60 protein-coding genes and 1 pseudogene (2 of these 61 running past the window's edge) are annotated in these 55,271 nt (G+C 59.3%); 32 read left to right on the forward strand and 29 right to left on the reverse strand.

Annotation, left to right across the window (positions count from 1 at the left end; translation table 11 throughout):
- Nucleotides 1-1,182, reverse strand: partial view of a putative bifunctional diguanylate cyclase/phosphodiesterase gene (locus KB892_RS12255; protein ID WP_004199859.1) — the 5' portion only. Its footprint begins 474 nt before the window's first position; the window shows 1,182 of its 1,656 coding nt (coding positions 1-1,182); the start codon lies at nt 1,180-1,182; its stop codon lies beyond the left edge, outside the window.
- A gap of 296 nt (nt 1,183-1,478) precedes the next feature.
- Between KB892_RS12255 and KB892_RS12260 the strand changes: the two genes are divergently transcribed.
- From KB892_RS12260 to map, 3 genes are all read left to right on the forward strand, one after another.
- Nucleotides 1,479-1,727, forward strand: coding sequence for a hypothetical protein (locus tag KB892_RS12260; RefSeq protein ID WP_004199858.1), 249 nt, complete (start codon nt 1,479-1,481; stop codon nt 1,725-1,727).
- Nucleotides 1,728-2,016: 289 nt separating this feature from the next.
- A complete protein-coding gene (locus tag KB892_RS12265) occupies nt 2,017-2,235 on the forward strand; it encodes a ParD-like family protein (protein ID WP_002904808.1) in 219 nt (72 codons plus the stop codon).
- Nucleotides 2,216-2,998 (forward strand): type I methionyl aminopeptidase, encoded by a 783-nt coding sequence (gene map / locus KB892_RS12270; protein WP_002904806.1) that lies wholly within the window; start codon nt 2,216-2,218, stop codon nt 2,996-2,998. Before KB892_RS12265 ends, map begins: the two co-directional genes overlap by 20 nt.
- Before the next feature lie 227 nt (nt 2,999-3,225).
- On the opposite strand, the gene KB892_RS12275 is transcribed toward map, so the two are convergent.
- Nucleotides 3,226-3,513 (reverse strand): hypothetical protein, encoded by a 288-nt coding sequence (locus KB892_RS12275; RefSeq protein WP_002904804.1) that lies wholly within the window; start codon nt 3,511-3,513, stop codon nt 3,226-3,228.
- A 444-nt stretch (nt 3,514-3,957) separates the two neighbouring features.
- Here KB892_RS12275 and KB892_RS12280 point away from each other — a divergent pair, with 444 nt between their 5' ends.
- The 5 genes from KB892_RS12280 (at nt 3,958) to KB892_RS12300 (ending at nt 10,228) form a co-directional block, all read left to right on the forward strand.
- A complete protein-coding gene (locus KB892_RS12280) occupies nt 3,958-4,521 on the forward strand; it encodes a fimbrial protein (protein ID WP_004199855.1) in 564 nt (187 codons plus the stop codon).
- 77 nt (nt 4,522-4,598) lie between these two features.
- Nucleotides 4,599-5,294 (forward strand): fimbrial biogenesis chaperone, encoded by a 696-nt coding sequence (locus KB892_RS12285; protein WP_004199854.1) that lies wholly within the window; start codon nt 4,599-4,601, stop codon nt 5,292-5,294.
- 15 nt (nt 5,295-5,309) lie between these two features.
- Entirely contained in the window at nt 5,310-7,811 is a 2,502-nt protein-coding gene (locus KB892_RS12290; protein WP_004199853.1) for a fimbria/pilus outer membrane usher protein, read from the forward strand.
- Entirely contained in the window at nt 7,799-8,803 is a 1,005-nt protein-coding gene (locus tag KB892_RS12295; protein WP_004199852.1) for a fimbrial protein, read from the forward strand. Before KB892_RS12290 ends, KB892_RS12295 begins: the two co-directional genes overlap by 13 nt.
- Before the next feature lie 132 nt (nt 8,804-8,935).
- The gene (locus KB892_RS12300; RefSeq protein WP_002904794.1) at nt 8,936-10,228 is read left to right on the forward strand and encodes a glycoside hydrolase family 10-like protein; all 1,293 of its coding nucleotides are present in this window, start codon (nt 8,936-8,938) and stop codon (nt 10,226-10,228) included.
- Between the two features lie 16 nt (nt 10,229-10,244).
- On the opposite strand, the gene KB892_RS12305 is transcribed toward KB892_RS12300, so the two are convergent.
- The 5 genes from KB892_RS12305 to KB892_RS12325 all read right to left on the reverse strand — a co-directional run bounded on the left by KB892_RS12305 (nt 10,245) and on the right by KB892_RS12325 (nt 14,279).
- Complete coding sequence (locus tag KB892_RS12305) at nt 10,245-11,567, reverse strand: type II toxin-antitoxin system HipA family toxin (protein WP_004199851.1); 1,323 nt, start codon at nt 11,565-11,567, stop codon at nt 10,245-10,247.
- Nucleotides 11,567-11,833: a type II toxin-antitoxin system antitoxin HipB gene (gene hipB / locus KB892_RS12310; protein ID WP_002904790.1), complete on the reverse strand. Its 267-nt coding sequence runs from the start codon at nt 11,831-11,833 to the stop codon at nt 11,567-11,569. Before hipB ends, KB892_RS12305 begins: the two co-directional genes overlap by 1 nt.
- Nucleotides 11,834-12,098: 265 nt before the next feature.
- Nucleotides 12,099-12,425, reverse strand: a complete 327-nt coding sequence (gene uraH, locus KB892_RS12315; protein WP_002904788.1) for a hydroxyisourate hydrolase — start codon at nt 12,423-12,425, stop codon at nt 12,099-12,101.
- On the reverse strand, nt 12,422-12,922 hold the full coding sequence (gene uraD, locus KB892_RS12320) for a 2-oxo-4-hydroxy-4-carboxy-5-ureidoimidazoline decarboxylase (RefSeq protein ID WP_002904787.1): 501 nt from the start codon (nt 12,920-12,922) through the stop codon (nt 12,422-12,424). Before uraD ends, uraH begins: the two co-directional genes overlap by 4 nt.
- Nucleotides 12,900-14,279 carry a nucleobase:cation symporter-2 family protein gene (locus KB892_RS12325; RefSeq protein ID WP_004199850.1) on the reverse strand — a complete coding sequence of 460 codons (1,380 nt, stop codon included), beginning with the start codon at nt 14,277-14,279 and terminating at the stop codon, nt 12,900-12,902. Before KB892_RS12325 ends, uraD begins: the two co-directional genes overlap by 23 nt.
- Before the next feature lie 345 nt (nt 14,280-14,624).
- Here KB892_RS12325 and hpxO point away from each other — a divergent pair, with 345 nt between their 5' ends.
- A complete protein-coding gene (gene hpxO / locus KB892_RS12330) occupies nt 14,625-15,779 on the forward strand; it encodes an FAD-dependent urate hydroxylase HpxO (protein WP_002904783.1) in 1,155 nt (384 codons plus the stop codon).
- On the opposite strand, the gene hpxR is transcribed toward hpxO, so the two are convergent.
- Complete coding sequence (gene hpxR, locus KB892_RS12335) at nt 15,760-16,683, reverse strand: LysR family hpxDE operon transcriptional regulator HpxR (RefSeq protein WP_004199849.1); 924 nt, start codon at nt 16,681-16,683, stop codon at nt 15,760-15,762. The two genes, hpxO and hpxR, sit on opposite strands and share 20 nt — an antisense overlap.
- Before the next feature lie 125 nt (nt 16,684-16,808).
- Here hpxR and hpxD point away from each other — a divergent pair, with 125 nt between their 5' ends.
- Complete coding sequence (gene hpxD / locus KB892_RS12340; protein WP_004148366.1) at nt 16,809-17,846, forward strand: molybdenum cofactor-independent xanthine hydroxylase subunit HpxD; 1,038 nt, start codon at nt 16,809-16,811, stop codon at nt 17,844-17,846.
- Between the two features lie 11 nt (nt 17,847-17,857).
- Nucleotides 17,858-18,832, forward strand: coding sequence for a molybdenum cofactor-independent xanthine hydroxylase subunit HpxE (gene hpxE / locus KB892_RS12345; RefSeq protein ID WP_004199847.1), 975 nt, complete (start codon nt 17,858-17,860; stop codon nt 18,830-18,832).
- Here the strand turns inward: hpxE and KB892_RS12350 are convergent.
- Nucleotides 18,809-20,047, reverse strand: a complete 1,239-nt coding sequence (locus KB892_RS12350) for an MFS transporter (protein WP_002904776.1) — start codon at nt 20,045-20,047, stop codon at nt 18,809-18,811. The genes hpxE and KB892_RS12350 overlap by 24 nt on opposite strands.
- Before the next feature lie 105 nt (nt 20,048-20,152).
- Between KB892_RS12350 and KB892_RS12355 the strand changes: the two genes are divergently transcribed.
- Complete coding sequence (locus tag KB892_RS12355; RefSeq protein ID WP_004199846.1) at nt 20,153-21,097, forward strand: AraC family transcriptional regulator; 945 nt, start codon at nt 20,153-20,155, stop codon at nt 21,095-21,097.
- A 9-nt stretch (nt 21,098-21,106) separates the two neighbouring features.
- Here the strand turns inward: KB892_RS12355 and KB892_RS12360 are convergent, their stop codons facing one another.
- The 3 genes from KB892_RS12360 to KB892_RS12370 all read right to left on the reverse strand — a co-directional run bounded on the left by KB892_RS12360 (nt 21,107) and on the right by KB892_RS12370 (nt 22,635).
- On the reverse strand, nt 21,107-21,862 hold the full coding sequence (locus tag KB892_RS12360; protein WP_004199845.1) for a VOC family protein: 756 nt from the start codon (nt 21,860-21,862) through the stop codon (nt 21,107-21,109).
- Nucleotides 21,863-22,038: 176 nt separating this feature from the next.
- Nucleotides 22,039-22,350 carry a cupin domain-containing protein gene (locus KB892_RS12365; RefSeq protein WP_002904646.1) on the reverse strand — a complete coding sequence of 104 codons (312 nt, stop codon included), beginning with the start codon at nt 22,348-22,350 and terminating at the stop codon, nt 22,039-22,041.
- A gap of 21 nt (nt 22,351-22,371) precedes the next feature.
- Nucleotides 22,372-22,635, reverse strand: a complete 264-nt coding sequence (locus KB892_RS12370) for a VF530 family protein (protein WP_002904643.1) — start codon at nt 22,633-22,635, stop codon at nt 22,372-22,374.
- Between the two features lie 282 nt (nt 22,636-22,917).
- Between KB892_RS12370 and KB892_RS12375 the strand changes: the two genes are divergently transcribed.
- Genes KB892_RS12375 through KB892_RS12390 form a run of 4 tightly spaced genes read left to right on the forward strand, consistent with a single transcriptional unit; the run spans nt 22,918 to nt 26,220 of the window.
- Nucleotides 22,918-23,946, forward strand: coding sequence for an isopenicillin N synthase family dioxygenase (locus tag KB892_RS12375; RefSeq protein WP_004143503.1), 1,029 nt, complete (start codon nt 22,918-22,920; stop codon nt 23,944-23,946).
- Nucleotides 23,947-23,969: 23 nt separating this feature from the next.
- Entirely contained in the window at nt 23,970-24,776 is an 807-nt protein-coding gene (locus KB892_RS12380; RefSeq protein ID WP_004199843.1) for a MetQ/NlpA family ABC transporter substrate-binding protein, read from the forward strand.
- Nucleotides 24,773-25,564 (forward strand): methionine ABC transporter ATP-binding protein, encoded by a 792-nt coding sequence (locus tag KB892_RS12385; RefSeq protein WP_004176216.1) that lies wholly within the window; start codon nt 24,773-24,775, stop codon nt 25,562-25,564. Before KB892_RS12380 ends, KB892_RS12385 begins: the two co-directional genes overlap by 4 nt.
- The gene (locus KB892_RS12390) at nt 25,561-26,220 is read left to right on the forward strand and encodes a methionine ABC transporter permease (protein ID WP_004217626.1); all 660 of its coding nucleotides are present in this window, start codon (nt 25,561-25,563) and stop codon (nt 26,218-26,220) included. The genes KB892_RS12385 and KB892_RS12390 overlap by 4 nt, the downstream gene beginning before the upstream one ends.
- Nucleotides 26,221-26,230: 10 nt before the next feature.
- Here the strand turns inward: KB892_RS12390 and KB892_RS12395 are convergent, their stop codons facing one another.
- Nucleotides 26,231-27,289 carry an NAD(P)H-dependent flavin oxidoreductase gene (locus KB892_RS12395; RefSeq protein ID WP_004184011.1) on the reverse strand — a complete coding sequence of 353 codons (1,059 nt, stop codon included), beginning with the start codon at nt 27,287-27,289 and terminating at the stop codon, nt 26,231-26,233.
- 89 nt (nt 27,290-27,378) lie between these two features.
- On the opposite strand from KB892_RS12395, the gene KB892_RS12400 reads away from it, so the two are divergent.
- Complete coding sequence (locus KB892_RS12400) at nt 27,379-28,224, forward strand: LysR family transcriptional regulator (RefSeq protein ID WP_004143508.1); 846 nt, start codon at nt 27,379-27,381, stop codon at nt 28,222-28,224.
- Here the strand turns inward: KB892_RS12400 and KB892_RS12405 are convergent.
- Nucleotides 28,221-29,378 carry a YbfB/YjiJ family MFS transporter gene (locus KB892_RS12405; protein WP_004199842.1) on the reverse strand — a complete coding sequence of 386 codons (1,158 nt, stop codon included), beginning with the start codon at nt 29,376-29,378 and terminating at the stop codon, nt 28,221-28,223. The two genes, KB892_RS12400 and KB892_RS12405, sit on opposite strands and share 4 nt — an antisense overlap.
- Before the next feature lie 207 nt (nt 29,379-29,585).
- Here KB892_RS12405 and KB892_RS12410 point away from each other — a divergent pair, with 207 nt between their 5' ends.
- From KB892_RS12410 to KB892_RS12435, 6 genes are all read left to right on the forward strand, one after another.
- Entirely contained in the window at nt 29,586-30,008 is a 423-nt protein-coding gene (locus KB892_RS12410; RefSeq protein ID WP_004199841.1) for a VOC family protein, read from the forward strand.
- Between the two features lie 155 nt (nt 30,009-30,163).
- Entirely contained in the window at nt 30,164-31,351 is a 1,188-nt protein-coding gene (locus KB892_RS12415) for an MFS transporter (RefSeq protein ID WP_014343052.1), read from the forward strand.
- A gap of 228 nt (nt 31,352-31,579) precedes the next feature.
- Nucleotides 31,580-31,870, forward strand: a complete 291-nt coding sequence (locus KB892_RS12420; RefSeq protein ID WP_002904624.1) for a hypothetical protein — start codon at nt 31,580-31,582, stop codon at nt 31,868-31,870.
- A gap of 208 nt (nt 31,871-32,078) precedes the next feature.
- Complete coding sequence (gene tam / locus KB892_RS12425) at nt 32,079-32,840, forward strand: trans-aconitate 2-methyltransferase (protein ID WP_004151628.1); 762 nt, start codon at nt 32,079-32,081, stop codon at nt 32,838-32,840.
- Nucleotides 32,841-33,000: 160 nt separating this feature from the next.
- Nucleotides 33,001-33,321 carry a carboxymuconolactone decarboxylase family protein gene (locus tag KB892_RS12430; protein ID WP_002904619.1) on the forward strand — a complete coding sequence of 107 codons (321 nt, stop codon included), beginning with the start codon at nt 33,001-33,003 and terminating at the stop codon, nt 33,319-33,321.
- Nucleotides 33,312-33,692 (forward strand): tautomerase family protein, encoded by a 381-nt coding sequence (locus tag KB892_RS12435; RefSeq protein ID WP_002904617.1) that lies wholly within the window; start codon nt 33,312-33,314, stop codon nt 33,690-33,692. Before KB892_RS12430 ends, KB892_RS12435 begins: the two co-directional genes overlap by 10 nt.
- 48 nt (nt 33,693-33,740) lie before the next feature.
- Here KB892_RS12435 and KB892_RS12440 read toward each other — a convergent pair whose 3' ends face one another.
- From KB892_RS12440 to KB892_RS12450, 3 genes are read right to left on the reverse strand one after another with little or no spacing between them, the layout of a single operon-like run.
- Nucleotides 33,741-34,223, reverse strand: coding sequence for an Hcp family type VI secretion system effector (locus KB892_RS12440; RefSeq protein WP_002904614.1), 483 nt, complete (start codon nt 34,221-34,223; stop codon nt 33,741-33,743).
- Between the two features lie 18 nt (nt 34,224-34,241).
- On the reverse strand, nt 34,242-34,436 hold the full coding sequence (locus KB892_RS12445; protein WP_002904612.1) for a hypothetical protein: 195 nt from the start codon (nt 34,434-34,436) through the stop codon (nt 34,242-34,244).
- A 4-nt stretch (nt 34,437-34,440) separates the two neighbouring features.
- Nucleotides 34,441-35,157 carry a hypothetical protein gene (locus tag KB892_RS12450; protein WP_004151627.1) on the reverse strand — a complete coding sequence of 239 codons (717 nt, stop codon included), beginning with the start codon at nt 35,155-35,157 and terminating at the stop codon, nt 34,441-34,443.
- Between the two features lie 173 nt (nt 35,158-35,330).
- On the opposite strand from KB892_RS12450, the pseudogene KB892_RS12455 reads away from it, so the two are divergent.
- Nucleotides 35,331-35,515 (forward strand): annotated as a pseudogene (locus tag KB892_RS12455) (tautomerase family protein); the annotation flags it as partial.
- 210 nt (nt 35,516-35,725) lie between these two features.
- Here KB892_RS12455 and KB892_RS12460 read toward each other — a convergent pair.
- The 7 genes from KB892_RS12460 to sad all read right to left on the reverse strand — a co-directional run bounded on the left by KB892_RS12460 (nt 35,726) and on the right by sad (nt 42,901).
- Nucleotides 35,726-36,172: a GNAT family N-acetyltransferase gene (locus KB892_RS12460; protein WP_002904604.1), complete on the reverse strand. Its 447-nt coding sequence runs from the start codon at nt 36,170-36,172 to the stop codon at nt 35,726-35,728.
- A gap of 253 nt (nt 36,173-36,425) precedes the next feature.
- Nucleotides 36,426-37,877 (reverse strand): tagaturonate reductase, encoded by a 1,452-nt coding sequence (locus KB892_RS12465; protein ID WP_002904602.1) that lies wholly within the window; start codon nt 37,875-37,877, stop codon nt 36,426-36,428.
- Between the two features lie 113 nt (nt 37,878-37,990).
- Nucleotides 37,991-38,521 carry a GNAT family N-acetyltransferase gene (locus KB892_RS12470; RefSeq protein ID WP_002904601.1) on the reverse strand — a complete coding sequence of 177 codons (531 nt, stop codon included), beginning with the start codon at nt 38,519-38,521 and terminating at the stop codon, nt 37,991-37,993.
- A gap of 77 nt (nt 38,522-38,598) precedes the next feature.
- Nucleotides 38,599-40,023: a GGDEF domain-containing protein gene (locus KB892_RS12475; protein WP_002904600.1), complete on the reverse strand. Its 1,425-nt coding sequence runs from the start codon at nt 40,021-40,023 to the stop codon at nt 38,599-38,601.
- A gap of 114 nt (nt 40,024-40,137) precedes the next feature.
- On the reverse strand, nt 40,138-40,506 hold the full coding sequence (locus KB892_RS12480) for a DUF4186 domain-containing protein (RefSeq protein WP_002904598.1): 369 nt from the start codon (nt 40,504-40,506) through the stop codon (nt 40,138-40,140).
- Nucleotides 40,506-41,432: a glutaminase B gene (gene glsB / locus KB892_RS12485; RefSeq protein WP_002904596.1), complete on the reverse strand. Its 927-nt coding sequence runs from the start codon at nt 41,430-41,432 to the stop codon at nt 40,506-40,508. Before glsB ends, KB892_RS12480 begins: the two co-directional genes overlap by 1 nt.
- An 80-nt stretch (nt 41,433-41,512) precedes the next feature.
- Nucleotides 41,513-42,901 carry a succinate-semialdehyde dehydrogenase gene (sad, locus tag KB892_RS12490; protein WP_004199839.1) on the reverse strand — a complete coding sequence of 463 codons (1,389 nt, stop codon included), beginning with the start codon at nt 42,899-42,901 and terminating at the stop codon, nt 41,513-41,515.
- 101 nt (nt 42,902-43,002) lie between these two features.
- Between sad and ptrR the strand changes: the two genes are divergently transcribed.
- Entirely contained in the window at nt 43,003-43,881 is an 879-nt protein-coding gene (ptrR, locus tag KB892_RS12495) for a putrescine utilization regulator PtrR (protein ID WP_002904495.1), read from the forward strand.
- On the opposite strand, the gene KB892_RS12500 is transcribed toward ptrR, so the two are convergent.
- Nucleotides 43,835-44,317 carry a GNAT family N-acetyltransferase gene (locus KB892_RS12500; protein ID WP_002904493.1) on the reverse strand — a complete coding sequence of 161 codons (483 nt, stop codon included), beginning with the start codon at nt 44,315-44,317 and terminating at the stop codon, nt 43,835-43,837. The genes ptrR and KB892_RS12500 overlap by 47 nt on opposite strands.
- 143 nt (nt 44,318-44,460) lie before the next feature.
- On the opposite strand from KB892_RS12500, the gene KB892_RS12505 reads away from it, so the two are divergent.
- Complete coding sequence (locus KB892_RS12505; RefSeq protein WP_002904491.1) at nt 44,461-45,405, forward strand: L-lactate dehydrogenase; 945 nt, start codon at nt 44,461-44,463, stop codon at nt 45,403-45,405.
- 14 nt (nt 45,406-45,419) lie between these two features.
- Here KB892_RS12505 and KB892_RS12510 read toward each other — a convergent pair whose 3' ends face one another.
- From KB892_RS12510 to dtnK, 3 genes are read right to left on the reverse strand one after another with little or no spacing between them, the layout of a single operon-like run.
- A complete protein-coding gene (locus KB892_RS12510; protein WP_002904489.1) occupies nt 45,420-46,181 on the reverse strand; it encodes a DeoR/GlpR family DNA-binding transcription regulator in 762 nt (253 codons plus the stop codon).
- Nucleotide 46,182: 1 nt separating this feature from the next.
- Nucleotides 46,183-47,169, reverse strand: coding sequence for a D-threonate 4-phosphate dehydrogenase (locus tag KB892_RS12515; RefSeq protein WP_004151623.1), 987 nt, complete (start codon nt 47,167-47,169; stop codon nt 46,183-46,185).
- Nucleotides 47,162-48,397, reverse strand: coding sequence for a D-threonate kinase (dtnK, locus tag KB892_RS12520; RefSeq protein ID WP_004151622.1), 1,236 nt, complete (start codon nt 48,395-48,397; stop codon nt 47,162-47,164). Before dtnK ends, KB892_RS12515 begins: the two co-directional genes overlap by 8 nt.
- 174 nt (nt 48,398-48,571) lie before the next feature.
- Here dtnK and KB892_RS12525 point away from each other — a divergent pair, with 174 nt between their 5' ends.
- The 6 genes from KB892_RS12525 to KB892_RS12550 all read left to right on the forward strand — a co-directional run bounded on the left by KB892_RS12525 (nt 48,572) and on the right by KB892_RS12550 (nt 54,419).
- Nucleotides 48,572-49,720, forward strand: a complete 1,149-nt coding sequence (locus KB892_RS12525) for an iron-containing alcohol dehydrogenase (RefSeq protein ID WP_062954959.1) — start codon at nt 48,572-48,574, stop codon at nt 49,718-49,720.
- Nucleotides 49,721-49,734: 14 nt separating this feature from the next.
- Nucleotides 49,735-50,619, forward strand: a complete 885-nt coding sequence (locus KB892_RS12530) for a dihydrodipicolinate synthase family protein (RefSeq protein WP_002904419.1) — start codon at nt 49,735-49,737, stop codon at nt 50,617-50,619.
- Nucleotides 50,620-50,695: 76 nt separating this feature from the next.
- Nucleotides 50,696-52,105 carry a sodium:solute symporter family protein gene (locus tag KB892_RS12535; protein WP_004151621.1) on the forward strand — a complete coding sequence of 470 codons (1,410 nt, stop codon included), beginning with the start codon at nt 50,696-50,698 and terminating at the stop codon, nt 52,103-52,105.
- Between the two features lie 3 nt (nt 52,106-52,108).
- Complete coding sequence (locus KB892_RS12540) at nt 52,109-53,275, forward strand: sialidase family protein (RefSeq protein WP_002904416.1); 1,167 nt, start codon at nt 52,109-52,111, stop codon at nt 53,273-53,275.
- Nucleotides 53,272-53,745 carry a NanQ anomerase/TabA/YiaL family protein gene (locus tag KB892_RS12545; protein WP_002904414.1) on the forward strand — a complete coding sequence of 158 codons (474 nt, stop codon included), beginning with the start codon at nt 53,272-53,274 and terminating at the stop codon, nt 53,743-53,745. Before KB892_RS12540 ends, KB892_RS12545 begins: the two co-directional genes overlap by 4 nt.
- On the forward strand, nt 53,742-54,419 hold the full coding sequence (locus KB892_RS12550; protein WP_002904411.1) for an SDR family NAD(P)-dependent oxidoreductase: 678 nt from the start codon (nt 53,742-53,744) through the stop codon (nt 54,417-54,419). The genes KB892_RS12545 and KB892_RS12550 overlap by 4 nt, the downstream gene beginning before the upstream one ends.
- A 64-nt stretch (nt 54,420-54,483) precedes the next feature.
- Here KB892_RS12550 and KB892_RS12555 read toward each other — a convergent pair whose 3' ends face one another.
- Nucleotides 54,484-55,271: the 3' portion of a PhzF family phenazine biosynthesis protein gene (locus KB892_RS12555; RefSeq protein ID WP_002904409.1), read on the reverse strand. The gene runs 4 nt beyond the window's last position; only the last 788 of its 792 coding nucleotides appear in the window; its start codon lies off the right edge, out of view — the gene reads right to left on this strand; the stop codon is at nt 54,484-54,486.

The following is a 55,271-nucleotide window of genomic DNA, read 5'->3' on the forward strand; positions in this document are numbered from 1 at the left end:
GACCGAAACTTTTCTGTTCAAACCATTTTCCAGCGATTCGTTACACACCTGCTCGAGCACCCAGTAACCTAAGGGCACGATGGCGCCGCTCTCTTCGGCGATGGGAATAAACACGTCCGGCGGGATCGTCCCCAGCTGCGGATGCTGCCAGCGCAGCAGCGCCTCGTAACCGGTGATGCTACGATCTTTGATGTTGCGGATAGCCTGATAGTGGAGCGAAAACTCCCCGGCGTGAATACCGCGCCGGATATCGGCGGCCATCATATTGCGCTGCCGCGTCTTGTCATCCATTTCACGTTCATACCAGCAAATCTTATGGTCGAGGCTGCTTTTTGCCCGATACATAGCCAGATCGGAATTGCTCAGTATCGTATTAATATCCGTGCCGTCCTCCGGGTAGACTGAGATGCCAATGCTGGCGGAGAGAACCACTTCCGTCGCGGCAAACGTCTGCTTACCGCTGAAGCAGCGCCACAGGCGCGCAGCAAAGGCATCCACTTCACCCTCATCGGAAAAAGGTTTAACGGCCACAAACTCATCGCCGCCGAAGCGGGCGACCATCTCCTCCTTCTGCAGCGTTTTGAGCACGGCGCCCGCCACGCGCTGCAGCAGCTGGTCACCAATCAGATGGCCCTGCAGATCGTTAATCTCTTTAAATTTGTCTAAATCGATCGTGAAAATGGCAAAGCGGCGGGCATCATTTCCAGTGATCAGCTTCTCCACCCGTTCAAAAAACTCCACCCGATTGGGTAAACCGGTTAACGCATCGTAGCGCGCCATCCAGGCGATGCGGTCGTTAATCGCCTTCTGTTCACTAATGTCGCGGGTAATTTTGGCAAAACCCAGCAGGGTGTTCTGCTCATCGCGGATGGTATCGATCATGACATGCGCCCAGAATCGGGACCCGTCTTTGCGATACCGCCAGCCTTCCCCTTCAAACTGCCCGCTACGCAGGGCGATTTCCAGGTTTTTTGCGGGTACACCGGAGAGTTGCTCAGCTTCGCTATAGAAGAGACCGAAGTAGCGACCGATGATCTCGTCGCTCAGGTACCCTTTTGCCCGGCGGGCGCCCTCATTCCAGCTAATGACCGTGCCGTCGGCGCTCAGCATATAGATGGCATAATCTTTAACGCTTTCAATAAAGTGGCGATAGGCAATATCCGTCAGGTGATCGTTACTCATGGTACAGCGCTCTCTGTGGCTCGGTCGTGGCAAAACGCATTAGATATAGCAGAATTACGCCTATTAAGAATACAAGGATATGGCCTTTTGTTGGCCTCTTTCTGACCCGGACACCGCAGTAGTCGCGGCGGACGCTCTCATTAAGCGTAGTGGACCAGGCCGTCCGAAGGAGTGATATTCCCCGCGATTTTTGCACTTAGGTCGCCCACTAATAGTTACTTTTATTGATTAAAAAGTTTGATTGAAAGAATAAATAAAAGGAGTAATGTTAATAATACTTTCTATGGAGGTTAAATATGTTGCGTGATTATTTAAAAGTGGAAAAAGAAGACCAGCTTGTTGAACAACAGAGTCGGCATGACAATAGCCAGCATTATTCTTCGGTGACCGAATGGGTTATTTTAAGTAAAGATGGCCATCGCAAAGGCCGGGTATCCCTGTTTGACCGCTTCACCACCCGCCGCTCCTGGAGCGACAGTTTCCGCATTACGCAGTTCGATAATGCGGGTAAAGTGGTGGTGGATAAACTCACTGACGCGCTGTAAATCCTTCGGATTCCCGGCCTGACGGGAGAATATTAATACGCAAAATTAACACCTGCATAAAATATATTGATGCGTCGCCATCATGTTATTTTCTTTCTGCATACCGATAATCTAATGGGTAATTTTCGCCATGGTGCACAGCGCGAATTTTTAACCCGAAAAAATGCTGAATATAAGCCCGCTGGTCGGGCTTTTTTGCATGGTGCTAGCCATCCACGCCACAAAATGCCAAGGACATCCCGCGCTGGATTGTATACGATGTATATACGAATCATTACGGTATATATCTATGGGAATCGTCAAAATCTCCGATCTGCTGCACGATGATATTCGTGATGCCAGCAAAGCCATGTCCCGCTCCGTCAATGCCCAGGCGGAATACTGGATCCGTCTGGGCATGATGAGCGAACTCTACCCTGAGCTTAACCACCAGCAGATCAAACTGCTGATGCTGAAATCCGGCTCTGACCGTCTGCTGGAGGTGATCAATGCCATCAATAATCATTAAAACCGCCGACGAACTCGCCCGGCAGCGCCATGCCGGCCAGCTGCTGGCGTCAGTGTTTGATATGCTGGATACTTTTATCGTTCCCGGCGTAACGACGATGGCGATTAACGATCGAGTGGAAGATTTTATCGTCAACCAGCTGCACGCCCGCCCGGCCAGCAAGGGGCAATACGATTTTCCCTATGTGTTGAACACTTCCATTAACGATGTGGTGTGCCACGGGATCCCCAAAGCGACCGAACATCTGCGCTCCGGGATGATTGTTAACGTCGATATCACCCTCGAGAAAGCGGGCATGATTGCCGACTCCAGTAAGATGTACCTGATAGGCGATGTCTCCCCGCTGGCCCGCCGGCTGGTAAAGACTACCTATGAAGCGATGTGGAAAGGCATTGAGGTGGTGAAGCCTGGCGCGACGCTGGGCGATATTGGCCACGCTATTCAGCGCTGGGTGGAGGAACATGGCTATAGCGTGGTCAGAGAATATTGCGGTCACGGCATCGGTCAGGAAATGCATGAGGAACCGCAGGTGCTGCATTACGGCCGCCCCGGAGAAGGCGCCGTGCTGCAGGAAGGCATGGTGTTCACCATTGAGCCGATGGTCAACCAGGGCGACAGCCGTATCAAAACCAAAAAAGATGGCTGGACGGTGGTTACCCGCGATAAAAAACTCTCCGCGCAATGGGAGCACACCGTGGCCGTCACCGCCAACGGTTTTGAGGTGCTGACGTTACGCGACGATGAACAGTCGCGGATCCGCTGAGTTGCTTCCCTTTCTCTATGACGGTGGGCCGCTTTCCGATCCCGGAGCTCGCTTGGGCGCCAGACGACACCTGATTCTGCCGCCGGGCGGCGGCAATAATTGTTTTCATGAATGATTTTCTGCGCGCGCGTCTGCCCGCTGGTTATGGCTGATGCGCGCGTAAACCGCACAACGGTTTATCCTTTACCTCCTTGCATCAGCTTACTCTTCATTGCCTTTATCCCGCCTTAGCGATAGCGAATAATGACATCCGCTTCGCTATGCTGCGCATTTCGCCAGTGAATACTGACCTCACCACGATTGTCCAGCATGGCGTAGCGAGGACGGTTGTTTGTCAAGGCGACCTGTTCCGGTGAATGGTGCTGGCACGAGACATCGATACGATCGTGCCGGGGGGCGATAACACAGGCCGGATTGATGACCCGTCCTGAAAAATGAACCTGGCCGGAAAGCGCAGCAGACGACGCCAGCGGCGCCAGGCACAGACATAGCAGAGCGAGACGAAATGGAGACATAGCAATCTTCCTTGATAACGGGTGACACTGCGCGGCACAGCATCGTTTCTGTGCCCTACAACCTGCGGCTTCCTGCCGTCACTCCACGCTACTGCAAAATAGCGGCAGCGTAAATGATTATTCCGGGCCACCCGGTCAACTGCCGGGATTAACAGCAACTTTTTCGTAAAATTTGCTCAGAACAGTTATCTCCCGGAAATAATGCATTATACGCATGGGACTCTTTTTAATATTTAATGAGATTATACTTACACCAAAAAATAAATAATGTTACAGCTTAACACATCTTATCAATGGGCCTTTACGATGTTCTCCGTATAATCCCGCCCCCGACGGTAATATACATTAGCGATGCTTACCGTTTTTTGTGAACAGAAATAAAAAACATGCTTTAAAAATGTTAAATGCTTTTGTTAACTTGTGATTATTTAATAAGGTTTGAGTATGAAAGAAAAAGGCACCCTGCTGGTTGTTGGTTCACTGCTGGCCTTAAGTCTGGCTACTGTGACCACCGCCCGCGCGGCGGGTACACTGAATTTCACCGGTAAAATTATTAACGAGTCCTGCCAGATCGCCAATAACGGTGGCGATGTTAATGTCGATTTTGGCAACGTCGATATGTCGGCGCTGAAATCCCATGAAGCGAAAACCGCAGAAACGCCGTTCACCATCAACCTCACCGGCTGCCCACTGGCGCAGAACATCAGTATCAGCCTGGAAGGTACTCCGGATACCAACGCTAACGGCACCAGCGCCGCCGTGCTGGCGCTCTCCGACTCCGCGGATACCGCCAAAGGGGTGGGCATTGAAGTCTTCTCTTCCCCTGACGGCTCAACGGAAGGCACTCAGCTGACCTTTGACAAGCAGAGCAAAACGGCGGTTTCGCAAGCCGACGAAAACGGTGATATTGCATTTAACTTTATTGCCGATGTGAAGAGCGATTCCTCACAGGATGTCACCGCCGGCAATATTAATGCCACGGCCAATATTGATATTGTGTACGAATAGAATGTCCTGATTGCCACTTTTCCAAGGGCAGCGTCCCCCTGCCCTTATTCTCATTCCTCGTGACCGGATCCTCAATTATGCAGTGTTATAAAGCGGCTTTTATCCTGAGCCTTCTCTTTTGCCCGTTCCTGGCGTCTGCCGCCGGGGTTGCCATTGCCGGCACACGTGTCATTTATAATGAACAAAGCCATGAGGCAGACATCACGGTAAAAAACACCAATCCTCACGATCCGGTGCTTATTCAGAGCTGGGTAGACGATCTGGCTGATAATAATAAATCACCGTTTATCGTCACCCCGCCATTGTTCCGTCTGGATGCCGGAGACAGCAACGATCTGCGCGTGTTATTAACCTCGCCGCAACTGCCCTCTGACCGTGAGAGTTTATTCACCCTGAATATCAAAGTGATTCCCGCCAATACCGCGCCGGCTGGCGAGAACATTCTGCAATTTGCTATTAAGAATCAACTGAAGCTCATTTATCGCCCGGCAGGGCTCCCTGGCTCGGCGCTCGACGCGGCGCAGCACCTGCGCTGGCGGATCAGCGGCAACCACCTGCAGGCGGAGAATGCCTCCCCCTATTATGTGACTATCACCACGCTCACCTGCGCGGGCCAGAACCAGAAAACGCCGCTTGAGCGCAGCGTGATTGCTCCTCACAGCCGTGAAGAGTATGCCCTCCCCGGCGAGGCCTGCGCCCGCGAGGTGAGCTGGCGCATTCTGGATGACTTTGGCGCTGTGCAGACGTTTAGCGCCCCCGTTTCGGCGCACTAAGCGTCTGATGTCGCGATGCGCCACGGCCCGGCTCATACCGTTACCGTCGTCAGCCTCTCCATCCTGCTGGGCGGACAGAGCGCGCTCTTGCACGCCCAGGCGACCTTTAATATGGATCTGCTGGAGAAAAACGACCATTTGCCGGCAGTGGATCTGCAACGCTTCAATCAGCAGGCGGGCCAGCCGCCAGGCGCCTATCCGGTGAGCTGGCAGGTCAACGGCGTCACGCTGGACGCCCGTAAGACCGTCACGTTTCGCCAGAACGATCGCGGACAGCTCACGCCCTGCCTTAAGCCGGAAGATCTGCTGCAGGCCGGAGTTAACCCGGCCGTGCTGTCTCAGGCGCCCAGCGCAACGTCCCGCTCATGTCCCGAACTCAACGCGCTGCTGCCGGGCAGCACGGTCAATTTCGATTTTGCTCATCAGCGGCTGGTAATGACCATTCCTCAGGCGCTGATGACGCACCGGGCGAGGGATAATGTTCCCTCTGCGCTGTGGGACGAAGGTATTAGCGCCTTTCAGAGTAACTATCGTTATTCAGGCGCCAGCCAGCGTACCCGCGAGGGCAGCACCGAGCGCGATAACTATCTGATGTTGAAAAGCGGCGTGAACCTCGGCGCCTGGCGCCTGCGCGCCAGCAATAGCCTGACCGCCAACAGCGATGATAAGCCCCAGTGGACGACCAGCGGCGCCTGGCTTGAGCGCGACCTGACGCGCTGGCAGAGTGAACTGACCCTCGGGGATACCTTCACGTCGGGCGATGTGTTTGACGCGGTACAGTTTCAGGGAATATCCCTCGCCTCCAGCGATGCAATGCTCCCGGACTCGCAGAAAGGTTTTGCCCCGACCATCCGCGGGATTGCCAGAACCAACGCCCAGGTCACGGTTCGGCAAAATGGCTACGTGCTGTATCAAACCTACGTCACCCCCGGCGCGTTCGTGATTGACGATCTTTATCCCACCGCCAGCAGCGGCAATCTTGAGGTTGCCGTCAAAGAGTCGGATGGCGAAATCCGCCGCTTCACCCAGCCGTATGCTTCGGTGACCAGCATGCAGCGCGAAGGCAGCCTGAAATACAACCTGGTCGCCGGGCGCTACCATAGCGACGATGCCAGCCAGCGGCCGTTGATGATGCAGCTGTCGCTGATGCGCGGGTTCGCCCATAACCTGACGCTGTTTGGCGGACTGCAGAGCGCGGCGCAATACCATAACCTCTCGCTCGGCGCAGGACAGGGTTTGGGAGAAGCCGGGGCGCTCTCGCTGCAGCTGTTAAACGCCCGCGACCGGCACCAGCAGGATCCGATCGATGGCCGGGCCTGGCAGCTCCAGTACAGCAAAGGTTTTGATCGTCTCGGCACGCAGTTGACTTTCACCGGCTGGCGTTATTCGCATCAGCGCTATGCCACGCTGAGCGAGGCGTTTTCCAGCCCGGGTAGCGACGACGACCTGCAGGATAGCGACAACAAAAAAGCAACCCTGCAAATCACCGCCAGCCAGAGCCTGCCGTACGATATCACCCTCTATCTGAGTCTCGACCAGGACAGCTACTGGTCAGGGGGCGCCACACAGCGTACCGCCAATATGGGGATCAGCAGCCGGGTTCACGGTATCGCGTGGTCGCTCAGCTACAGCGACTCCCGCAGCAGCCACGGTGACGAGGAGGATGACGAGCCGCATTCCGACAAAGTGGTGACGTTGTCACTTTCCGTGCCGTTGAGCCACCTGCTGCCGGGGAGCTATGCCGGCTATACCCTGACCTCCTCCCGCCACAGCGTTGGTAGTCAGATGGTCAGCCTCAACGGCACATTGCTGGACAATCACGCGCTTAGCTACGCCGTCAGCCAAACCCGCGATCGGCAAAACGGGTCCAGCGGCAGCCTGACGGCCGGGTACAGCAGTGGAAGGGGCGATCTGAATCTCGGCTACAGCCACGATTCGCAGGCCGCTCGTCTGAACTACGGCGCCAGCGGGGGCATTCTGATTCACCGCCACGGGGTAGTCTTTACGCCGGAAATGAATGGCGCTGTCGTCCTGATTGACGCCGGTGGCGCAGGGGGTGTGACCCTCGCCAACCAGAAAACCATCGCCACCAATGGTGACGGGTACGCCGTGCTGCCCTTCGCCACCGCCTATCACCGCAACGACGTCTCTCTCGACAGCCATTCGCTGCCGGAGAATGTGGATCTGGCCAACAGCACCGTGACGCTGGTCCCTACCAAAGACGCGGTGGTTCTGGCGCGCTTTCACACCCACGTTGGCTATAAGGCGCTGTTTACGCTGCAGTCGCGGGGACAACCGCTGCCCTTTGGCAGCGAAGTACGCGCTAAGGACACCAACAGCATCGTTGCCAGCGAGGGTCAGGTGTACCTGGCCGGCCTGGCGCCAAAAGGCACCCTTTATGCGCAATGGGGGCCGGGCCCTCAGCAGCGCTGTAGCGCCCGCTACGATCTCACCCCGACGCTGGCGCAGACCCCCCATCCACTCATTTTACAGCAGACGTTATCATGTCCTTTTTAACTCTCCTGCGTCGGGTCGCCCTGACGCTGTTATTTATTCTGTTACCGGCCGCCAGCGGATGGGCCTGTACGCCAGTGTTTGTCCGCGGCCAGGCCTCCACCCTTCGGCTGAACGTGGGGCAGCTCACGGTTCCGGCTGACGCCAGACCCGGCACCCCGCTGTATCATAAAAGTTTCGCCTGGAACCGCCTTAGCGACGGCGGCGAACAGTGGATCCGCTGCGCGGACGATCCGCACGGGCTGTCACCGCTGCTGCTGGACAGTCTGCTGTCCGGGGGAGTGACGCGACCGACGGTTTATCAAACTAACCTCGCCGGCATTGGCGTTCGCGTATCGCTGCGCGCTATCGGCGGCTATGGCGGCTTTCCTGACCGGCCGACGCCCTCGCCGTTTAGCCAACGGGTGGACAATCCCGCCGCCTTGCCCGATGCGGTGTGGAAACTGGGCTATTTCCGCCTGACGATTGAGCTCATTAAAACCGGTCCCGCGGCGACGCCGGGCGAGCTTGAGTATCACAGCGAGCGCTTTTTAATGGCGGAGCATACCCCGCTGGCCGCGTTAGACTTAACCGGCAGGATCAGCACCGCGGGATGTTCAGTGAATGACGCCACGCCAGCCCTGATCAAGCTCCCTGCGGCGATGCTTGACCACTTCGGCGGCGTCGGCAAAACCACCGGCGACACCCCTTTCGCGCTGCAGCTGGATTGCAACAGCGCGGTCACGATTTCCCTGCGAGTTGACGGCGCGGAGCCCCTCTCCGCCCGGGGGCATGGCGTTCTGCGCAATGACGCCACCGACGATCGGGCGCAGGGTATCGGCGTGCAACTGCTTTACCATCGCCAGCCGGTCGCCCTGAATCATGAGATGACGCTGGGCAGCGCGAGTGCGGGCCGGTTTATCCTGCAGCTCACTGCCCGCTACTACCAGACCCGTCCCCGGATCACCGCCGGTCAGGTGTCGGCCGTCGCGACCTATACCTTACATTATGACTAGGTGATGGCGATCCGACGGATGAAGGAATTGCTCTGACCCACGAATCGTAAGAGAATAGCGCCTACACGCGACGATCTGAGTACACGGGAGTTCATCATCAGCCATTCTCGTCGATTCCCCTTAGCCAGCAAAGTGGCGCTGGCAGGCGCGGCGCTCATCGCCGCTGGCATGCTGTTCAGCTGCACCAGTAAAGCCCCTAAATCCCTTGTCACGCCGCCGAACGCTGCCGCCGTCAAAGCTGGGCAGGCGCACCGGGAGCCGGTGCGCGGCGTGTGGCTCACCACCGTTTCGCGCCTTGACTGGCCGCCGGTCGGGTCGATTATCGCCAGCACGCCGGAGAGTCGCATCACGCAGCAGAAGCTGGCGCTGATCGCTAAACTCGATAACCTGCAGCGCCTGGGGATCAACACCGTCTTTTTCCAGGTGAAACCGGACGGTACGGCGCTCTGGCGGTCGGATATTCTGCCGTGGTCCGATATGCTGACCGGCAAAATCGGCGAATACCCTGGCTACGATCCGCTGCAGTTTATGCTGGATGAAGCGCACAAGCGCGGCATGAAGGTTCACGCGTGGTTTAATCCCTACCGCGTCTCGGTCAACACCAAACCGTCGACGATTGCCGAGCTGAACAACACCCTTACTCAGGTACCGGCCAGCGTGTTCGTCCTGCACCGTAACTGGATCCGCACCGCCAGCGATCGCTTTGTTCTCGACCCGGGCATTCCCGAAGCACGGGACTGGATCACCAGCATCGTCGCTGAAGTGGTGCAGAACTACCCGATTGACGGCGTGCAGTTCGACGACTATTTCTATACCGAAACCGCCTCTTCCCCGCTTAACGACAACGAGACTTTCCGCCGTTACGGGCAGGGCTATGCCTCGAAGGGCGACTGGCGGCGGCATAACACCCAGCAGCTCATAGCCCAGGTTTCCACTACTATCAAAAAGCTCAATCCGAACGTCGAGTTTGGCGTGAGCCCGGCGGGGGTGTGGCGCAACCGCTCCCACGATCCGGCGGGGTCGGATACCCGTGGCGCGGCCGCCTATGATGAGTCCTATGCCGATACCCGCAGCTGGGTGCAGCAGGGACTGCTCGACTACATCGCGCCGCAGATCTACTGGCCGTTTGCCCGCGATGCCGCGCGCTATGATGTGCTGGCCAACTGGTGGGCCGAGGTGGTTAAACCGACGCATACCCGGCTGTATATCGGCGTGGCGCTGTACAAGGTGGGTGAACCGTCCAAAAATGAGCCTGACTGGACGGTGGACGGCGGCGTGCCGGAGCTGAAAAAGCAGCTCGATCTCAATGAGACTCTGCCGCAGATCCAGGGCACCATCCTGTTCCGCGAAAACAACCTCAATCAGCCGCAAACCCGGCAGGCGGTTAACTATTTGCGCAGCCGCTGGGGGCAGCCGCAGAGCTAGCCGCCAGCCGGCTCTGCTATAGCGCCTGCAGCCCTTGCTGCAGGCGGGCGTGCAGCTTCAGCATGTTCTCTGTAATGGCCTGCCAGACGTGGCTGGAAAAGTCCGCCGGCAGCGTCCGGCGAGCGCTTTCGATTGCCTGCGGCACATGCCCGGCAAACTCCTGGAGGATCGCCAGCATCTGCTCCAGGGGAAAGTTCACCGCTTTGGCCGTCGCCAGAAAATGACGCGGATAGATGGCGTTAATCTCTGTTTTACGCCCTTTTGTGGCATTGAGCCCCATCGACAGCTTCAGATCGCGCAGATGCAGTCCCGTGCCGCCCAGCACCGGAAACGCCGAAATAATGTCGTAGAACGGTGTTAAGCGGTAGCTGCCGCCGGGCAACAGGTAAATTGAGAAGTTTTTTGCGTGACCGTCCGTCGCCCCCGTCAGCCACTGGAAGACCATGAACTTCATAAAGTCATAGCGATCTTTCAGCGCTTCACTCGAGCCCAGCAGAAAGGTCATGATCGCGGCGATACCCGGCCCGCCGTCAGACTCATATTTCATCGCTGAAGGAAGACCAAAAGCCTGACACAGATCCTCCTGCGGCAGACGCAGCAGCACCCGTCCCTCCTGCGCCCAGCGCCGGTCGAAGCGGGTTACCGCCAGGGCGCGGATCCGCGGGGTGGTGATGATCTCCGCTTCCGGCACCGCCAGGCCCAGTTCTCTGGCCAGCGCCAGGCACAGATACTCATTATCCACGCTTTCACGCAGATCCAGCGTCGCATTGGGCTGCTTGATCTCGCCGATGGGCAGCTTAATGATATGCGTGGTCGGCGTGGCGCCCTGCGGAATACACCACTGCTCGCCCATCCGCAGCAGCGCCGTTTTCTCCTGGGCGCCGGCCACCGAGATACGGAAATCGTCCTGGCTGGTAATCATCCCGAGGGGGATATCCGACTGGTAAGCGGTCAGCAAAGCGGTGAGCTGCGCCTCGTCCAGCGTCTGCCAGCGTAATCCTTCCAGGTGCGCCTCTTCCCCCGGCGGCAGGAGGGTCACCGCCCCTACGCTATCCCGCCCGACTTCGGCCAGCAGATCGAACGGCTGCTTCGAGCGCGCCTGATAGCGCCTGACGATCCGGTCGCGGACCTGCGGGCTGTCGGGCAGCAGGTTATCAAAATAGTGATACACCGCGTCGGCAGTGATATTGCCATACTGCAGCGGCAGTGAGAGGGAGAGCGGTCTGGCGCGCGGGCTGCGCAGCCACTCTTCGTCATAGCGAAAACTGTGCGCCCCGTTAGCCTGGCGGGTTAAGGTTCCCACGCGCACATTGTTCATCCAGGTGGTAAGCGTCGCCATTACCAGTCAAGGTCCGTGTTGTTATCGGGAGCCGGCGCCGTCTCAGCAGCTTTGGCGTTCAGCGTCATCACCACCCCCAGCGACTGGAGGATCTTAAACAGCGTGGTTAAGGTGGTTTTGTCGGGGTGATTTTCAAAATTGGACAGCGTGGCCTGCTTAATGCCGATCCGCCTGGCCAGCGCATCCTGGGTCCAGTGGTTCTGCTGGCGCAGCAGCTTCAGGTAATTGGCCAGCTGCACGGGACTGTATATCTGCGGGGAATTCATCGCCTTGTTCCTCACCATCATTTATCCCCCTGTCGGGATAAACTTGGTTTTATACCCTGTAGGGGATAATGTCAAGGTTATCCCCTGGTGGGGATAGGAGAATAATTATCCTTGTGTGGGGATAAAACAGGAAGGATGATCGCCGGAGCCATCTGTACATGCCCGGTGGCGGCTGCGCCTTACCGGGCCTACGGGGCTGTCTATGCCCGCTCCGTAACGCTCCAGACCGGGCAAGCGCAGCGCCGCCCGGCAGCGGGCAGCCGGCTTAGCTGCCGCGGTAGGTCGACCACCCGCCCGGGGCGATGAGAAACGGCAGATGGAAATGGTCCTCTGCCGCCTCGCCGATAACAAAATCAATCTGCGCCCGGGTAAAGACGCTCTCGCGCCCGGCGCGGGCAAACCACGCCCCGGTTTCCGCTGTTAAGCAATAGCGCCCCGCCGGCAGCGGCGCGGCGCTAAAGGTGGCGATACGCCCCTGGGCGTTGGTCACCAGATTCGCCAGCGTCTCGCCCTCCCGGCTCAGGCTGACCGTTACGCCTTCTGCCGGCGTACCGGTGGAAATATCCAGAATATGGGTGCTCAGGGTGCTCATTCGCCAATCACTCCTTCCAGTCTTAACATCGTAATCTCTCGCAGCTGGGCAAGCGCCTCGGCCACTTCTTCGTCGGCGGTATGCTGCAGCCGGCGCGTCAGCGCCTGCAACATCTCATCGCCGCTGCGCCCTTTGGCGCGGATTAAAAACACCCGGCCAAAGCGGGCTTCGTAGCGGGCATTGCCCTCCCGCAGGGCCTGCGCGAGCCGCTCATTCTCGCTGTCCACCGCCGACTGTTCCTGGCGCGACAGCGCCGCGTGCGCCTGGCCGCCGGTCGGCTTCTCACCGATCCGCGGATGGGCGCTGAGCGCCGCGTTCAGCTCGTCCTCTCCCCAGTTAGCCATCGCCTTACGGGCGGCCTGCAGCAGCGCATGGCGGCTGGCGAAAGGTCGTAAGCTCACCAGCATCTCGCCCCAGGCCGGGATCGCCACGCAAGGGGCCAGCAGCCCCGCCGCCTCATCTTTGCTCAGGCTGTTAAACTGACTCAGCGCGATCATCCTGACTCCTTAACGATTTCGTCGCCGCCTGCTCCTGCGGCAGAATAAGGTTCAGCGCTATCGCTACCAGCCCACCGCTGGTGGCCGCCGAACCGAACAGATCGCCGACCATCGGCGGAAAATGGCTGAGAAACGCCGGCACCGACTCCACGCCAAGACCCGCGCCAAACGCCAGCCCCACGATCAGCACATCGCGACGGCTCAGCGGGGTCTGGGTAATAATCCGGATCCCGGCCGCCACCACGCAGCCAAACATCACCATCGTGGCGCCCCCCAGCACCGGCGCCGGGATCTGCCGCAGCAGTTCGCCCACCGGGGGAAACAGCCCGAGCAGGATCAGAATCACGCCAATGTAGCGTCCGACATAGCGGCTGGCCACCCCGGTCATCTGGATCACGCCGTTGTTCTGCGCGAAGGTGGTGTTCGGAAAAGCACAGAGCATGGCCGCCACCATACAGCTGACGCCATCCGCCAGGATACCGCCCTTCAGCCGGTTACGGAAAGCGCGATCGTCAACAGACTGTTGCGAAATCAGCGAGTTGGCCGTCAGATCGCCCACCGCCTCCAGAATACAGACCAGCGACACCAGGGCGACCGGCAGAAATATCGCGCTGTTAAACTGAAAGCCGAACGGAAACAGCGTCGGCAGGCGAAACAGAGTGTCGCCCAGGCTGTGAAGATGGAACTGACCGCTCAGCCCCGCTGCGATGCAGCCCACGGCAATGCCCACCACCACCGAGGAGAGCCGCAGCCAGCGGTTTTTGGCGCAGCTCAGCAGGACGATAACCCCGAGGGTGCCCGCCCCGAGCGCGATATTGCTCATGCTGGCGAAATCCTCGGCCTTTTCCCCACCGCACCAGTTGATGACGCTGACCTTGATCAGGCTGATGCCGATCAGCGCAATCACGCTGCCGGTAATGATGGGAGTAAAGATTTTCTTCAGCGGTTCGATAAAGCGGCTGACAATCACCGGCACCAGAGCGGCGACAAAGTTAACGCCAAACAGCATCGCCATCATATCCTGCGGCCCGCCGCCCTGGGCTTTTACCCACATCCCTCCGGCCACCGTCACGCCGAGGAAGGCAAAACTGGTGCCCTGCATGCAGATCATCCCGGCGCCGATGCCCCATACCCGATTGGACTGCAGAAAAGTGCCAATGCCCGAGGCCATCAGCGACATACTGATGAGATACGGCAGCCAGTCGCCAAGCCCGAGGGTAGCGCCGATGATCAGCGGCGGCGTGATGATCCCCACCAGGCCCGCCAGCACATGCTGGAGAGCGCTGAAAAAGGCCGGAAGCGGTGGGATCCGCTGTTCAAGGCCGTAAAGCAGGCCACTGTGATGTTCGTCAGACATAGTGATATCCCGTAGCAAAGAGAAGTGCATGGGCTAGTGCACAAAGCAGGCCAGAGACGACAAAAGGGCACCAATAAATTTATTATCACTCCAAAATCATCAACTTAGATTACGCTCGTGATGCATCACCCCTCTCCGCTGCTGAACCAGGCGTCTGAAACGATAGATTCTTAATGCAACATACAGAAACTTTTGATTCATAAAAAGGCAACCAATACCTCACATTGCACCGATGCGGTGCGTCATGAGCCATCGCTGTGCCTCAGGCAGGCGGTTTTCCTCCCTCCAGCGAACTGGTACGCAAATTGCTGTAGTCAGTCACAACATCGGGAGAAGGAGAAAAAAATGAAAGCAATCGTGATTGGCGCCGGCATCGGCGGTTTAAGCGCGGCAGTGGCGCTCAAACAGTCGGGGATCGACTGCGACGTCTATGAAGCGGTGAAAGAGATCAAACCGGTCGGCGCAGCGATTTCCGTGTGGCCCAACGGCGTGAAGTGCATGGCCCACCTCGGCATGGGCGACATCATGGAGACCTTCGGCGGGCCGCTGCGCCGGATGGCGTATCGTGATTTCCGCAGCGGCGAGAACATGACCCAGTTCAGTCTCGCCCCGCTGATCGAACGCACCGGCAGCCGCCCCTGCCCGGTCTCCCGGGCAGAACTGCAGCGGGAAATGCTGGATTACTGGGGACGGGACAGCGTGCAGTTCGGCAAACGCGTCACCCGCTGTGAAGAAGACGCCGACGGCGTGACGGTATGGTTTACCGACGGCAGCAGCGCCAGCGGCGATCTGCTGATTGCCGCCGACGGCAGCCATTCCGCACTGCGTCCGTGGGTGCTGGGCTTTACCCCGCAGCGCCGCTACGCCGGCTACGTCAACTGGAACGGCCTGGTGGAGATAGATGAAGCGCTGGCCCCCGGCGACCAGTGGACCACCTTTGTCGGCGAAGGCAAGCGCGTCTCGCTGATGCCGGTCTCCGCCGGCCGGTTCTACTTTTTCTTTGATGTGCCGCTTCCGGCGGGTCTGGCGGAGGATCGTGACACCCTGCGCGCTGACCTCAGCCGCTACTTTGCCGGCTGGGCGCCGCCGGTGCAGAAGCTGATCGCCGCCCTCGACCCGCAGACTACCAACCGCATTGAAATCCATGATATCGAACCTTTCAGCCGCCTGGTGCGCGGCCGCGTCGCGCTGCTCGGCGACGCCGGACACAGCACCACCCCGGATATTGGCCAGGGAGGCTGCGCGGCGATGGAAGATGCAGTGGTGCTGGGCGCCGTTTTCCGCCAGACCCGAGATATTGCGGCCGCCCTGCGCGAGTATGAAGCCCAGCGCTGCGACCGGGTTCGTGACCTGGTGCTGAAGGCGCGCAAACGGTGCGATATTACCCACGGGAAGGATATGCAGCTCACCGAAGCCTGGTACCAGGAGCTGCGCGAGGAGACCGGGGAGCGCATTATCAACGGCATGTGCGACACCATCCTCAGCGGGCCGCTGGGCTGACCGTCGCCATGGATTCGATCACCGCACTCAGCGTCTGAATGGCCATTTGCGCGGGCCGCGAAAGCTGACGCGAGGGCGCAGTACACAGCGCCAGGGTCAGCGGTCGCAGCAGCGTACTGCGCAGCGGGACAAAGGCCAGCTGTCCACACTGGACCTCGTCCAGCACGTCGAGCAGGCTAAGGAGCGTCACGCCGCTGCCGCGCAGCACCAACGACTTGATAAGCCGGATATCATTGCAGCTGATGGTATTCTCCGGCGCAAAGTCATGGTGGCGATAGAGGAGCGCCACCCGCTCATGGACGATCAACGGCGCGCCGGGCACGATATGCCGCTCCAGGCTGAGCTCGCCCAAAGACAGCGCCTTCGCCCCCGCCAGGGGATGGTCCGGACGCATCACAATCCCCACCTCCAGTTCGGCAAAGGCCAGCACGCTGAGTCCAGCCTGCCCCTGCGGATCGAGGATCAGGCCGACGTCCAGGTCCGCCTGACGCACTTTCTGGCTGACGGTGTGGCTGTCAGCCACCTGCAGATCCAGCTCCAGCCACGGCCAGCTGGCGATGATCTCCGCCAGCGCGGCGGCGAAGCCCCCTTCCGCCAGCGCCTGCACCATGCCAACGCTAACGCTTCCGCGCTTCATCCCCTGCAGCTCATCGAATTTCTGCCGCGTCTGGCGAAACTCCTTTTGCCAGCGCAGCAGGTTGTCATACAGCAACTCACCGGCGGTGGTCATCCGCAGTCCCTCCGACAGGCGCTCGAACAGCGGGGTGCCGAAGGCCTCCTCGGCCTGCAGGATCTGGCGGTTAATCGCCGAGGCGGAAATATGCAGCTGCTCGGCGGCCCGGCGCAGGCTGCCGTAGCGGGCCACGGCGATGAAATAGTGCGCGAAACGGGAAAATGGACTCATGGCGCCCCTGTACTCTTTTTTGCAACAGCAGAGTGAATTAATGGTGATGGATGTGAACACCCTAATATGACAACAATAATCTCACAACAATAAAACAATCACCGATGTGAGCAGGAAGAGAAATCATGAAGACAATCACCCCCACGCCCCCCGCCCATTGCACCTTTGATCCAGAGGACTGGCTGCGGCTGGCCCGCTGCTGGCACCCGGTGGCCCGCGCCTGCGATATTACCGGCGCCCCGGTGAAAGCCACCCTGCTGGACGAACAGCTGGTTATCTACCGTATTAAAGGCCAGGTGGTGGTCGCCCGCGACGTCTGCCCGCACCGCGGGGTGCCGCTGACCCTGGGGTTTCATGAAGAGGAAGGCATCGTCTGCCCCTATCATGGCCTGCGCTTTGGCGAGGATGGCCGCTGCAACCGCATCCCCTCCAGTCCGGGGCAACCCATTCCGGCCAAACTGCATCTCACCAGCTTCGCCGTGGAGGAGCGCTACGGGCTGATCTGGACCTGCCTGGCCTGCGATCCGGACAATCCGCCGCCGTTACCGACCATGCCGCACTGGGACGACGCCGGCTTTCAGCAAATCAACTGCCCGGCCTTCGAGGTAAAGGGATTTGCCGGCCGCCAGGTCGAAGGCTTTCTCGATGTCGCCCACTTCGCGTGGATCCACACCGACACCTTCGCCGATCCGGACAACCAGCAGGTGCCGGACTATACCCCGCAGGAGACGCCGTTCGGCTTTGTTGCCGACTACTGGAGCTCGGTGGGCAATTACCCGGCCAGCTCCGATTTCCGCGCGCCGGAAGGGTTCCAGTGGCTGCGTCACTTTGAAATGCATCTGCCGTTCACCGCTACGCTGACCATCCATTTTCCCGCCGACGCCAGGCTGGTGATCATGAACGCCGCCTCGCCGGTGTCGTCCCGGGTGACGCGGATGTTTGCACCTATTGCCCGCAACTTCGATCTGCACGTGCCGGTGGAAGACGTACATGCGTTCAACCTGCGGGTATTTGAAGAGGACCGCCTGATGGTCGAGACCCAGCGTCCGGAACGGTTGCCGCTGGATCTGACCCTGGAGGCGCATATTCCGGCGGACCGCAGCTCTATCGCCTACCGGCGCGGGCTGAAGAAGATGGGCTTTGGCGATTTCTTTCTGGTATGAGTGGAGGTCATATGCGCGACATACTCCCGGTGGTGGTCGATGGCCTGTGGCGCCAGGGCGCGAAAAATTTGGCCGTTCGTCTGGTGAGCGCCGAGGGGCAACCGCTGCCGGCGTGGACGCCCGGCTCCCATATCGATCTCCATCTTCCCTGCGGGCTGATCCGTCAGTACTCCCTGACCGGCAGCCCGGCCGAACAGGATCGCTATCTGCTCTGCATCGCCCGCGAGTCGCAGTCTCGCGGTGGCTCCCGTTATATTCATGACACCCTGCGCCCGGGACAGCCATTGATGATCTCTGCCCCGCGCAACCACTTTCCGCTGCACGAGGGCGGCCATGTGGTGCTTCTCGCCGCCGGGATCGGCATTACGCCGCTGCTGGCGATGGCCCACGCCCGGGCGGCGTCCGGCGCCAGCTTTACGCTGCACTATTACGTTAGCCGTGCGCAGGAGGCCGCCTTCGCCACCGAGATCGCCCGCCAGCTGAGCGGGGGAATCTGCCAGATCCACTGCTCAGACGAGGGGCAGAGTCCGCGCCAGCGGCTGGCGCAGGATCTGGGGGCTCCGGACGCCGACACCCGGGTCTACTTCTGCGGTCCGCCCGGATTTATGGCCCGGGTTCGCGATACCGCGCGGGCGGTCGGATGGGAGGAGGCGCAATTGCACAGCGAAGCGTTCCAGCCGCCCGCCCCGACGGCGGCGTCGGCGGCGGATGGAACCTTCACCATCACCCTCGCCTCCACCGGGGAGCGCTGGCCGGTGCCGGGGGACAAAACCATCGCCCAGGTGCTGCAGGAGCATGGCGTCGCGGTGCCGCTCTCCTGCGAGATGGGGATCTGCGGCGCCTGCCTGACGCCGGTACGCGAGGGGACCGTCGACCACCGGGATACCGTGCAGTCGGAGGCGGAAAAACAGGCCGCAGAGCAGCATATTGCGCTGTGCTGCTCCCGCAGCCTGTCGGCCAATTTAGTTATCGATCTCGCGGGATAAGCGGCCCGTCACCGGCTGGTCGGCGCGGGCGACCGGTTTCACCCGTACGGCGGCGAAGACAATCACCATCGCGCTCAACAGCAGCAGACCGCTGCCGGTGAAGACGCCGCTGGCGCCGTGCAAATCAAACACCGCCCCGCCGCCGGCGGCCCCGGCGCTGATGGCCAGCTGAATAGAGGCGACCAGCAGACCGCCCGCGCTTTCTGCTTCATCCGGCACGGTGGTGGCAAGCCAGGTGGACCAGGCCACCGGCACCAGGCCGAAGGCAAATCCCCACAGGGCGACCAGCAGCCCGGCCAGCACGGTCAGATGGCCAAACGTCACCATCAGCAGCGCCAGAACGCTCATCATCAACGGCACCAGCGCCAGGGTGAGACGCAGGCTACGGCTCAGCAGATAGCTCGCCACCGAAGTGCCGATAAAGTTAGCGATACCGAAGCCGAGCAATATCAGCGAAACCCCTTCGACACTGGCCTGCGCGACGGTCTCAAGGAACGGCCGCAGGTAGGTAAAGAAGGCGAAATGGCCGCTGAAAATCAGGATCGTCGCCAGCATGCCGCCCAGCATACCGGGACGGCGCAGCACCCTGAACAGCGTGGAGAAGGTCCCGACGCTCTCCGGGCGCATGGAGGGCAGCACCCACAGCTGCCAGAGCAGCGCCAGCAGGCTGGGTATCGCACAGAGAATAAACACGTTGCGCCAGCCGATCAGCTCCCCGAGGTAGCTGCCGAGAGGCGCGGCCACCACCGTGGCGACAGACACCGCGGAAAAGATGATCGCCAGCGCCTTTGGCACATGGGCCGCCGGCACCAGACGCATCGCCGTGGCGGTGGACATCGCCCAGAAGCCGCCGATGGCGATCCCCAACAGCAGACGGCCCAGCAGGAGAAACGCCAGCGAATCGGCAAAAGCGACCATCAGGCTGGAGACTATCTGCAGCACGGAAAAGAACATCAGCACCCAGCGGCGATCGATATTGCGGGTGGCGGTGGCGATCAGCAGGCCGGTAACTAACGCCACCAGCGCCGTCGCGGTGACCGCCTGTCCGGCCATCCCTTCACTGACGCCGAGGCTGCTGGCCATCGGCGTTAACAGGCTGGCGGGCAGAAACTCGGCCACGATCAGGCCGAACACCCCGAGGGCCAGGGCATAGACGGCGCGCCAGGCAGGTTTGGCGGGAGACAGGCTCGCGTCAGCAGCTATGCAGGAACTCATATACAACTCTCCAGGTTTATTAACATCCTGGTCATCTTAGGGACTTACTTTCGGACGATATATGATGCATACTCTTCAGTTATTGATTATTCGTCCGGAATTACCATGAGCCAGCCTGCCATCGACCTGACCAGCGAACTGTTGCGCGGTATGCGCCTCTCCGGCGTTAACTACCGGCGCATCGAAACCGCACGCCCGTTCGGCGTCGGCTTTAGCGCCGTGGCGGGTAAAGCCCAGTTCCATTTCATCAGCCGCGGGCCGGTGCTGCTGCGCATGGCCAGCGGAGAACAGTTCACCCTCGAGAGCGGCGATGCGCTGTTTATTCCCAACGGCGACGGGCACGCCCTGCTCTCGGATCCGCAGGCCACGGTGGTCAATGTGGCGCAGCTGCCCAGCGAAACGGTGTGCAGCACGGTAAGTTGTATCAACGCTGGCGACCAGCCTGACTGCCCGGAGCGCGCCGTCATTTTCAGCGGTTGTATGGACTTTGAGCTCGGCGGCATGCAGCCGCTGGTGAAGGCCATGCCCGAGGTGATGCGGGTCAGCAGCCTGCTAAACACCTGGCCGGAGATCCAGCCGCTGTTGGTAGCGATGGAGCGGGAATCGCTCACCCGCCAGGCAGGCTATGCCGGGATCCTCGCCCGGCTGGCGGACGTGGTGGCCGCGCTGATTGTCCGCGGCTGGGTAGCGTGCGGGTGCGGCAACGCCACCGGCTGGGTACAGGTCCTGCGCGATCCCCGGCTGGCGAAAGCGATCTACGCCATGCATCAGCGCCCGGGGGTCAACTGGAAAGTGGAAGATCTGGCGCGGGAGGCGGGTCTTTCACGCTCGCTGTTCGCGGAACGTTTTCTTGCCGCCACCGGCACCACCCCCGCCCGCTATCTCACCGAGCTGCGTATGCGGCTGGCGGTGCAGTACATCACCCATGAAGGCCAGGCGCTGGAAACGGTCGCCTTCAGCCTCGGGTATCAGTCGCTGGCGGCCTTCAGCCGGGCTTTCAAACGCATCACCGGCCAGCCGCCGGGAGCCCTGCGCGCCACGGCACGCTAGAGTCAGCCTTTATGTAAAGCGATACACGCCGTTGCCGACACGAAAGCGCTGCCCCTTAAGCGCCGGGTTGGCGACGCGGAACACCAGTTCGGTCAGCTGGTTGGCAGCCCCTTCACGGAAGATAAATTGCCGGCCGCCCACGTCCAGTCCCTGCTCCCCCAGTGGCGGAAAGCCCAGCAGCGCCTGCCAGCGATCGCGCACCGCCTGCGGATTGACCACCTCGAACACCGCCTGCTCAAGCGTAATGTCGCCCAGCGGATGCGGCGCGTCCAGCCTCTGGGCGCGCAGCCGCGTCAGCCGGGTGGCGTCGTCTTCTTCCCACTGCAGCACAAAGGGATAGACCAGCCCGTCAGTGTCGCCATAGATGGTGAAGATCCGCCAGCGGATGATATTGCTCTGCGGATCGTTGCGCTGGCCATCGACAATCGGTGACACTGTCACCCCTGTACGACGCAACTGGTCATAGGTGGCGTCGATGTCGTCGCTGCGCAGCGCCACCCGAAACAGCGCCTCATTCTCCGGCAGCAGCCGTGCGGCGTCGCGCGAAAGGAGGAATTTGTCCGTCGCGGCGCGCAGTTCGTCCGGGTCGGCAATGGCGAGGAATTCGATATACGTCAGGCCAAAATAGCTCAGCGCATTACGGGTTCCCCACCCCGGATGCCGCCCTCCGGCCACCGCCCGCAGCTGCTGCCCGGCAAAGATTTCAATCGCCGCTTCCGGCTGATTCACAAACTGTACTGCGTGGTCCCACTGCAAGGTTGCCATGATCTCTCCCGCGATTGTGCCTGGTCAGGCGCCTGCGGCAAAAGATAGTGCTGGGGTGAAGGGAATGGCAAACAAGAATTAAATATATCGAAAGCAGGATAGGTAATTTATATCAACGCGGTATGTCGCATCTGACGGGCGATGAAACGGCGGGCAAAGAACCGCCCGCCACGGGGTCAGACCGACCCTTCTTTCTCAATCACCAGAATACGCGCCGCCCCCTGCGGGTGAGCGACATGCTCGCATCCCACCCCGGCGTAGAAGATATCGCCGGCGTTTAGCATGATGATCTGCTCCTCGCCGTCGACTTTCACATGCATCGCCACCTGACCATCCATCACGGCAAACACCTCCTGACCATCATTGATGTGCCAGATATAGGGTTGGTCGGTCCAGTGCAGACGCACGGTGGTGCCGGAAAAATTGGCAATATCCAGCGCGCCCCACGCGCGGTCGGCGGTGAAATCTTTACTGCTCCAGCTCTGCATGATGGTGTCCTGTGGTAAGGGTTATTTTTTCTGCCAGTTTGCCCAGGGATCCGCTTTCTCCACCGGCGCGTCATCATCAAGGGAGGCGAGATACATAGCCTCCACCTCTTTGCGCGCCCACGGCGTCCGGCGGAGAAATTTGAGGCTGGACTTAATGCTGGGATCGCTTTTAAAGCAGTTAATGTTGACCTGGCGGGCCATTTCCGCCCAACCATAGCGCGCCACCAGGGCATTGAGCAGCGCTTCCAGGGTCACGCCGTGCAGGGGATCTTTCGAGCTGTGCATTACGATACGTCCGTTCCGCATTAAAAAGTGCGCCTACCTTACTGGCTCTCACCGACGGGCGCAACCGGCTTCATTACGCGCTTCGCGCCTATATCTATTTAATGCAAAAGCACTGAACCCCGCGCGGTCATAAATTAGAAAATAACGTTATTGGTTGCTTATTTGGCCTTGAGGCAAGCTGTGTTCAGCCCCGGACAGAGGAAATCACCATGCGCTGCTGTTGTGCCCGAACCCAGAAACTGAATCAACCCATAACTTATTACCCCGTTTTCGGAGAACACAATGAACGCGACCACCCTGCCGATTCTCGATCTGGCCCGCTACGCGGACCCCGCGGATAAAGCGGCCTTCCTGGCCGACCTGCGTCATGCCGCCCGCGACATCGGCTTCTTCTATTTGATCAACCACGGTGTCGACGACGCGCTTCAATATGAAGTTCAGCGCCAGTCCCAGCGCTTTTTTGCTCTCGATGAGGCGCAAAAACAGCAGGTGGCGATGATCCACTCCCCCCATTTTCGCGGCTATAACCGCGCGGCCTCTGAGCTGACGCGCGGCCAGCCTGACTGGCGAGAACAGTTTGATATCGGCGCCGAACGTCCGGCGCTGACCCTCAGCGACGACGCCCCGCGCTGGCAGCGCCTGCAGGGTCCGAATCTGTGGCCTGCCGCCCTGCCGTCGCTTAAACCGGTATTACTTCACTGGCAACAGCAAATGACCCAGGTGGGCATCCGCCTGCTGCGCGCCTTTGCCGAAGCCCTGCAGCTCCCGGAGAATGCTTTCGATCAGCTCTACGGCGACAAACCCAACGAGCATATCAAACTGATCCGCTACCCCGGCCAGCAGGAGACCCAAAGCAGCCAGGGCGTCGGCGCCCATAAAGATTCGGGGTTTCTCAGCTTCCTGCTGCAGGACGAGCAGAAAGGACTGCAGGTAGAGGTCGCGCCTGGAGAATGGATCGACGCCGTGCCGCTGGCCGGCAGCTTTGTGGTCAATATTGGCGAACTGCTGGAGCTGGCGACCAACGGGTATTTGCGCGCTACCGTCCATCGCGTGGTGTCGCCGCCGGCGCAGCAGCAGCGCCTCTCCATCGCCTTCTTCCTCGGCGCCCAGCTTGACGCGGTGGTGCCGGTTTACACCCTGCCGCCCGAGCTGGCGCGTGAAGCGCGAGGGCCGGACAGCGACCCGCACAATCCGCTGCTGCGCGATGTCGGCTGGAATTATCTCAAGGGCCGTCTGCGTTCCCATCCGGACGTGGCGGAACGCTACTATCAGGACGTGTTTCGCGAACGCGCCGAGCAATTGATCGTTTAACCATAACTAAAAAGGAACACACCATGAAATATGCCGCTTTTAAACTGGCAGGAGTCGCACTGTCTCTTTCTCTGGCATGGACGTCTGCCCAGGCTGCCGCGCTGCGCGTCGCCGCGGACCCGGTTCCCCACGCGGAGATCCTCAACTACATCAAAAAAATCGATCCCAGCCTCGATCTGAAGGTGGTGGAGCTGACCAGCGGGGTCAACGCCAATGAACTGCTGGCCAGTGGCGATGTGGATGCCAACTACTTCCAGCATGTCCCCTACCTGAAGGATCAGGAGAAAGCGCTGGGTAAAACCTTTGCCGTCGCGGCCACGGTGCATATTGAGCCGCTGGGGATCTACTCGCATAAGCATAAAGATTTCTCATCACTGCCGGAAAACGCCACCGTGGCGGTGCCGAATAACACCACCAACCTGAGCCGGGCGCTGTTCCTGCTGCAGGCGCAGAAGCTTATTAAGCTGGATCCCAAATTTACCGATCCGGCCACCACCCTGGCGACGCCGAAGGATATTGTCGAGAACCCGAAACACCTGAAGATTCTGGAGATTGAATCGCCGCAGATCCCGCGCTCCCTCGATGATGTCGACCTGGCGGTGATTAACGGCAACTACGCGCTGGAAGCCGGCCTGGTGCCAGCGAAGGATGCCCTGGGGCTGGAAAGCGCCGAGCATAACCCGTACGCCAATATTCTGGTGACCACCCCAGCCCTGGCGAATGACCCGCGCATTAAGGCGCTGGCGAAAGACCTGACCTCGCCGCAGGTGGCGGAGTTTATCCGTAAAACCTATAACGGCTCGGTGATCCCGGTGGTCCCTCAGTCATGATAACCATCGAAGGGCTGAGCAAAACCTACGCCGGAACCGGCCGACCGGCGCTGAACGATATCGCGTTGCAGATACCGAAAGGGGCAATATACGGCATTCTCGGGCGCAGTGGCGCCGGCAAAAGTACGCTCATCCGCTGTCTCAATTTACTGGAGCGGCCCACCTCGGGCCGCATTCTGGTGAACGGACAGGATATTACCCAGTTGAACAAGGCGGCGCTGCGGGATTATCGCCTGCGCACTGGGATGATTTTCCAGCACTTCAATCTGCTGCATGCCCGCACCGTCGCTGACAACGTCGCGGTGCCGCTGGAGATTGCCGGAGTGCCGAGGGCCGCTCGCGAGGCCCGGGTGCGCGAACTGCTGGCGCTGGTGGATCTCAGCGAAAAGGCCGCCGCCTTCCCGTCGCAGCTTTCCGGTGGGCAAAAACAGCGCGTCGGCATCGCCCGGGCGCTGGCCGCCCGGCCGGAAGTGCTGCTGTGCGATGAGGCGACCAGTGCGCTGGATCCCGAGACCACCGCCTCGGTGCTGGCCCTGCTGGCGGATATTAACCAGCGCCTCAATCTGACCATTGTGCTGATTACGCACCAGCTGGAGGTGGTGAAAACCATCTGTGACCACGCGGCGCTGCTGGAACAGGGCGAGATTGTCGAAAGCGGTAAACTCGCCGACCTGCTGGTGACCCCATGGTCGCGGCTGCGCCAGTCGCTGCTGCACGACCCGCAGGCTGAACAGGAATTTCTTACCCGCCACGGCGTTCAGGGGAGGCCATTATGCGGAGTAGCATGAGCTGGGAAGATTTGTGGCCGTTATTACTCGACGGCACGCTGGATACGCTTTATATGGTGGGCCTGGCGGCCCTGTTTACCGTGCTGATCGGGTTGCCCACCGGCGTGCTGTTATTTATTTCCCGCGCCAACGGGCTGGCGCCGATGCCGAAACTGAACGCGCTGTTAGGCGCGGTGATCAACATCGGCAGGTCGCTGCCGTTTATCGTGCTGCTGATCGCCCTGATCCCCTTTACCCGCCTGATCGTCGGCACCACGCTGGGCAGCACCGCCGCCATCGTGCCGGTAACCATCGGCGCCTTTCCGTTCTTTGCCCGTCTGACGGAAAACGCGCTCGACGAGGTGGACTACGGGAGAATTGAAGCCATTCTGTCGATGGGCGGCAACGTCTGGCACGTGATTTTTAAATCCCTGCTGCCGGAAGCCCTGCCAACGCTGCTGGCCGGGATCACGCTAACCATCGTGATGCTGATTGGTTTCTCCTCCATGGCCGGTGTGATCGGCGGCGGTGGACTCGGCGACCTCGCCATCCGCTACGGCTATCAGCGGTTTAATAATGAAGTCATGTTTGGCACAGTGCTGATCCTGGTGGCGATGGTCCAGGGGGTGCAAATGGCCGGCGATCGGCTGGTGCGTAGCCTGGCCCACCGCCGCTAGCCGTCAGTCATTAGTTCCAGCCGCTCTCTGCCGCCAGCTGGCGGACCAGAGTGGCGGCGTCACACTCGCGGATCAACCCCACCCCCTGCCCGGCCCAGTGGGCGCCATACTCATGGACACCCTGGGCTTTCGCGGCGGCGGCCAGTGCTTTGCCGATATCATACGCCAGCGGATAATCCGGCACGGCGCTCGCCGGATAGCCTTCCCCCAGCGCACAGAAGGCATTCGCCAGACAGCGTGCCGGACGCCCGGATATCGCGGAGGTCAGCACCGTACGCCCGTCAAGACTGTTGTGGATCGCCGCGCGGTAGCCGGCGTCGGCGGCCGATTCCGGACACAGTAAAAACGCCGTACCGAGCTGTACGCCCTGCGCCCCCAACTGCATCACGCTGGCGATCCCCGCTCCGTCCATGATGCCTCCGGCGGCCACCACCGGGATGGTTAGTCGACGCCGCAGAAGTTGCACCAGGGTGAAGGTGCTCAGCTGCGCGTCAGGCGCCTGCGGAGCAAAGATCCCCCGGTGCCCACCCGCCTCATAGCCCTGAGCGACCACCACGTCGATCCCCTGCTGTTCAATCAGCAGCGCCTCCTGGAGCGAAGTCGCTGTTGCCAGGGTAACGATCCCCTGCCGCCGCAGACGCTGGATCGTCTCACCTTCAGGAAGACCAAAATGAAAGCTCACCACCGCCGGCGACAGGTCGAGAAGCAGCTCCAGCATCGGCGCATGACCGATAAATGTCTGGTAGATCTCGCTTAACGAATCCGGTGGCGTACTGCCATAGCGGGCAAAATGGGGACGTAATGTTGTTGCCCAGTCGGCTTCCCGCCGGGCGTCGCGCCGGGGCGGCGCATGGCAGAACAGATTGACATTGAACGGACGGTCCGTCAGCTGGCGGGTGGCGACTATCATCGCTTCCGCCTGGGCAACGGTTGAAGCGCCCAGCCCCAGCGAGCCCAGCGCACCGGCATTACTTACCGCGGCAGCCAGCGCGGGGGTGGAGACGCCCGCCATCGGGGCCTGAATCAGGGGATAATCAATATCAAGAAGCGAAAGCAGCGGGTTGCTCATGGTTTCCTCATGCATTAACGATGCTGGAGGCTTACCATCTCCTTTAAAGATGGTAAGATCAACATTATTATCGTATTGAGAAGAAAAATATGAACCACAGCACACTCGAGATCTTCATTCAGGTGGCAGAAACGCAGAGCGTCACCCAGGCAGCAAAACGGCTGGGCCGCGCACAGTCCAATATCACGACCCGCATTCAGCAGCTGGAAGAGGAGCTTGCCGTTGAGCTCTTCGTTCGCGGCAACAAAAAAATGGTGTTGTCCCCGGCAGGCGTGCAGTTTCTCAGCTATGCCCGGCGGATCCTGAGCCTGGCGGAAGAGGCAAAGCAGGCTCTGCATCCGACAACCCCAGGCGGCAGTCTGCGTCTGGGCGCGATGGAGGCGACCGCCGCCAGCCGGCTGCCGCCGCTGCTTACCCGCTTCCAACAGCAGTGCCCACAGGTGGATATCACCCTCATCACCCAACCGACCCGCCAGTTAACCGAGGGGGTGTTAACCGCCGCCCTTGATGCCGCGCTGGTCTGCCTGCCGCCAGGGGCCGATGGGCAACCTGCCTGTCCCGCCGAACTGGCATTCACCCCGGTGTTTTATGAAACCCTGATGCTGGTCCGTCCGCAGACCCCGGGTCCGCTGCGGTTCGCGGCATTTGCCAGCGGCTGCAGCTACCGCGCGCTGGGAGAACGCTGGCTGGCGGAACAGCAGGCGGCCGTCGAGGTGCATGAGGTCAATTCCTATCACAGCATGCTTGCCTGCGTGGCGTCCGGGCGCTACGCCTGCCTGCTGCCGCAGAGCGTGCTGTCGCTGATGACGCTTCCCGAAAACTGCCTTAGCGAACCGCTGTGCGAGGCGACCACCCAGCTTATCTGGCGCAGCGGCTTGAGCGCCCCCGCCCTGAGCGAGTGGCGCAAGCTGCTGCAAAGCGTGGCGATTGGCTAAGCCTGGCGTTCGGTAAAGACCAGCCCTGCGGCAATCAGCAGCGCCAGCGCCGCGGCATAGAGCGCCGGGTTAAATGAAGCCGCGATCTGATACAGCGCGCCGGCGATAAGCGGCCCGGCAATCTGTCCCACACCGTACAGTGCAGTCATCGCGGCAATCATATTGAAGCTCACCTGATGGCTGAGACTTTTCGCCTTCGGTAGCGCAATGGTTACGGTGCCCATAAAGGTAAAGCCCACCAAAAGCGCGCTTAGCACGCAAAACAGCAATGAAGCGCTGCAGGCTGGAAGGATCACGCCAAGCGCCTGGACGAGCAGGTTGCGGGTCAGCGCTTGCCGGTATCCCCACTTTAGCACCAGCTTATGCCAGATGAGGCAGGACGGCGCGGCCGCCAGACCAAACAGCGCCCACAGATGGACCGGGTCAACGCTCTGCAGCGAACCGGACAGAAACAACGGCAGATAAGTGGCGGTGATGATATAGCCGAAGCCCGCCAGACCGTAAACCATCAAGAGTCGCCACGCCGCGCGACGGGTATCGCTCCCGGACGCAGGCAGGGAGGTCTCAACATGGGAAACCCGCACCAGTGCAGCCGGCGGAGTCAGCAGCCAACGGATCGCCAGCGCCAGCAGCAGACCGGCGCATAATGCGCTGAGCAGCCAGATCTGCTGGCTGGTGAGGCTCAGGGCATGTCCAAGGGCGATCCCCTCCGCTGAGATAAATATCCCCAGCCCCACCCCGGCATACAGCAACGGCGCCCCGTGATGATGCCCCATATGTTCCAGCAGCCACAGCGAACCTGCAATCAGCGTTATCGCGCTCAGCGCGCCGGCGACGGCGCGCAGCGTAATAATGGTCCACGGCGAGCTCACCCAGGCCAGCAGCGCCAGGCTGGCGATGGTCAACCCGGCGGAGATAATGCTCAGTCGGGTGGCGGCCCCAGGCTGCACCCGCGCCAGCAGCAACGCACCGACCAGATAGCCAGCGTAATTGGCCGACGCGGCGAGATTGCCCTCGTGCAGGGTTAACAGACCTTCATTAAGCATAAGCGGCAGCACGCCGGTGAAGGCAAAGCGCCCGTAGCCCATGCCGATCATCAGTACTATCGATCCAGCCAGTGCCAGCCATAAGGCCTGGCGCGATTGGTTATTCATCCACCACCCCACAGTGATTCTCAATTTAAGAATAATAATATTGAATGATTCTTTTTTTATTATGATGAAGAGGTATTGTTGGCGCAAGGCGGATGTTAATCCGCTATGGTATTTACAGAGAGAAGGTGGCGCCTGGGCACGGCTTAACACACGCCGGGCCGATTTACCGGTACAGTATCAACTCAACTTATGCTCACGGGAGTCATTATGTCGTTCTGTCATATGCGCATTGCCAGGCCGGTCAGCGAACTGGACACCACCGCCAGCATGTATTGCGCCGGGCTGGGACTCGAGCCGCTCGGCAGCTTTACCGATCATGAAGGATTCAGCGGGATAATGCTCGGCGCGCCCGAAGCGGGCTGGCATCTGGAATTCACCCACTGCCGCCACCATCCCGTCACCCCCTCGGCAGGCGATGAAGATCTGCTGGTGCTGTACTATCCGCAGCAGGCGGCATGGGAGGCACAGTGCGCAGCCATGGACGCCGCCGGATTTCTGCGCGTTACGGCGTTTAACCCTTACTGGGAGGTCAATGGCGTCACTTTCGTCGACCGGGACGGCTACCGCACGGTATTGCAAAACCGCGCCTGGGGCATGGTGTGTGATTCGTCGGGTATGGCGGCGAGCTGACGCTGAGCGAGGCGGGCGTTAAGCGCTGTAAAAGCAGTTATTTACATTCGTACAAATATCGTTCCCGTCGGTTACCGATAAAACGCTGTCGCGCCTCGCCAGCGCCCTCACGGCGCGCTATGCTACACATCCCGTTGTATTAACCTCTTATCCCTATGAGCACTTCCGTCAGCACTACACAACTCAATTTGCGCATTATTTCGATCGTTGTTTTTACCTGTATCTGCTATCTCTCCATTGGTCTGCCGCTGGCCGTACTGCCGGGCTATATTCACTATCAGCTGGGCTACAGCACCTTTGTGGCCGGAATTGTGATCAGTCTGCAGTACATATCGACGCTGATAAGCCGGCCGCACGCCGGGCGCTATACCGATATCTGGGGGCCGAAAAAAGTGGTCAGCCTTGGGATCGTCTGCTGCCTGCTCAGTGGCGCCTTCACGCTACTGGCGGTAGTCCTGCAGGCAACGCCGATGCTGGCCATTGCCGCGCTGCTGGCGGGCCGGGTGTTTCTCGGCGTCGGCGAGAGCTTTACCGCCACCGGCGCCACCCTGTGGGGGATCAAAACCGTCGGCGCGATCCACACGTCACGGGTTATCTCCTGGAACGGCGTGGCGACCTATGTGGCGATGGCGGTCGGGGCGCCGCTGGGAGTTACCCTCAATCACTATTTTGGCATCAGCGGCTTTGCTACGGTGGTAGTGCTGGTCGCGGCCATCGGTCTGCTGTTCGCTCGTACCCGCCAGGACGTCAAGGTGAACGCCGGCGCCAGAGCGCCCTTTCACGCGGTGGTGCGAAAAATCTGGCCTTACGGCCTGGGGCTGGCCTTTGGCACCGTCGGTTTCGGCGTTATCGCCACCTTTATCACCCTCTACTTCGCCGCGCACAGCTGGCAGGGCGCCGCGTTTACCCTTTCGCTGTTCAGCGTCGGCTTTATCTGCGTTCGCCTGGTGCTGGGAAATACCATTACCCGCTTTGGCGGAGTCCCGGTCTCCCTGGCCTGCTTCATCATCGAAAGTCTCGGCCTGCTGCTTATCTGGCTGGCGCCATCAGCATGGATGGCCGGCGTCGGCGCCTTTCTCACCGGTTCGGGTTTCTCGCTGGTCTTTCCGGCCTTAGGGGTTGAGGCGGTAAAGCAGGTGGAAGAGCAAAATCAGGGAACCGCCCTCGGCACCTACTCGGCGTTTCTTGATCTGGCGCTGGGCCTGACCGGGCCGCTGGCCGGCTGGGTCGCCGGGTTCTACGATCTCGCCACGCTGTATCTGCTGGCGGCGATCGTGGTGGCGCTCGCATTCCTGCTGATTTTCCGCGTACATCGGCAACAGCGGCTTGTCGCCAGAGAGTAGTGTGGCCCGGCTCGCGGGCTGCCGCGGTCCGATGACGCCGGCAAAAAATGAATCGGCAATTGACGACGATTCGGCTTCCGTGCCAACATCCCGTCAGCGTCTGGCAACAGATGCATGGACGGTACTGGTAGACAACAGAGTTCGCGCAACGATCCAGCCCGGTACCGTAGTCCAATCCGAATCACTGACCCACACGGTGAATTCCTGATTCTGGCGGGAAACACAGACATGCACCAAAGTTTTAATCAGCGCGTTCATTTCTATTACTGCGTCCTGGTCGCGCTGAAGATGCACGGAAAATCGAAAAAAGCGGGTGGTATCAGGGGAAAGAATAACTTTCTGCTGAAATGGCTGCGCCGGGCGCAGGATAACAACATTTTTCCTCCCGATATCACCAGTGAAATCGAATGGCTGCGAGGAAAAATTATTCAGGCTGGCTATGACACCGATCTCGAGCCGATGCTGGATTTTGTCTACGCCACCGCCAGCCGCGCCGAGGCGCTCAAAAACGCCGAATAGGCTCCTGCGCCCGCCACGGGCGCAGAGACGTTCCCTGCCATGTCTCAATCCCAGGTTCGGCCAACAGCGCAGGCGCAATCCAGCCACGTTCTATTTTGTGACACTGTCACGCACAAAGGTGACCGCTGAGGTTCATTAACCGCTGACATGCCGCCTGACGCGTTCTATGCTTTCCCCTGTCTCCCTCCTCACACAGGAACTGCACCCGATGGCCGACTGGAATCCTTCGTTGTATCTGCAATTTGACGCTGAACGTACCCGCCCCGCGGCCGACCTGCTCTCGCGTATTGCCCATCTGCAGGTCGAGCACGCCGTCGACCTCGGCTGCGGGCCGGGAAACAGCACCCGCCTGCTACGCGCCGCCTGGCCGTTGGCGACGATCGTCGGTATCGATAACTCCCCGGCCATGCTGGTCCAGGCGGCGCAGGCCTTGCCCGACTGCGAATTCATTGATGCCGATATTGCCCGCTGGCGGCCTGCGCAACCGCCAGATGTGATCTATGCCAACGCCTCTCTGCAGTGGCTGACGGATCATGAGACGCTTTTCCCCCATCTGGTAAACCAGCTGGCGGACAACGGAACGCTGGCAGTGCAGATGCCGGATAACTGGCAGGAACCTTCCCATACCCTGATGCGTCAGGTTGCCAGCGAGATGGGGTTGCCGGACCGTGGACGCCAGCCGTTACTCCCGCCCGCCGCCTGGTACGATCTGCTCAGCCGCCAGAGTTGCGAAGTTGATATCTGGCGCACCACCTATTTTCATCCCCTTGCTTCTCATCAGGCGATTGTCGACTGGCTGCAGGGCACCGGGTTACGCCCCTATCTGGCAGGCCTGGACGAGCAGGCCGGAAGCGCGTTTCTCACACGCTATCTCGCATTGCTGGCCGCATACTATCCGTTACAGTGTAACGGGAAGGTGCTCCTGCGTTTCCCACGGCTGTTTATCGTGGCGCGAAAGATCGCCGCCTGACCGTTGGGATAGGTGGGCAGAAAAGCGGAGTGATGAAAGGTGTAAAGGATCGGCTATACCATCCTGATTTTCAGGATTGATAATCCCGAACGTTGCGATATTCAATATCTTAGTCAGCGTGCGACAGTGATGACTCCTTTAACCTGCAAAGAGAATCACTATGAGTACTCCTCCTGTCGATCGCCGAACGCTGGCTGCTATCGCGCCAAAGCTAGCCGAGCTGACCGAAACGGTGCTGTTTGGCGATATCTGGGCGCGTAGCGAGCTGTCGCCCCGCGAACGCAGCCTGATCACCCTTTCCGCCCTGACGGCGCAGGGCAAAACTGAACAGCTGCCGTGGCACATCGCGTTCGGCTATCAGAATGGCCTGAGCCGGGAAGAAATTGTCGAATTGTTTACCCATCTGGCGTTCTATGCCGGTTGGCCGGCGGCGGCCAGCGCCCTGACCTGCCTGAACGCGCAGGAGGCGTCATGCCCTTGACCCGAATTTCGCTTGGCACCGCCTGGCGTCCCGCGGAGTTTGCTCAATTGTCGGCGCTCTTTCATGAGTGTCTGGTGGCGGAGTTCGACGTTCCGTCAGCAGATAGATTTCAGTTTATCGAACGGGCCGCCGATGAGCAGCGCATTTACGACCCGCACTACCTCAGCGAAGGACGCAGCGCCCGCTTCGTGCTGTTTCATATTTTCGCCGGAAAACCGCGCAGCCGGGCGCAGAAACAGGGACTCTATCGTCGGCTCTGCGCGCGGTTAGACGATGAGATGGCGGTCAGCCCGCAGGACGTGATGGTGGTTATCCAGTTTAACCAACTGGAGGACTGGAGTTTTAGCGCAGGGAAGATGGCGGATGAATGAGACAGGCGGCGCCGCAAGAGGCGCCGCGTTTCAGCACTATATCATTTGCTACCATGCACAACAGCGATCGTTCCATGAATCACGATACATGATGTTCCCTTCTGTGTATATCCAGGTGATCGTCTCATAACGGAAATCAATGTCTTCAAGGTGAGTACTTGTCATTCCGGCCGGATGTAAATTTGGTGTGATTGCCGTAATCTTAATATTCGCCATCGCTATGTTAAAATATTCAACTTCCAGTCCCGCCTCATTTATTCTGTACATTTTTAGCGTTGCCGATCTTAATGTTCGACCTTCACAAAGAGCCCTAAATAGCAAAGGTGTTGTTCTGTCAAACTCTTTTTGAATTTTAACCGGTGTATGAAGACGGGTTCCCGTCAGCTTTCCTGTATTATTATCGGTAGGTAACCAAACATGATGATTCACTGCGCGCAATTCGATGGAACCCGTGCGTGTGGGCATCAGGCAAGAACCTATAATAGGCGAATCATTCTCATCAGTTAACCATAAATATGCTGGATTTGACATTACCCCTCCTCTTTCATATCAGTTTTTAACTTTAAACCAAACGACAACGTGAAACCCAATGATTAATAAAACAAAAAGTCCTATTAAGTTAATGGCAATGTCAGGAAAAAGAGAGACTGCAATCATGCTAAATATAATGATTAATAATACAATACCCCATCCCCATAAAAAAAGAATGAATTCTTCTTTTAACCATCTTTTCAAGAAATCCATCCATTCACCTCATTAATTTAATAAGTAATTCAGCAAGTTCATCATCAGAAATAATCATCGGATTTAAATAAGGAACGCCTGTGATGACAGGTTCGATGAGAAAGTACATCATCTCCAGATGGTTAGCGTATAACGCATTGTAATAAAATGAATTATGCATTTTCAAATTGTCAGCGCTATTAGCGGCATCCTGAATCAATCCATACACGTTTAATACCACTGCGGTAGCAGTTACACTCCCTTTAAGGACTAATGACCTTGCCCTGTTGATACGCCCATATACAACAGTATTAAACCTGGAAGTCTGGCAAATCATGGTTGCTACTGCCATGATTAAAATACGATTAGTTAATCCTGAAGATGATATGTAAACTCCCGCGCCGACAAGCTTCTTGAGAATATATTGAGCTTTTTCTTCTTTTTTATTTTGAAAGTAGGTTTCTATATATATTTTAATCATTTGGAAAATGATATCACGGCTTTTAACTAACTGCGCCAGCCCTGCAATAAATCTTGTGTCCTCTTGCTTTAACTTAGAACAAACATCCTGATAATTATCCATTAAGCAGGAAGTATAATACGAAGCACGGGTTATACCATTTCCCATTTGATTCAGTGTATCAATAACATTCTTTTTTACTCCAGCAAATGCTTCATCAAATTTCATGGCAAGAATACGCTCCGCCTCGATTGAGGTAATGATGAAATTCCTATAATACATAATTAGATCCTTCCTTTATTAGATCATTCATTGTTCCGGCACATATTTCTTATGATCATCTGGCCTTTCAATATACTTATAAAACGATGGCCTTGATAGTAATATTGACTCTACTCTTTTGTTTATATTCCCTCGCACCCTGCCCGGTTTAAAATATCTCGGTTAGCTATTACTTCGTATTGTTTCATATTTTCGCTGGAAAACCGCGCAGCTGGGCGCAGAAACAAGGACTCTATCGTCGGCTCTGCGCGCGGTTAGACGATGAGATGGCGGTCAGCCCGCAGGACGTGATGGTGGTTATCCAGTTTAACCAACTGGAGGACTGGAGTTTTACGCAGGGAAGATGGCGGATGAATGAGACAGGCGGCGCCGCAAGAGGCGCCGCGTTTCAGATGATATAATTTACTACCACGCGAGATGATGCACCAGCGAGAGATCCCAGGCCGTTGCCAATAGCGAAAGAAACATAATCACATTGACCACTGTTTCAAGACGTTTTTCCATCGTTGCTTCTCCTGAGCCTGTTTCCCCTGTTATAGCGGGAAAAGCTTAACAACCTCTTACCGCTTCAGGACTCAAGCGTGATCCTGTAGCGTACGTAATCGTCAGCCGGGGTAAACTCATCATACAGATGACGGGCGGGATTATCACGGCGCGTATGCCAGTACAGCCGCGACCAGCCTTTGTCCGCCCCTTCGCTTTGCAGCGACTTAATCATGGTTCTGGCAATACCCTGTCCACGGAAGGCGGGATCGACAAACAGATCCTCCAGATAGCAGATCGGCGTGGTAACCCAGGTTCCCTCATGAAGAACACAGATAGCGAAGCCGACCACCGCATCATCCACCACCGCGACTCTACCCAATACAGACGAGTTTACATCCAGCATCCGCTGCCAGGTGCATTCGGTCACCTCTTCCGGCTGCGGGCTACCGTAAAAACGAGTGTAGCCTTGCCAAAGCTGAAGCCATTCGGCTTTGTCGTGGGGCCGTACTTCCCGGATATCGATGACCATGAGAGTTTCCTTACAGATGAATGCATTAGCCTGCGAATATTGGCAGGAGATATGAGTTGAGGTCATTATTTTCCTGCGCAGATATTTGTTCAAGCTCTTCGGCCATAATTCACCTGCTGTTCGGAACGATTTGGCACTAAAAAGCCGTATGCAGAGGAGCCACTGACCGGCTGTTACAGGTTAGTATAATAGTATGTTGTAACTAATAAAAATCCTGCACAACCCGGCCGCAGCCGGGTGTTTAGATGGACTATCAGCAAAGAGGTTTGACGGCGTTGCGCATACCGCAGGTCAGGATAGCGTCAAGGTCGGCAGTCACCAGCTCCACCAGCCCCGGGATCTGGCTCAGATCCTGCTGCCAGTGATCCGCCACGCTGAGCACGGCGGTGACCAGCTCGCGAGTGCTCATCTGGCCATCGCGATGGCGGGCCCACAGCGTTTGATAGCGCGATATCCAGTCGGCGTCATCCTGTACTGGATAGCTCTCACCATCCCGCTCTCCCCGGTAAAAGGCGATCAGCGCCGCCAGGGCAAAGGTCAGACGCGGCGGCAGGGCGCCATGCGCTTTCTGCCCCGCCAGCAGCTGCGGCAGAATACGGGTGCGGTACTTGGTCATGCCGTTGAGCGCAATCGAGAGCAGCTGATGTTTAATATAGGGATTACGGAAGCGCCCTGTCACGGCGCTGGCGAATGACACCAGCTCATCGCGCGGCAGATCCAGCACCGGAATAATCTCGTCATAAATCGCCTTTTCGACAAACGCGCAAATCTCCGCGTCGTTCATCGCCTCACCCACGGTGTCGATCCCGGCCTGGAAGGCCACCGGCACCAGCGCGGTGTGCGCCCCGTTGAGGATCGCCACTTTGCGCTCTTTATACGGCTTAATATCGTCCACAATGCGCACATTCAGCGGCAGTTTATCGAGACGCAGCTCGGCCTCCAGCGAGGCAGGTCCCTGGATAACGAACAGGTAGAAATGCTCAGCGGTATCAAGGAAAGCATCTTTATAGCCGGTCTGCGCCTCGAGAGCCGCCACTTCATCACGCGGATAGCCGGTCACAATGCGATCCACCAGCGTCGAACAGAAGGTATTCGCTGAGGTCAGCCAGGTGATAAATGCCTGCGGCAGTTCCCATTCGCTAGCATAGCGCAGCACCAGCGCCTGCAGCGCCTCGCCGTTATAATCGATCAGCTCGCAGGGAATAATCACCCATCCCTTGTCGGCCGCACCGGCGAAATGCTGGTAACGCTCAAACAACAGACGGGTCAGTTTCGCCGGATAACTGACCGGCGGCGCGTCGTCAAACCGATCCCCGGCATGGTAGCTGATGCCCGCCTCGGTGGTGTTGGAGAAGACAAACCGCATCTCCGGGTTATGCGCCAGGCGTAAAAAAGCGTCGAAGTCTGCGTAAGCGCTGATCTCCCGGTTGACCGAGCGGATAAGACGCGCATCGCTGACCGCTTCGCCCTGCTCGTTCAGGCCGCGAATAATAGTCGTGTACAGGCCATCCTGGGTGTTCAGCGAAGGCGGAAAATCTGTGGCGATAGGCCGCACGACCACGATGCCCGCATTCAGGTCGGTATGCTCGTTGAGCAGGTCGATCTGCCAGTCAACGAATGCGCGCAGGAAGTTACCTTCCCCAAACTGGATGATACGGTCAGGGTACTGCGCGCCGGGGAAATCACGACGGTTTAAAGTTTTCACAATGGGTTCCCTCTAATAGTAGTCATACAACCTGAGTAATTGGTCCAATAAGTTATCAGGTTTTGCTACCAGTGAAACCCTGTTTTGATCAAAGCAATCTGCAATAGCGGCCGTCAGGGCAGAAACTTATAGAATAGTGAGGTGGCAGTCATTTCGCCGTCGGGCATCAGCGCATAGCGCGGAATTTCCCCCACTTTTTCCCAGCCGCAGCGGGCATAGAACTGTTCCGCCCCGCTGCCGGTCGCCGTGTCCAGCACCAGCACCGTCTTCCTTTCCCGCCGGGCAATGCGCTCCAGCTCGCTCATCAATGCCTGGGCGATCCCCTGGCGGCGGACATTTTGGTGAACCAATAATTTGGCGACATCCGCTCGATGGGGCTGGTTTTCCGGTTGACTGGTGATAAGTTGCACGGTGCCAACGGGACGTTCCTCCGCGTCGAAGGCGGCCAGCACAATGCGCTCCCCGGCCGCCACGCTGTCGGCAGTGCGTTGCCAGAACGTTATCGCCGTTTGCGGCGCGAAAGGCAGCATAAAGCTCACCGAGGCGCCGCCGTTGACGCAGCTTGCCAGGATCTCGCTTAATGCCGGGAGGTGATGGAGAATATCGTCACGCGAGAGCGTGCGCAGTGAAAAGGATGTGGTCATAAAAGCTCCCTGTTATCGACCACATCACTATGTTTTTAACCAAAAATTAGCACAAGTAGGATCCCGATAGGATTTTCTTATGGCGCGCTTTCGGTCAGCGTCGGCATACAAATTTGGTTACGACCGCTCTGTTTGGCTTTCACCATCTCATCGTCCGCCGCCAACAGCAGCTGGTTAAACAGCTCGGTGATGCGGGCGTGGCCTACCTCGCGCGTCTCCAGTCCCAGACTGATGGTCAGGTGGATCGGGTTCTGGCCCAGGCCGAAAGGCTGCGACTCCACCCCGTGACGGATCTTTTCCGCCAGCAAATAGCCCTGCTGGGCGCTGTCGACGACGGCGGCCACCGCAAACTCTTCTCCGCCGATACGGGCCACCATCCCCTGCTCACCCACCAGCTGTCGAACCTGCTGGGCAAACTGGGTCAGCACGCAATCGCCGCCTTCATGGCCCAGAGCATCATTCACCCGTTTGAAGCCATCGATATCCAGCACCATCACCGTCAGCAGCTTATCCGCCGGCAGCGTCTGACGCTTCAACGCTTCGCTCAGTCCGGAACGGGAATAGACGCGGGTCTGAAAGTCAAAATCGGCGCGCAGGGCCAGCTGCTTCACCAGCGTGTTAATCGCTTCGACACTGGATGCGACAATCACCGGGCTAATCAGCATGGCGGCAATTCCGAGGCGGGTGGAGAACAGCTGCCACGGCTGCATTCGCGCATCTGGCGAAAAGTGAATTAACGAATTAGCGACCAGCAGTATTTCGCCGATGCCAGTGAGAAAAGTCAGCAGACAGGTCAGCGGCAGCGGATAGCGTACAGCGCACCAGATCAAAGCCGGTAACGGGAAGGTAATGCTGCCCGCGCCGCCTACCGCCAAGCCAAGCGCAATTGACAGGACCAGCGCCAGCACCGGCAGCAGCTGGCGAAAGCGAAAACCGCTTAATGCCGAAGGCAGCGTCAGGGTCAGAATAAAGGGCAGGATTAATACCGCCGTTGAGAACTGTTCGCTAAACCAGTCCGCCAGCTGGGGAACGAAGGTGGCGCGTTCAACATCCACCGACCCCAGCGCGCCGACCGCTGCGCACAGTAAGGCGGCTAACAGGCAGAAACAGAATAAATTAAGCGCGTTTATCGGGCCCGGCATGGAGTCGGCGCGACGTTTATCCCACAGCACCAGCTGCGCCAGCGTCACAATAAAGACAATATTGGAAAAGTTAATCAGCAATGAGGCAAAGCCCATACCCCAGCGCGAGGTTAATCCGTCATAGACCAGCATTGCCGCAAAACAGACGGCATAAAAATAGCTGCGGTTAAGCCATACATAGCGTGCAAAAATCCCGGCCATCACTGCATTGAGCGGCCAGAAGAAAGAGAGCTCCTGCACCAGACGCAGCATAGCGCCAAGAAAATGCAGCAGTAGCGTTAACGTAAATAAGACCAATGCATCGCGCACGGGTTGTTCTTCACGAAACAGCGTAAATGACCGAATCGACAGTGAAGACATTCAGTAATTATCCGTCTAATTGTTTCAGGAAATTATTATGTTAATAGTTAGTTAGCGGATTATCATAACATGAGAATATTTATCAGGCATACTCCGGCGCCGATCAAATGCAAATTAGCGCACAGACGGCGCATTCATTTGTAGCACCAGCCAGCGGTGGATGACCTGCACGATATAGTCCTGCTCCGGCTCGCTCAGCGCGCGGCCGTGGGGAATGGCATGCCATTTTTCCAGGCAGCCGCGACAGCAGGTAGCGGTCGCGTGCTGGGCGATAAACACCGGGTGACCGCGCATCGGCGTCTGCTTGCCATCATTGATCGGCGCAGCGGGCGCCAGCCGCTGGCGAATAAAGTCTGCGGCATGCCGATCGATAACCTCCGGTCCCTTATCGAGACAGTATTGCCGCTCTTTCCCCCCCAGACGGAAGCGTGAGCGAAACGTCGAGCGCGCCAGGCGCGCAAACAAGCGATCCTGATCGACCATCAGAACACCGACCTCCCCATCCGCTGAGTCAGTTTTTCCAGTATCGCCACGCCGGCCAGCGAGTTCCCGGCGTCGTCAAGCTCCGGGCTCCACACGGCGATCGCCATCTCCTGCGGGACAATCGCCACGATCCCGCCGCCGACGCCCGATTTCGCCGGCAGGCCAACGCGCCAGGCGAATTCACCGGCGTTCTGGTACATGCCGCTGGTCATCATCAGGGCATTAACCTGGCGGGACTGGATGGGCGCAATAACCGGCGCGTCGAGATGCGGGGCAATGCCGCGGTCGGCGAGAAACAGAAAGGTTCGCGCCAGCTCAACGCAGCTCATCTCCAGCGAACAGTAGTGGAAATAGTTCTGCAGCACGGTGGCGACGTCGTTATGGAAGTTACCAAAGGATTTCATCAGCCAGCCGATGGCGGCGTTGCGCGCCGAATGCTCAAACTCTGAGCGAGCCACCACCGGATCGTAGGCGATATCGGCCACGCCGCTCAGACGGCGGACAATCTCCAGCATCCGCTGACGCGGGGCGCTGAGCCGGCTCTGCAGCATGTCGCAGACCACCAGTGCCCCGGCGTTGATAAACGGGTTGCGCGGTTTGCCCTGCTCGATCTCCAGCTGCAGAAGCGAGTTAAAGGGCTGGCCGGAAGGATCTTTCCCCACCCGCTGCCAGATCTCCTCCTCCTGATAGTGGTTCATGGCAACCACCAGGCTCAATACCTTGGAGATTGACTGGATGGAAAAACGTTCATGGGCATCGCCAGCGGCAAAGTGCTGACCGTCCACCGTACTGATCGCGATACCAAGCTTGTCGCCGCTGACGCTGGCCAGCGCCGGAATATAATCCGCCACTTTTCCGCGGCCAATCAGCGGCCTGATTTCTGCCAGAATGGCTTCCAGCATTGCATTATTGATAACCGTCGCCACACGCGGCTCCTTGCCCACCATCAAAATTCGGTGGGCGAGTATAGCAGACGTGGACGACGGTCGTCAGGGGCTAACGTTGATTAGCGACGGTCTTTCCAGACGGTCTGCACATTACAGAACTCGTGCAGGCCAAAATGCGACAGCTCCCGGCCAAAACCGCTCTTCTTTACGCCGCCGAAGGCCACGCGGGCGTCGCTGGCGCAGTAGCCATTGAGGAAGACGCCGCCGCACTCCAGCTCGCGGGCAAAGCGCTGGGCCTGCGCCTCGTCGGTGGTATAGACCGTGGCGGACAGGCCAAACTCGCTGTCGTTGGCGAGGGCCAGTGCATGGTCAGCGTCGCGAGCGGTGGTCAGGGTTGCTACCGGACCAAACAGCTCCTGACGAAAGCCGGTCATCCCGGCGGTGACGTTGCCCAGCACCGTTGGCGCATAGTAGTTGCCCGCCCCTTCGATTTTTTCCGCGCCCAGCAGCAGAGTCGCTCCTTCATCAAGGGTCGCCGTTACCTGTTGGTGCAGTTCATCGCGTAAATCGAACCGCGCCATCGGTCCGACGTAGTTTTGCTCGTCGCGCGGGTCGCCCATCTTCAGCGCTGCCACGGCGTCGACAAATTTGCGGGTGAAGGCCTCGGCAATGCCGGCTTCGAGAATAAAGCGTTTCGACGCCGCACACACCTGGCCGCTGTTCTGATAGCGGCCGGTGACGGCGGCTTTCACCGCTTCATCGAGATCGGCATCGTTGAGCACGATAAAGGGATCGGATCCCCCCAGCTCAAGCACGCATTTCTTCAGCGCCGCGCCCGCCTGGGCGCCAATCGCCTTCCCGGCGCGGACGCTGCCGGTGACGGTCACCGCCGCGATGCGGTCGTCATTGATAATCTGCGAAACGCCGTCATTGGTGGCGTTCACCCAACCAAATACACCATCCGGCAGGCCGGCGGCGGCAAAAATTTCGCCCAGCAGACGGGCGCTGCCCATCACGTTCGGGGCATGCTTCAGCAGATAGCTGTTGCCGGCCAGCAGGATCGGCACCGCGCCGCGCATCACCTGCCAGACCGGGAAGTTCCACGGCATCACCGCCAGTATGGCGCCCAGTGGACGATACTCAATTACAGCCTGGTTATTTTCCACCAGGGTAGCTTCCGTCGCCAGCATCGCCGGGCCGTGTTCAGCGTACCAGTCGCAGAGGTTGGCCGATTTCGCCACCTCGCCACGCGCCTGAGCGATCGGCTTGCCCATCTCAAGGGTGATCATCTGGGCCACCTCTTCACCGCGGGCGCGCAGCGCGGCCCCGATGCGGCGCAGGGCGTCGGCGCGGTCGGCAAGCGGCGTCTGACGCCACTGGCGATAGCCCGCCGCGGCGAGCGCGATCGCCGCGTCGACCTCGCGTTCGCTGGCCCACGGCAGCGAGGAGACCACCTCACCGGTAGTCGGATTGACGGAGACGGCGTGCGTTGCAGATAAATTCATCATTATTCTCTCTCGTTGCTTGCGAAGTGTCCGTATTCTGGCTTACCTTTCCATTCATTGAAAATGAATAATATTAAGCAACGCATTCACAAAAGAAGAATATCATGGACCTGACTCAGCTAGAGATGTTTAACGCTGTCGCCAGCACCGGCAGCATTACCCAGGCGGCGCAGAAAGTGCATCGCGTGCCGTCCAACCTCACCACCCGCATCCGCCAGCTGGAGGCCGACCTCGGCGTTGAGCTGTTTATCCGCGAGAACCAGCGCCTGCGCCTGTCGCCTGCGGGACACAGCTTTTTGCGCTATAGCCAGCAGATCCTCGCCCTGGTGGACGAGGCGCGAATGGTGGTGGCGGGCGACGAACCCCAGGGGCTGTTTTCTCTTGGTTCACTGGAGAGCACCGCGGCGGTACGGATCCCCAGCACTCTGGCCCACTTTAATCAGCGCTACCCGAAAATTCATCTGGCGCTCTCAACCGGCCCTTCCGGGACGATGATCGACGGCGTACTGGAGGGCGCCCTGAGCGCCGCGTTTGTCGACGGCCCGCTGGTGCATCCGGGCCTGGAGGGGCTGCCGGTGTTCCCTGAAGAGATGATGATCGTCGCCCCCTACGGCCACGCACCCATCACCCGCGCCAGCGAAGTGAACGGGGCCAACGTCTACGCCTTTCGCGCCAACTGTTCCTATCGCCGGCATTTTGAGAGCTGGTTTCATGCCGACAGAGCGACCCCGGGCAGGATCCACGAGATGGAGTCTTACCACGGGATGCTGGCCTGCGTCATCGCCGGCGCCGGCCTGGCGTTGATCCCGCGCAGCATGCTGGAGAGTATGCCCGGCCATCAGCAGGTTTCCGCCTGGCCGCTGGCCGAAGAGTGGCGCTGGCTCACCACCTGGCTGGTGTGGCGCCGGGGCGCCAAAACCCGCCAGCTGGAGGCGTTTATAGCGCTGCTGAACGAAGATCGGCAAACAGTGGTTTCTCCATAAACACGCTGAGCGGATCGGGTTGATACGGCGCAAACGCGCAGCGGGTCTGGTAGCCGTTGCGCGTGTAGAGGGCGATGGCCGCATGCTGATGGATACCGGTCTCCAGGCGCAGGGTATGGCAGTCGCGCTGACGCGCTTTCGCTTCCAGCGCCGCCAGCAGCTTTTCTCCCAGCTGCTGGCCGCGGTGCTGGGGATCGATATAGACCCGCTTCATCTCGCCAAAGCCTTCCTCACTGAGAACAATAGCCCCGCAGCCAACGGCCTCGCCCTGCGGGCTGCGGATCGCCAGGGCGATGACCGTCTGCGGCGGCAGCTGGCTAAGGTCCAGCAGGTGGTTGCTCTCCGCCGGGTAGAGGGTCTCCTGCCAGGCGTCGAGGGCGGCAATCAGGGCGATAAATTCGGCGTCGGTAGGGGCGATGTCGGTGATGGTGTACATAGGTGAGCTCCTTTTTACCCCACTGTAGCGCGGCCGGCGGCTTTTCCCGACATAGCATTAACTTATATTGCCGCCCGCCTATTGCGCTAACCAACTGAAACACAGTAATTTTATCCCCTGCCGTTCGTACTTGAGATCTGAATATGCACACCAAAGCCCGTAAAGTGATGATTATTGGCGCCGGCAATGTCGGCGCGTCGGCGGCCTACGCCCTGCTCAACCAGAGCATTTGCGAGGAGCTGATCCTCGTCGACCTTAACCAACAGCGCGCTGAGGCCCACGCTCAGGACCTGAGCGACGCCGCGGCCTACCTGCCGGGGATGATGACCATCTCCACCCGCGAGGCCAGCGACTGCGCCGATGTCGATATCGCGGTGATCACCGTCTCCGGCGGCGCGCTGCGCCCCGGCCAGAGCCGGCTGGATGAACTGACCTCCACCGCGAAGATTGTGAAGAGCATTGTGCCGACGATGATGGCCAACGGATTTAACGGCATCTTTCTGGTGGCCACCAACCCCTGCGACATCATCACCTGGCAGGTATGGCAGCTTTCCGGCCTGCCGCGCAGCCAGGTGCTGGGCACCGGCGTCTGGCTGGATACCACCCGCCTGCGTCGCCTGCTGGCGCAGGAACTGGAGATTGGCGCCCAGAGCATCGACGCCTTTATCCTCGGCGAGCATGGCGATACCCAGTTTCCGGTGTGGTCGCACTCCTCGGTATATGGCACGCCAATCGCCGACCTCTACCAGCAGCGCACCGGCCTGCCGCTCGATCGCGAGGCGATGGCTGACAAAGTGCGCAAGCTGGGATTTGAGATCTACGCGGGTAAAGGCTGCACCGAATATGGCGTGGCAGGGACCATCGCCGAGATCTGCCGCAATATCTTCACCGGCAGCCACCGCGCGCTGGCGGTCTCCTGCATTCTTGACGGCGAGTACGGGGTCAGCGGCGCGGCGGCTGGGGTGCCGGCGGTGCTGGCCCAGGGTGGCGTGAAGCAGATCATTGAACTGCAGCTGGCCGGCGAAGAGCAGGCGAAGTTCAGCCAGTCGATCGCGGTGATCAAGGCCAATATCGCCCGTCTGCCCTGACGGCAGCCTGCGAGTCAGTCGGCAATGATCAGCTGCGGGGAAAGGGTCTCCAGCGCCTCGCGGGTTTTATCCGGCAGGTGGGCGTCGGTCACGATATCGGTCAACGACGCCAGCGGAGCGATGTTGAACAGTGACCAGGCGCCGTATTTGGAGCTGTCCGCCAGCAGGATACGCCGCCGGGCATTGGCCATCAGATCGCGCTTCAGGGCGGCCTTTTCCTCCGTCGGGGCGGTGATCCCCTTCTCAAGGTCCCAGCCGTTGCAGCTGACGAAGGCGAGATCGGGCCAGATGGTCTGCAGCAGGCGGCGGCCGTGATCGCCGATGCACGACTGGCTGCTGTCATCGATGCGCCCGCCGATAATCGTCACTTCGATCTGCTTAAATTCCGATAGGAACAGCGCGATATGTAAATCGCTGGTGATCACCCGCAGCGGCAGATGGGTGATCTGCCGCGCCAGCTCAATCATGGTGGTGCCTGCGTCAAGCACAATGGCGTCGCCGGCTTTCACCAGCGCTGCCGCCGCACTGGCGATAGCCTGCTTCTCAAGCGGACTGCGCTGGGCTTTCTCCAGCGTCGTCGGCTGGGAAGGAATAAACCGGTTCAGCGTCACCCCGCCGTGCGTTCGGCTGATCACCCCTTCTTGATCGAGTTTGATCAGGTCGCGGCGAATGGTGGCCGGCGAGGCGTTGGTCGCCGCCACCAGCTGGTCGACTGTCACCAGATTATGGCTTTTCAGGAAGTCCATAATCTGCTCTAACCGGTTATATCCCTTCATGTTATTCCTGCGCGATGTGCATGGCGAGCTCAATGGAGGTTGCCATGCTCTCAGACTTCGCTTTACCTGTCCAGGCAATATCAAACGCAGTGCCATGATCCGCGGAGGTACGGATAAACGGCAGCCCGGCGGTAATATTCACCCCGTCATAGAATCCCAGCAGCTTCAGCGGAATATGCCCCTGGTCGTGATACATCGCCACCACCATGTCGTACATGCCTTCGTGACACTGCATAAACACCGTGTCCGGCGGACAGGGGCCGGTCACCTCCACTCCCTTCGCCCGCATGGCGGCGACCGCCGGGGCGACGATACGGATCTCTTCATCGCCAAACAGGCCGTTCTCCCCGGCGTGCGGGTTAACGCCGGCGACCGCGATGCGCGGACGTGGATAGCCGACGCGGCGCAGAAAGCGATCCGCCACGCCAATCACCGTCTCAATCCGCGGCTGGTTGAGGGTATCGAGGAACTGGCGCAAGGAAATATGGGTAGTGATATGGATAACCTTAAGCTTCTCGGTATAGAGCACCATGGCGTAATCGGTAGTCTGCGTCAGGTGGGCCAGCAGTTCGGTATGGCCGGGATAAGCGTGCCCGGCGAGATGCAGCGCCTCTTTATTCAGCGGCGCGGTAGCGATGGCCGCGACCGCGCCCTCCAGCGCCAGCGCGGTCGCCCGCCTGATGCAGCGAAACGCGAGATCCCCTGCCTGGGCCTGGACTTCGCCAGGGCGCAGCCCCTGCGGGTCGCTGAGTGGTTCATCAATGACGTTGATGGTCGCTGGGGAGAAACTCGCCTCGGCGGGATGGTCAATAATGCGCAGCTCCGCCCGCGGCGTGATATTTAGCGCCAGGATCCGCCGCAGCGTCTGCGCGCAGCCCACCACCACCACCGGCGCGCCGCTCAGCGCCCCCTCGGCGAGGGATTTGATAATAATCTCCGGACCAATCCCTGCCGGGTCGCCCATTGTCACTGCAATCATCTTAGACACTCAGTTTCTCCTCAATAAAATTCACAACATGTAATAGCGTGGTGTCGGTGCCGAATCCTCCGGCTTTGGTCATCACCGGCCGCGACCAGCGGCCGCCGAGAAAATGCCCGTATGGAACGCACTCCGCCACCCGGCCGCGGATCTGAAACCCTGTGGCGCCGAGCGCGTGTGCGACGGCGATGGCCACATCGCCGCCGGAAAGATACAGCGCGCCAGGGGAAGACTGCGCCACCGCCTGCGCCGTGACGTCGGCAAGCCAGGCGCAGATGTGCTCCCCGTAGGCGGCGCGGCTGAGACCGCGTTCACGGCACCGGGCTTCAATCCCGTGCCGGGCGGCGTGATTCGGGCGGGTGGTCACCACGCAGTGCTGGCCCTCGCGCAGCGCCCCGGCGATCCGTGAAGCTTCCTCCTTCGGCGATCCGCTAAAGGTCTGTTCGACATCAATTTCAATCACCCGTACTCGGGAATGGACCTGCAGCGCAGCAACCTGACGCTGCGCCATCTCGCTCATCGAACCGACCACCGCCATCAGCGGGCCCTGCTCGCTGCGGCGCAGGCGGCGAGCCAGCGCCTCGCAGAGACCCGCCGAGCCGACCAGCAGGGTCTCCCGCGCATGGGGCGCAACGGCGTCGATCACCTGGTCCAGATGGCTGTCTTCCCAGGCGTCGACAATCAACACTCGCTTCTCCTCGCCCGCCGTCGCTAATGCCGCCGGAAGCTGGCCAGCGTTCAGGGTCAGACAGGGAAGACGGCTCTGCATGGCGATAATTTCGCTAATCTCCGCCCGGCTCACCGGCGTTTTCGGATCGCTGGCAAATTCGGTCTGATCGAGGGGCACACCATGCACATAGCAGCGCCCGTCCCGGGTATGCCGCCCGGCTGCCGGATAAGCCGGGGCCACCACCGCCATCCGGCAGCCTTGCGCCGCCATCATTGCCTCCAGTTCGCCGCCGGGGTTACCGCGCAGCGTGGAGTCAATCTTCTTTACCTGCCAGTGCGGGACGAATGTCGCCGCGCCGCGCAGCAGAGCGGCGACCTTGTCCGCCGCCGCCGCGGCGGTCATCGCCCGGCTGTCGCTGTTGAGAATTAATGCCCGGGCGGTTGATGGCTGTCCGGCGGTGAAGGCCACTTCCACCGACATACCCGCCTCCGCCAGGCTGACCCCGGCGTCATTGGCCCCGGTAAAGTCATCCGCCAGCACCAGCACTCTGTTATTGCGGTCGTTCATTCTCCTGCCTTGTAGTCGATAAAATCTTAAATTGATTATATTCAATCATATTTGATTAAATATGAGCAAGCTCAAGTTATTAAGTTGCCGTATAAATTATAACTTTTCCCCATCAGACGAGTGGCAAGATTTATGAATGATTGAATTCAATCAATTACTACCAAGGAGAAACGCGTGGCGACGATACACAGCACAATCATCAGCGGGGCTGGCGCCTCATCGGCCCTGCTCCCGCTGCTGGCCGGTAAATCCTCAATCCTGCTGGTGACCGACAAGAACGTCGGGGCGCTGGAGGCAACCCAGGCGATTCATCGCCTGCTGGCGGCTGAAGGGCGTGAAGTTGAGGTCATTGACAGCGTGCCAGCGGAGCCCAACCATCACGATGTTACGCAGATCGTCAGCCAGCTGGGCGCCAGCCAGCCGCAGATGGTCGTTGGTATCGGCGGGGGGAGCGTACTGGATGTAGCAAAACTGCTGTCAGTACTTCTGCACCCTGAGGCGCCCTCGCAGACGTCCCTGCTGGCAGGCGAGCAGCCGCAACGACGAATTTGCTCATTGTTAATCCCGGCCACCGCGGGCACCGGATCCGAAGCGACGCCGAACGCCATTCTGGCGATCCCCGAGCAGCAGACGAAGGTGGGGATCATCTCCCCGGTGCTGCTTCCGGACTATGTCGCCCTGCTGCCGGAGCTGACCACCAGCATGCCGCCCAGCATCGCGGCGTCGACCGGAATCGATGCTCTGTGTCATCTGCTGGAGTGCTTTACCTCCACCGTCGCCAACCCGGTGAGCGATAACGCCGCGTTAATCGGTTTACACAAGCTGGTACGCCATATCGAGCGTTCGGTAAATCAGCCGCAGGATCTGACGGCGAAGCTGGAGATGCTCTGGGCCTCGTGGTACGGCGGCGCAGCAATCAACTATTCCGGCACTCACCTGGTGCATGCGCTCTCCTATCCGCTTGGCGGTACCTGGCACCTGCCGCACGGGGTGGCCAACGCCATTCTGCTGGCGCCCTGCATGCGGGTGGTCCGCCCTCACGCGGTGGCGAAGTTCGCTCAAGTCTGGGACCTGATCCCCGATGCAGATCGCACGCTCAGCGCGGAAGAGAAATCCCATGCGCTGGTCGCATGGCTGGCGGCGCTGGTCAAACGACTGCCGCTGCCGGACAACCTGGCCGCGCTAGGCGTGCCTCAGGAGAGTATTTCCGCCCTCAGCGCAGCGGCGCAAAACGTCAAACGCCTGATGAACAATGCCCCATGCAGCGTCAGCCGCGAAGAGATCGCGGCCATCTACCAAACGCTGTATCCAGAACATGCCTAACAGGAGAAAGTTAAATGAGGAAAGCTATTAGCGGCGTACTCACCGCCATTGTCACTCCCTTTACCGCCGAGGGAGCGCTTAACCTGCCGGCGCTACGCCAGCAGGTGCAGCGCCAGCTCGCCGCAGGCAACGGTATTTTCTGCGGCGGCACCAACGGCGAGTTTTTTGTCCTCAATGAGGAAGAGAAGATCGCCGTCGCCAGAACCTGCGTGGAAGAGGCGGCCGGTCGCGCGCCGGTGGTGGCCCATATTGGGGAGGTTTCCACCCGGGAGACGCGCCGGCTGGGCCAGCAGATCGCCCGCCTCGGAGTTGACGCGGTATCGGCCATTACCCCGTGGTTCGTGCCCTTGAAGCAGGAAGAGCTGATTAACCACTATACGGCGATCGCCGACGCGCTGAGCGTCCCGCTCTTTCTTTACAACATTCCCGCCCGCACCGGGAACACTATTGCCCCGGAGACCGCGCGCCAGCTGGCCCGCCACGAGAATATCGTCGGCATTAAGGATAGCGCCGGCAGCTACGACAGCCTGAAAGGCTTTCTCGACGCGGTGCGCGATATCGACGGTTTCGACGTTCTGAACGGGCCGGACTCGCTTATCCATCAGGGATTTGTCGACGGCTGCTCGGCCTGCATCTCGGGGCTTGCCAACGTCGCCCCCGCTGAAATTAACGCCATCTGGTCGCGCTTTCACGCCGGGGATATCGCCGGATCGCGCCAGGCCCAGGAGCAGGTAACGGGCCTGCGCACCGATCTGTATAAAGTGGCGTTCTCGCCTGCGGCGGTGAAGAAAGCCCTGCAGCTAATGGGTCACGAGGTGGGCGACAGCCGCTACGCGGTGCAGTTTAGTGACCACCAGCTGCAGCAGATACGCGACATCATCGCTCGTTATTTAGCGTAATACTTGCTGCGCTTTTTTAATAAAACAGACCGGGTACCGCCGTGCCCAGGATTCGTACGCCCAGAGAGAGGCTAAGATGAATCATTTTACCGCTGAAGATACCTTTATTATTGTCGGCATTGTTATTGCCTATATTCTGTTTACCACCTGGCTGACATTCCGTATTCGTAGTAAAAATTCCGGGGATTTTATGGAAGGCTCGCGCGCCATGCCGGCCTTTATTGTCGGTATATTACTGATGTCAGAATATATTGGCGCCAAATCGACCATCGGTACTGCCCAGGCCGCCTTTGAGAGCGGAATTGCCGCCTCGTGGTCCGTGCTGGGGGCAGCCATCGGCTTTCCGCTGTTCGGTTTAATCCTGGTGAAACGCATCTATAACACCGGAAAAATCACCATTTCCGGCGCCATCGCTGAAAAATATGGCAACAGTACCAAAAATATTATCTCCCTGATTATGATTTATGCGCTGCTGCTGGTTAACGTGGGCAATTACGTCAGCGGTGCCGCAGCCATCTCCACCGTATTAAAAGTGAATTTACCGGTAGCCGCCTTTATTACCGCCATTGTGAGTACCTTTTATTTCGCGTTCGGCGGCATGAAGGGCGTCGCCTGGGTCACCATGTTACACAGCGCGTTGAAATACGCCGGTCTGCTGATCATTCTGGGTTTTGCCCTGTCCAAAACCGGCGGCTTCTCGCCGATGATGGAGAAGATGCCGGATTATTACTGGACATGGGATGGCAACATTGGTGCTGGCACGATCTTCGCCTGGCTCATCGGCACTATCGGCTCCATTTTTTGCACCCAGTTTGTCATTCAGGCCATTAGCTCAACCAAAGACGTTCGGTCAGCGAAACGCTCCACCTGGATCGCCTTCTTTTTCTGCCTGCCTATCGCCTTTGCCATCGCCATTATCGGCGTCGCGGCGAAATACCTGCATCCCGAGATCAACAGCCTGTATGCCCTCCCGGTCTTTCTGCAGGACATGAACCCGTGGCTGGCAGGTCTGGTGACAACGTCACTTGTGGCATCGATTTTCGTCAGCGTAAGTACCGTAGCCCTGGCCATTGCCTCGCTGGTGGTGAAGGATTTTTACGTACCATGGCGCAACCCAACGCCGGACCAGGAATTCAGAGCCACACGCTGGGCGTCGCTAATTATCGGCTTCCTGCCGCTGATCTTTGTGCTGCTGGTACCGGAGGTGCTGAAACTCTCCTTCTTTACCCGCGCCATTCGCCTCTCCATTACCGTGGTGGCGGTCATCGCCTTCTATGCCCCCTTCTTCAGAAGCACTCGGGGCGCGAATGCCGGCCTGATCGGCGCCTGTGTGGTGACGTCCGTCTGGTATTTACTCGGCGACCCGTTCGGCATCAATAACATGTATGTCGCCCTGGCGACCCCGGCCATCATCATGGTGATTGACCGCCTGATCCCAAATAAATCACAACCATCCCCCGCCCCAGTTGAGCAACGTGGAGTATAAAACATGACCGTAATTCCGCCTTTTGACGGCGTCATTCGCCAACACCAGCAAGATGAACACATCGCATGGGCAATGCTTCCCTGCGCCTGCCCGCAGAACCATGCCGCCAATCTGCTGCCGCTGGATGACGGCAGCCTGATGTGCGTCTGGTTTGGCGGCTCCCAGGAGGGAAAAGCCGATATTTCTATCTGGGGATCGCGGTTAGCCCCCGGCAGTGACCGCTGGAGTGAGGCGGTCAAGCTATGTGATGACCCAGACCGCTCAGAACAAAACCCGGTGCTGTTTCAGGCGCCCGATAACGTGCTGTGGCTGTTGTGGACAGCGCAATTTGCCGGAAACCAGGATACCGCCATTGTGCGCTACCGCCTCTCCCACGATGGCGGACGAAGCTGGGGGGCCATCGATACGCTGCTGGATCAGCCGGGTACCTTTATTCGCCAGCCAATAAGCGTTATGTCTGACGGCAACTGGCTGCTGCCGGTCTTTTACTGCCGTACCGAACCCGGCGAGAAATGGGTGGGTAACAATGACGTCAGCGCGGTGAAGATCTCTTCAGACTGCGGAAAAAGCTGGCGTGACGTGGCGGTCCCGGAGAGCCTGGGTTGTGTCCATATGAGTATCACTCCGCTTCCGGACGGCAGACTGGCAGCCTTCTTCCGCAGCCGCTGGGCGGATCATATCTGGTTCAGCCAGTCCAGCGACCAGGGAGAGAGCTGGTCTGCGCCGGTACCGACGACGCTTCCGAACAACAACTCGTCCATTCAGGCGACCCCCCTGGACAATGGTGAACTGGCGCTGGTGTTCAATAATATGAGCGCCGCCGGCGCCACGGAACGCCGCGCCTCGCTGTATGATGAAATTGCTGACGACGATGGCCGTAGGGAGCCGGAAGCGACCGGGAAAAGCGCCTTCTGGGGCGCACCACGCGCGCCGATGACCGTCGCTATTTCAGCCGATGGTGGTGAAAGCTGGCCGTGGCTGCGCAATCTCGATGAGGGTGACGGCTACTGCATGACCAATAATTCGGAGCAGAAGCTGAACCGGGAGTTCTCCTACCCCAGCATCAAACAGGGAGCAGACGGTAATTTGCATATCGCCTACACCTGGTATCGCCAGGCGATCAAGTATGTTCGTGTCTCGCCACAGTGGGTAAAAGGAGAAAGCGCATGATTATCGGTAATCTTCAGGCGCTGCAGCAGGCTGGTCTGCCGCCGGCGTTAAAGCAGCTATTGAGCAGCGAGGCCTGTTCGCTGGCCGCCCTCAGTGCCAGAGAGAATGGCCGCTTCCAGCCCGACGATGCGCCGTGGTTCTGCACCCTCAGCGTGGTGCAAACCCAGCCTGCGGCCGAGCGGCATACGGAATATCATCGCCAGTGGGCGGATATTCAGGTCATCCTGGCCGGCGAGGAGCGCATCCAGGCGGGCATGGCTCCCGCGATGCGCCCGGAAGATCATGAGCTTAAGCCCGACCTCTATATATGTCAGCCGGCCCCGGAGAGTGTCTCTATTCTGCTGCGTCCCGGCGACTTCGCGGTCTTTTACCCCGGCGAACCGCACCAGGCGCTGTGTGCGGTTTCGACGCCAGCACCGGTCAGAAAGGCAGTATTCAAAATCCCCGCTGAGATGCTGGAGGCGCGATGAAGCGGGCAATGGTAACCGGGGCCAGCTCCGGGATCGGCGCCGCAGTGGTGAGGCAGTTGCTGGCGGACAGCTGGCAGGTGATCGGCATGAGCCGTTCGCTGCCGCCCTTCTCACAGCCGAACTTTCGCCATCTGATGGTCGACGTCAGCCAACGCAGCGCGCTGCTGGCGGCGCTGGAGCAGATTGAGCCCCCTCAGGCCATCATTCACGCCGCGGGTTCAATGGCGGCCGCCACCCTGGGTAATCTGGACCCTCAGCGCAGCGAGTCGTTGTGGCGTTTACATGTCGATGCTGCTCAGACATTGGTCAATCACTTCGCCCCGACCATGGGGCCAGGCGGGAGGATCGTTCTGCTGGGAAGCCGTACGTCACGAGGCGCCGCTGGTCGCTCGCAGTATGCGGCCACCAAAGCCGCGCTGGTCGCTCTCGCCAGGAGCTGGGCGGCAGAGCTGGCGCCTGCCGGGGTGACGGTCAACGTCGTGGCTCCCGGGGCAACCGATACGCCGATGCTTCATCAGCCAGGCAGAGAAAGTTCCCCGCCGCGGCTTCCGCCGCTTGGGCGACTCATTACTCCGCAGGAAGTGGTCTCTCTGGTGAGCTGGTTGCTGAGCGAGGGCGCATCGGCGATGACCGGACAGGAGCTGGTGATGTGTGGCGGCGCATCGCTGGGCTGATGCTATGTCGCACCCGGGGAGCGGAAGTAGATTACCGCTCCCCGGGGCGACGCGGGGGCGATGATTAACGCAGGTAAACCGTTCCGCGCATATAGGTGGTGGCCTGGCCGCTAATCAGCACACGGTCGCCCTGCCACTGGCAGCGCAGGTCGCCGCCGCGAGCGGAGACCTGGCGCGCCATCATGGTGGTTTTCCCCAGCTTTTCGCCCCACCAGGGGATCAGCATGCTATGGGCGGAGCCGGTGACCGGATCTTCCGGCACCCCTTCTCCCGGGCAGAAGAAGCGGCTGACAAAGTCATACTCTTCATCCGGCGCGCTGACGCAGATCATTTTGCCAAGCGTTCGCAGCCGCGCCATATCCGTTCGCACCGCTTCAACCTGCTGGCGATCCGCCAGCACCACCAGATAATCGCGCCCTTCCCGAACTTCAACGGCGGCCTCGAGTCCCAACCCGGTCAGCAGATCCGCCGGCGGGTTTTGCACCGGGGAGGTCGACCACGCCGGGAAATCGAGCGTCAGCCAGTCGCCATTACGGGTGACCCGCAGCTCACCAACAAAACGGGTGCTAAAGAGAATCGTCGCCGAAGGATGGTCGAGATATTCGAAAATAACGTGCGCAGCGGCGAGGGTCGCGTGGCCGCAGAGATTGATCTCAGCGAGTGTGGTAAACCAGCGCAGCTCATAGCCCTCGTCGGTACGGACAAAGAAAGCCGTTTCGGATTGATTATGCTGCTGGGCCATTTTCAGGAGCACATCGTCGGCTAACCACTCGCTGAGCGGGCAGACAGCCGCGGCATTGCCGCCAAAGTTTTTATCGCTGAAAGCATCGACCAGATAAAATTGAATTTCCT

The sequence above is a fragment of the Klebsiella sp. P1927 genome (genome assembly GCF_018204675.1).
Classification (GTDB): Bacteria; Pseudomonadota; Gammaproteobacteria; order Enterobacterales; family Enterobacteriaceae; genus Klebsiella; species Klebsiella pneumoniae.

Coding starts and splice junctions, on each gene's coding strand:
- KB892_RS12325 (WP_004199850.1), bottom strand. CDS start 14,279: ATGTCTGACGAACATCACAGTGGCCTGCTTTACGGCCTTGAACAGCGG.
- KB892_RS12370 (WP_002904643.1), bottom strand. CDS start 22,635: ATGCACAGCTCGAAAGATCCCCTGCACGGCGTGACCCTGGAAGCGCTG.
- hpxD (WP_004148366.1), top strand. CDS start 16,809: ATGAAGACAATCACCCCCACGCCCCCCGCCCATTGCACCTTTGATCCA.
- KB892_RS12420 (WP_002904624.1), top strand. CDS start 31,580: ATGCACCAAAGTTTTAATCAGCGCGTTCATTTCTATTACTGCGTCCTG.
- KB892_RS12445 (WP_002904612.1), bottom strand. CDS start 34,436: ATGGATTTCTTGAAAAGATGGTTAAAAGAAGAATTCATTCTTTTTTTA.
- KB892_RS12545 (WP_002904414.1), top strand. CDS start 53,272: ATGATTATCGGTAATCTTCAGGCGCTGCAGCAGGCTGGTCTGCCGCCG.
- KB892_RS12470 (WP_002904601.1), bottom strand. CDS start 38,521: ATGACCACATCCTTTTCACTGCGCACGCTCTCGCGTGACGATATTCTC.
- map (WP_002904806.1), top strand. CDS start 2,216: ATGCCATCAATAATCATTAAAACCGCCGACGAACTCGCCCGGCAGCGC.
- KB892_RS12505 (WP_002904491.1), top strand. CDS start 44,461: ATGCACACCAAAGCCCGTAAAGTGATGATTATTGGCGCCGGCAATGTC.
- KB892_RS12435 (WP_002904617.1), top strand. CDS start 33,312: ATGCCCTTGACCCGAATTTCGCTTGGCACCGCCTGGCGTCCCGCGGAG.
- KB892_RS12405 (WP_004199842.1), bottom strand. CDS start 29,378: ATGAATAACCAATCGCGCCAGGCCTTATGGCTGGCACTGGCTGGATCG.
- KB892_RS12550 (WP_002904411.1), top strand. CDS start 53,742: ATGAAGCGGGCAATGGTAACCGGGGCCAGCTCCGGGATCGGCGCCGCA.
- KB892_RS12260 (WP_004199858.1), top strand. CDS start 1,479: ATGTTGCGTGATTATTTAAAAGTGGAAAAAGAAGACCAGCTTGTTGAA.
- KB892_RS12360 (WP_004199845.1), bottom strand. CDS start 21,862: ATGGCAACCTTGCAGTGGGACCACGCAGTACAGTTTGTGAATCAGCCG.
- KB892_RS12395 (WP_004184011.1), bottom strand. CDS start 27,289: ATGAGCAACCCGCTGCTTTCGCTTCTTGATATTGATTATCCCCTGATT.
- KB892_RS12365 (WP_002904646.1), bottom strand. CDS start 22,350: ATGCAGAGCTGGAGCAGTAAAGATTTCACCGCCGACCGCGCGTGGGGC.
- KB892_RS12305 (WP_004199851.1), bottom strand. CDS start 11,567: ATGGCGACGCTTACCACCTGGATGAACAATGTGCGCGTGGGAACCTTA.
- KB892_RS12415 (WP_014343052.1), top strand. CDS start 30,164: ATGAGCACTTCCGTCAGCACTACACAACTCAATTTGCGCATTATTTCG.
- KB892_RS12510 (WP_002904489.1), bottom strand. CDS start 46,181: ATGAAGGGATATAACCGGTTAGAGCAGATTATGGACTTCCTGAAAAGC.
- tam (WP_004151628.1), top strand. CDS start 32,079: ATGGCCGACTGGAATCCTTCGTTGTATCTGCAATTTGACGCTGAACGT.
- KB892_RS12375 (WP_004143503.1), top strand. CDS start 22,918: ATGAACGCGACCACCCTGCCGATTCTCGATCTGGCCCGCTACGCGGAC.
- hipB (WP_002904790.1), bottom strand. CDS start 11,833: ATGAATTCCCCGCAGATATACAGTCCCGTGCAGCTGGCCAATTACCTG.
- KB892_RS12475 (WP_002904600.1), bottom strand. CDS start 40,023: ATGTCTTCACTGTCGATTCGGTCATTTACGCTGTTTCGTGAAGAACAA.
- KB892_RS12410 (WP_004199841.1), top strand. CDS start 29,586: ATGTCGTTCTGTCATATGCGCATTGCCAGGCCGGTCAGCGAACTGGAC.
- KB892_RS12500 (WP_002904493.1), bottom strand. CDS start 44,317: ATGTACACCATCACCGACATCGCCCCTACCGACGCCGAATTTATCGCC.
- uraD (WP_002904787.1), bottom strand. CDS start 12,922: ATGATCGCGCTGAGTCAGTTTAACAGCCTGAGCAAAGATGAGGCGGCG.
- KB892_RS12390 (WP_004217626.1), top strand. CDS start 25,561: ATGAGCTGGGAAGATTTGTGGCCGTTATTACTCGACGGCACGCTGGAT.
- ptrR (WP_002904495.1), top strand. CDS start 43,003: ATGGACCTGACTCAGCTAGAGATGTTTAACGCTGTCGCCAGCACCGGC.
- KB892_RS12400 (WP_004143508.1), top strand. CDS start 27,379: ATGAACCACAGCACACTCGAGATCTTCATTCAGGTGGCAGAAACGCAG.
- KB892_RS12275 (WP_002904804.1), bottom strand. CDS start 3,513: ATGTCTCCATTTCGTCTCGCTCTGCTATGTCTGTGCCTGGCGCCGCTG.
- KB892_RS12295 (WP_004199852.1), top strand. CDS start 7,799: ATGTCCTTTTTAACTCTCCTGCGTCGGGTCGCCCTGACGCTGTTATTT.
- KB892_RS12355 (WP_004199846.1), top strand. CDS start 20,153: ATGAGCCAGCCTGCCATCGACCTGACCAGCGAACTGTTGCGCGGTATG.
- hpxO (WP_002904783.1), top strand. CDS start 14,625: ATGAAAGCAATCGTGATTGGCGCCGGCATCGGCGGTTTAAGCGCGGCA.
- KB892_RS12535 (WP_004151621.1), top strand. CDS start 50,696: ATGAATCATTTTACCGCTGAAGATACCTTTATTATTGTCGGCATTGTT.
- KB892_RS12430 (WP_002904619.1), top strand. CDS start 33,001: ATGAGTACTCCTCCTGTCGATCGCCGAACGCTGGCTGCTATCGCGCCA.
- uraH (WP_002904788.1), bottom strand. CDS start 12,425: ATGAGCACCCTGAGCACCCATATTCTGGATATTTCCACCGGTACGCCG.
- KB892_RS12440 (WP_002904614.1), bottom strand. CDS start 34,223: ATGTCAAATCCAGCATATTTATGGTTAACTGATGAGAATGATTCGCCT.
- KB892_RS12480 (WP_002904598.1), bottom strand. CDS start 40,506: ATGGTCGATCAGGATCGCTTGTTTGCGCGCCTGGCGCGCTCGACGTTT.
- hpxR (WP_004199849.1), bottom strand. CDS start 16,683: ATGAGTCCATTTTCCCGTTTCGCGCACTATTTCATCGCCGTGGCCCGC.
- KB892_RS12460 (WP_002904604.1), bottom strand. CDS start 36,172: ATGGTCATCGATATCCGGGAAGTACGGCCCCACGACAAAGCCGAATGG.
- KB892_RS12280 (WP_004199855.1), top strand. CDS start 3,958: ATGAAAGAAAAAGGCACCCTGCTGGTTGTTGGTTCACTGCTGGCCTTA.
- KB892_RS12265 (WP_002904808.1), top strand. CDS start 2,017: ATGGGAATCGTCAAAATCTCCGATCTGCTGCACGATGATATTCGTGAT.
- KB892_RS12385 (WP_004176216.1), top strand. CDS start 24,773: ATGATAACCATCGAAGGGCTGAGCAAAACCTACGCCGGAACCGGCCGA.
- KB892_RS12285 (WP_004199854.1), top strand. CDS start 4,599: ATGCAGTGTTATAAAGCGGCTTTTATCCTGAGCCTTCTCTTTTGCCCG.
- dtnK (WP_004151622.1), bottom strand. CDS start 48,397: ATGAACGACCGCAATAACAGAGTGCTGGTGCTGGCGGATGACTTTACC.
- KB892_RS12350 (WP_002904776.1), bottom strand. CDS start 20,047: ATGAGTTCCTGCATAGCTGCTGACGCGAGCCTGTCTCCCGCCAAACCT.
- KB892_RS12290 (WP_004199853.1), top strand. CDS start 5,310: ATGCGCCACGGCCCGGCTCATACCGTTACCGTCGTCAGCCTCTCCATC.
- KB892_RS12380 (WP_004199843.1), top strand. CDS start 23,970: ATGAAATATGCCGCTTTTAAACTGGCAGGAGTCGCACTGTCTCTTTCT.
- hpxE (WP_004199847.1), top strand. CDS start 17,858: ATGCGCGACATACTCCCGGTGGTGGTCGATGGCCTGTGGCGCCAGGGC.
- sad (WP_004199839.1), bottom strand. CDS start 42,901: ATGATGAATTTATCTGCAACGCACGCCGTCTCCGTCAATCCGACTACC.
- KB892_RS12540 (WP_002904416.1), top strand. CDS start 52,109: ATGACCGTAATTCCGCCTTTTGACGGCGTCATTCGCCAACACCAGCAA.
- KB892_RS12450 (WP_004151627.1), bottom strand. CDS start 35,157: ATGTATTATAGGAATTTCATCATTACCTCAATCGAGGCGGAGCGTATT.
- KB892_RS12530 (WP_002904419.1), top strand. CDS start 49,735: ATGAGGAAAGCTATTAGCGGCGTACTCACCGCCATTGTCACTCCCTTT.